We start from the raw sequence: 57,671 nt of genomic DNA, 5'->3' as shown, positions 1-57,671 counted from the left end.
CATATTCAGATCTAAAATAATGAGATCAGGCGAGGTTTTTAATGCCAAGTTGATGCCTTCACTGCCATTTCCTGCACCACCTACTACTTCAAAACCTTCTTCCAATTCAACAAGTTGTTTGATTCCTCGACGCATTAACGGATGATCGTCAATAATTAATACTTTTAATTTATCAGTCATGTGAACCCCTTAAGCTAAGGCTAGGCGACTATGGAACGGCACGATAGTGATCCCGTCTTTTGTCGTTAATAGTTGGTAAAATTGTGGATAATTGAAATCACGTTGTACGATTTTATACGGATTCTCATTTTCATCCAAGCCTGAAGATTGATAAATTCGGTTAATTTCGTGAATTTTTTTATCTTTCGTGCCATCACAGTTGCGATAAACCTCGATACGATTCAGCTCATCTAAAATGTACACATTGAAGCTACCATTCGGATTATCTTCAAAGAAGAATTGCAAGAACCCCTCGCTGGCAAACATATCGATTTCATGAGGGTATTTATGGTGTTTCACCATAGCCGGGTAAGTGGCATTCACTTTATAGTTAAGTGCGGTGTCAAGTTGTCTCGTTTTAGGGAGTTCGGCATTGTGAATTTCTTGCAGACTGATGCCGCGCTCTTCAAAGAAGAATTGCCAGTTTTTTCCCGCAACACGCAATAAATTATTTTTTGGTGGCTGGGTGGCACCGATTTGAATACTGATACATTTATTGATTAAGGTAGTCACAATACGACGCAAGGCGCGACGATAATAACGACTGTAACAAAATACCTGCACCAGTTTCGGCAATGGCGCTCCTCGATAAATTTTGTTAGAAAGCACTTTTAATGCCAACAAAATGGCATTTGGTCCTTCAAAATGTAATGTCCGGACTTCGTTCCAGACATTGCGATAAGTGAGATCAATGCTACCGACCAAACTTTCTTCATTCGGCCCGAAACTGAATAAGTCACTGGATTGAATACTCGGCTTAATTTCCGTTAAATGCCGGGTCGGATCTTGGGTCAAATTAATGATGACTGCGAGACTACGAATTTCGCAAGGATGGCTGAGATCGGAGTTACTGGCGAGTGGTGCTTCAATAGGGAAAGTCAAGCGTAGGTCAGTGACAAACTGACGTAGGGTCTTGAGTTCGACATTTTCACTGGCAATAAACAGCTCAGTATTGGCGGTCAGTAGGCGGTTGAAATAAGCCCAAGCCACTAATTTATTTAGACTTTCGTTATATTCCGTATAACGTGAACGGCTAAAACCACGAATATCCGGTGTTTGGTTAATCACATACCAACCGTCTTTAAATTGATGGTTATTGTGCACTTCAATAAAGGTGAGATGACGTTCTGATAAATCCACTGCAAGCTGCGGATTGAGCAACGTGACTTTACCCGGCAATTCTTCAAACGCAGTATAAAGTTTACGGGTTAATATGCTCATATCTTGCGGCATAATGCTAACATTTACCTGATGTTTGCGGGCAAAATTCACTAAATTGCGATAGCTCAACATCAAGAACTTAATCAAGTCATTATGCATTTTCTTGGTTTGTTTAATTTTCCAGTCTTGACGTTGATTTAATAACTCTAATTGTCCACAATTCCAGCCCCATTGTTGAGTGAGTTTGAGTAAGGCATCCAAACGCCAATTGCTTTTGCCCGGCTCCACTTCATTTTGATGGACTTTGATATAAAAACAACAACGCACGAAATCCAGTCGTTTATATTCTTTTTGGTTGGTTAAATAGGCTGTTACCCGTTGCAACATGGCCAAATAGGGATCAAATTCATGCTCCTCTTTTAGTTCACCATTCAGCAAGGCTTGCTTGAATTCGCGAGAAATCAAATAGGTGTTCGGATAACGCCAAGAATAGGTTTCCAATAACAAAATTTTGAGCAGGGATTTATAAGGATAATCAATCCCTTTGTATAACTGCCATAAGGTTGCACCAAAATATTCATTGGCAGACAATGTGCCTAAACCGCCGAAATCAACCCAATCGTTTAAATCTAGTTGTTGCGTTTGCGTTAAGCGTTCGATTTCCGCTTCGTAGTCAGCTTCATTTTCAATGAGTAAATGCAGCCATAATAACGGTTTACCCGCAAGGCGAATCACAGAACGGTAAAATTCATCAAGTAACAACATGTATTGTGCTGAACCACAGTTCTCGCTATCAATAGGATCGGAATAACGGAAGCAACGGAAACGTTTTTGATCCATCAAATAGAAATTAATTTCTACGTTAAACCGCTTTGCCCATTGTTGAATACATTCGGCCTTTTGTTGTAAGAGTTTGCGCGTTGACGGGCTCAAGTCTTCTCGATGACAAAGCCAAATGTCCAAATCAGATTGTGGCGTTTGGGCAATGGAAGCAATGCTGCCCATAACATAGACGCCAAGGATAGTTTCAGACTCGAAAGTACGGTGCTTTTTTAAAAAGTTTTTAATGTTTTCCGTATCGAGAATATGAGAAAGGTATTCCTGTTGGAATTTATTCGGACAGAAATTAGCAATCCCTGTTGGAGCATCAGGAACATAGCCAGGTAAATTCGGATGATTAAAATGGAGCAACAACGGGATGAGCTTGAAAACCTGTTGAAAGGATTCAGGTGTATCTGATAAAGCTCGCTGAATGCGCAACTTATCTAAATAGTCCACGCGTTTTTTAGCTTTATTGAGATCAAACTTCAAGTAACATCCTGTTTTTTTACGACGGTAATACTTAGTTGGCGCTTACTCTATCACCAGTGTAGATGGAAAGCAAAAAAATTAAATGGAAACTGACTTTTGGCGCTAACAGTGATAGGATAAGGCTCGTTAGATAAGATCAATATGTTGTTATTATGTTTGAAAAAACCTTGAAAATTGCCACCCGCCAAAGTCCGTTGGCGTTATGGCAAGCAAATTATGTGAAAGACCGTCTGCAACAGTTATATCCCGATTTAATCGTCGAATTGGTGCCAATGGTGACAAAAGGCGATGTCATTTTGGATTCACCGCTGGCAAAAATTGGTGGCAAAGGGTTATTTGTCAAAGAGTTAGAAAATGCCTTGTTAAATAAGGAAGCGGATATTGCTGTGCACTCCATGAAAGATGTACCGATGCAATTTCCCGAAGGGTTGGGGTTAGCAGTAATTTGCAAACGTGAAGATCCGCGTGATGCATTTGTTTCTAATTCTTACCGCACTTTTGCTGAGTTGCCGCAAGGTGCGGTGGTCGGAACATCGAGTTTGCGTCGTCAATGTCAATTGAAAGCTTTACGCCCTGATTTGGATATTCGTTCTTTGCGCGGCAATGTGGGGACGCGTTTAAGTAAGTTAGATAACGGCGATTATGACGCGATTATTTTAGCTTCTGCCGGCCTCATTCGTTTAGGTTTGGCAGATCGTATCGCGTCTTTTATTGAAGTCGAACAATCCTTACCCGCAGCCGGACAAGGTGCCGTTGGGATTGAATGTCGTACTGATGATGTTCAAGTGCAAAAATTGTTAGCGCCGTTAGCTGATGCGGAAACCACTTGTTGTGTGCTGGCGGAACGCGCCATGAATAATCATTTGCAGGGTGGTTGCCAAGTGCCGATTGGCGGTTATGCAGTGTTGCAACAGGAGCAATTGTATTTAAGAGCCTTAGTAGGTAATGTTGACGGCTCACAAATTATTCGGGCGGAAGGCAAAAGTGCGGTGAAAAATGCGGACGTTTTAGGTGTGCAAATTGCCGAACAGCTTTTGGCACAAGGTGCCGACAAAATTTTGCAGTCGATTTACTCATAGGTATTGGATGTAAGTATGGCCGTTTTGGTAACTCGTCCTGATGAACGCGGGCAACAGTTGGTTGATATGTTGGCAAAGGCCGGAGTGGTTGCCATTCATTTGCCCTTATTTAATATTGAAGCCGGCGCAGAACTGAATGGGTTACCGAACAAATTTGCACAATTGAAAGCAGGTGATTATGTGTTTGCTGTCTCGAAAAGTGCGGTGGATTTTGCCGACAAAGCGTTAAAAAACACCGGCTTTGTATGGCGTGATGATTTGCAATATTTCACAGTTGGGCAAGGTACGGCACAGCATTTTGCGATGATAACGACCTTAGCGGTGCATTATCCTATAACTCAAGAAAATAGTGAGGGTGTGTTACAACTTGCTGCAATGCAGAATTTACAAGGCAAAACGATATTAATTTTACGCGGTAACGGCGGACGTGAGTTACTCTCAGAACAAGCGCAACAACGCGGTGCTAACGTTGAGATTGTCGAATGTTATCGAAGAGAACCTATTGTTTATAATAGTACGGAGACCAGTCTTTGTAAGCGTGCCGGTGTTCAAACCATTGTGGCTACCAGCGCGGAAATCCTGACACAATTAGTGGATTTTGTACCACAAAATGAACATAATTGGTTAAAAAGTTGTCAACTTATTACAGTGAGTGAGAGAATTTCCCATTTGGCGCAGGCGTTAGGCTGGCAGAATGTGATTGTTTCACCTCGTGCGGATAATCAAACGTTATTACAAACTTTGCTACAATGTCGTTAAAGCAACATTTCTCTTTTAATAGGTAATCAATATGGCTAACAAGAAATCGAATCATCCGAAAAATAATGCGGAAATTGAACACAAAATTGACGTCAATGAGGATCTTGATTTAGCGAAACAAGACGCGACAGAAAATGAACAGGTTGAAATCAACGCAGAGGATAAACTAGCGACCATGCAACACGAAGAGAAAGAAAATACACATCCTTCAGGAGCCAAGGTTACACCGAAAGAAACCGTTATTGTGAAGAAAACCGGTTCCGCTTTGGGGTTGTTGGCCATTTTGATTGCTCTTGGGCTGGGCGGTGCCGGCTATTACTTCGGGCAACAACAAGTTGATGAAATGCAGCAAAAACTGACCGCACTTCAAACCCAACTTCAGCAAAAAAATGCCGTTGAGCCTATTAATTTGCCAAATTTTGATGCAGAAAAAAGCCAACTAGCGAAGTTAGCAGAATTTTCTCAAGTGGCGAGTGATCAAATCAGTGCATTGAATCAAGAATTGGCTGCTAAAGAACAACATTTATCCGCATTGCAACAACAAGTTCAGCGTTTAGCTAATCAAAGCAAAGCGGAGCAACCGAATGATTGGTTGCTTACCGAAGCAGATTTCTTATTGAACAATGCATTACGGAAATTAGTGTTGGATAACGATGTGGACACTAGTGTGTCACTGTTAAAAGTTGCTGATGAAACTCTGTCTAAAGTGTCACTACCTGCAGTGGCAGCGGTGCGTAGTGCTATTCATGCCGATTTAAAAAACTTGTTGTCGCTGAATAATGTGGATCAAAACGCTATCATGCAGCAGTTGTCTCAATTGGCGAATGATGTTGATGAATTGAATGTCCTCAATGTAAATTTTGATGAAGATCCAAGTCAAGACAAGCTCACAGATTCTTTAGATGACTGGAAAGAAAACGCAGAAAAAAGTGCGGTCTCTTTTTTAAATCATTTTATTCGTATCACACCGAAAAAGGTCGACAGCAAAGCGTTATTGGCGCCGAATCAAGATATTTACTTGCGGGAAAATATTCGCTTGCGTTTACAAATCGCCATTTTAGCCGTACCGCGCCAGCAAGATGATTTGTATAAACAGTCTTTAGAAACGGTGGCGTCTTGGATTCGTACTTATTTTGATACCAGCACGGAAGTAGCGCAAAACTTCCTGAAAAAACTGGATGAATTGGCGGAACAATCCATTTATGTGGATGTGCCGACACAATTAAGCAGTTTAAATGCATTAGATAAGTTGTTAGATAAACAGCCACAAGAAATACAAAGAATAACCCTTTCTGCCGATAAAGATTTAGATCCGGAAAATGCCACGCCGACAGAAAATAAAGACGAAAGTCATACGACGAAGGGAAATGATGTCAGCGCAGAACCTGCAACCCCTAACCAAGCCGAGCAACAATAGGAGAAATAGACCATGATTAGAGCGCTATTTTTAATGTTGTTATTATTGGCTGGGTTAATTGCCGGACCGTATTTATCTGGCAAGCAAGGTTATGTCCGTATTGAAACGACCAATCACATCATCGAAATGTCTCTTACCACTTTAGTGATTTTCTTCGTGATTTCGTTGGCCGTGGTGTATAGCATTGAAGCGGCGATTAGCCGTTTTTGTAACCTAAGTAATAACACTTACAGTTGGTTTTCTCGCCGTAAGCGTGTGAAGGCGCAAAAACAAACCTTGGAAGGGTTAATGCGTATGGATGAAGGGGATTATTCCAAAGCGGAAAAACTCATTGGCAAGAATGCCAAACATTCCGATGAGCCGGTGTTGAACTTCATTAAAGCAGCTGAAGCTGCACAACAGCGCGGCGATGAGTTCAGTGCCAATCGTTATTTGATTCAAGCCACGGAAATCGCCGGCACAGATAGTCTCATTTTAGAAATTGCCCGCACCCGTATTTTATTGCAACAAAATAAATTACCAGCAGCTCGTAGTTCAGTAGATAGCCTGTTAATTATGGCAAGCCGTAACAAAGAAGTGTTGAAATTGGCAGTGGATATTTATTTGAAATCGAAAGCTTATCAAGCCTTGGACAATATTCTTGAGCAAGTGGAAAAATCCGGTTTGTATTCCGCCGAAGAGTTTGAAAAATTACAACGCCGGGTGGAAGATGGCCTGTTAGATGAAAAAATGAATGAAGATGGTGTGGATGGTTTATTGGATTGGTGGGATGAGCAACCACGTAAACGTCGCCACGATTCTTACGTCAAACTTGGATTAATTCGTCGTTTGGTTGATGCCAATGATCATGAATCCGCTTATGAATTAATGCTGGAATTGGTGAAAACTTTGGATGACGACAATAGTCCGTTAACTCAAGGTTTATTCAAACAAATTAGCCGTTTGCAACCGGAAGACAATAGCAAATTGGTAAAAATGGTTAGCAAGTGGGCAAAAAGTGCCAATCCAACGGCACAATGCCTCGCCAATCGTGCGTTGGGTTATTTGTATGTGCGTAACAATGATTTCGCCAAAGCGGATGAAGTGTTTAAAAACCTGATTGCTAATAAAGACAAATTAGAGCCGAATGACATTACGATGGCTTCTTATGTATTTGAGCAAATGGGTGATAAAGCGGCAGCGCAGCAGTTACGTGAAGAAGGTTTAAAGTCAGCCATGTCGGTGCCGAATTTGGCAACGGAAGAAACAGCTGAAAAACCGACCGCACTTTTAGCACAAAAGTAACCTTCTTTCAAAAGCAAAATGCCCTGATTGTTCAGGGCATTTGTTTATCTGTTAGAGTTATTGATTTTGTGGCAGCTCCATTTCTGTTTGCATGGACGCCGTCAGTGCTTTTATTTTACGGAGTATCATGTTTAGTACTACACCGTAAGCCGGCACGAATAATAGCAAGCCGATAAAGAGTTTAAACAGGTAATCCACAAAACCAATTTCCATCCAATGTTCTGCCATAAATGGATCGCTGCTGGCATAGAATGCAATGGCGAAGAACAAGTAGGTATCCGCCATTGAACCGAATATCATAGAACTGGTTGGTGCAATCCACCAAGTTTTCAATTGGCGTAAGCGATTAAACACCAACACATCCAATAACTGACCAAATACATAAGCGCAGAAACTTGCTAGGGCAATACGGAAGACGAATAAGTTAAATTCACTTAATACGGATAGTCCCTGATATTGGCTGTCAGAAAAAAGAGTAGAAACCAAGTAGCTGATAATTAACGCGGGAATCATGACAATAAAAATAATCCAACGCGCTTCTTTCGCACCGAACACCCGCACGGTTAAATCTGTGGCTAAGAAGATAAACGGGAAAGTAAGTGTTCCCCAGGTGCTGTGAAACATGAAGTCTTCCTGCGCACCAAATAGTGTTAGCGGCACATGAACTTCAAAAGGAATTTGCACGAAATAGTTGCTGGCGGCAATGATAAAAATGTGAAAGAAACTGAGTAGAACTAACGCTCGACGTTTTTGTTGATCGTTAAAGATCGAAAATGAGTGTGTCATTTGTTTTACCTTTTTAGTTTAAATTGGGGTTAGGGAACCCAGTGAATATGTGATTCTGCAAAAAATGCAGGGCGCAAATGATACTGCATCAAGAAAATAATTCAACCGAAAATAGTATCACCTCTAGATCGATGATATGAAAAAATGTTCTAAAATCGAAAATATCGCTTTATTTAAGTATGATTTCTATAAGTTTTATTCTTTATAATCAAATGGATATTTTATGTTTAAGATTTTTAAAAAGAAATTTCAATTTTTTTGTAAGAAAATATTGTTTAACTCCGTCTAATGAAGCAATAGGAAGATCTGATGATTTTTCTATGAGATAACGTATTTCTAATTAAAGATAATCAACCTTACCTTATAAAGGAGTTTATAATGAAAAAAACAGCATTGTTATCAGCATTAGTAGGTGTATTTACTATGGCAGTAGCGACTCAAACTATGGCGGCAGACATGCATGATAGTAAATCTATGAACCATGAAATGATGAAGGATGGTAGCATGATGGACCACAAAATGGATAAAACCATGAAAGATGGCAAAATGATGGACCATAAAAAAGATAAAATGATGAAAGACGGCAAGTCTATGGAACATAAAATGGAAAAAGAGATGAAAGATCATAAAATGTGATTTTTACTCTAAATAATTATAAATAATCGTTTTTGGACTTGTAGTCACAAGTCCTTTTTTTCGCAAAAGTTAACCTGTTACTAATAATTGTTTATTTTTGAGATATTGTAGGTGCGTTGTCGCTATATAATGATAGAATATACTCCCTTCTACTCATTAAAATGGATTCAAAGATGCAATTTTCTTTTCAACATATTTCATCTCAACAAATTGAGGATATTCGTCAGCAAATGCTTAAGTTTGCTACTTTACAGTTAAGGGATGAAGATTTAGCAGAAGATGTGGTGCAGGAAACATTAGTGAAGGCTTATCAGCATGCTGCCTCGTTTAAAGGGGCTTCTGCGCTGAAAACCTGGTTTTTTGCTATTTTAAAAAATCAAATTATTGATTTGGTTAACTATCGTAAGCGTACAGTGAATGTGTCGGAAATTTACGATGATGAGACTGATGAACCTAATGCCTTTTTTGATCAGAATGGTCATTGGGATCGTGGTTATTTTTCTCCGCAAACCTGGCAGGAACCAGATAATCACGTGTATAAAAAAGAATTTTGGTTAATTTTTGAAGCCTGTTTGGAACATTTGCCCGCTCAGCAAGCCCGTGTGTTTATGATGCGTGAATATTTTGAAATGAAAAGTGAACAAATTTGCCAAGAGTGCGATTTATCTACGTCAAATTTACATGTGTTGTTATATCGCGCCCGTTTACAGTTGCAAGCCTGTTTAACCCGTAATTGGTTTGATAATAAGAAGTAAGGTAGAAATCATGAAATGTCAAAATGTCACCAAATTAATCTCGGAAAGCCAAGAAAAGCCACTTTCGTTGCTCAAAAACAGTCGAGTTTATATGCACTTGGCGATTTGTCCATATTGTCGTGCTTTTGCCCGAAATTGTAAGGAAATGCATAAAATGATGCAGGATTTTTCAACACAGGAAGAGGGGAAGGAGAGCTAATCAAAAAAAAGTGCGGTGGATTTTGACCGCACTTTTTATTTCAGACCTTTTCATACCAAATGCGATTCACATACAGCTGAATTTTGCCGGAAGGTGTTTCTACGGTAATTTCGTCGTCTTCCTCTTTGCCAATTAAAGCTCGTGCTACAGGTGAATCAATAGAAATCCAATTCTTTGCCGGGTCAAACTCATCGCAACCGACCAGCCGATATTGTTTAACTTTGCCGTCTTCGTTTTCCAACTCCACCCACGCGCCGAAAAAGATTTTACCTTCTTGCTTTGGTGAATAATCCACGATTTGCAAGACTTCCAAGCGTTTGGTGAGAAAACGTACTCGACGATCAATTTCGCGTAAGCGACGTTTGCCGTAAATATATTCTGCATTTTCACTGCGGTCGCCTAGTGCCGCTGCGTCAGATACCGCTTGCGTCACCTTAGGGCGTTTTTCTTTCCACAAAAATTTTAATTCTTGGTCAAGTACGTTCCAGCCTTGACGGGTGATGTAATTTGATTTTGCCATGTTAAATTCCTCAAGTGCCGTAAAATTATACCTAAAAAGGAACAAACATTTGAGCCTCTTGTCCAAAAACAGTATTCTATGTCCGTTTTTTTCACCACTTAAGAAGTACACAGAATGTTAAATCAACAAATCAGTCAACTTATCGCGCAGGAATTGAATGTGCGTGATAGCCAAATTCTTGCCGCTATTCAATTATTAGACGATGGCAACACCATTCCTTTTATTGCCCGCTATCGGAAAGAAGCCACTGGAGGCTTGGATGATACGCAATTACGCCATTTTGAAACCCGCTTAATTTATTTGCGCGAGTTGGAAGACCGTCGGCAAACTATTCTGAAATCGATTGAAGAACAAGGCAAATTAACGGATGAATTGCGTGACAAAATCCAAACCACACAAAGCAAAACCGAGTTGGAAGATTTGTATTTACCGTTTAAACCGAAACGTCGCACCAAAGGCCAAATTGCCATTGAGGCAGGGCTTGAACCATTGGCTGATTTACTTTGGAACGAGTCAAAAACAGCTCCGGAAAGCACCGCACTTGATTATGTGAATGCAGAGAAGGGCGTGGCAGACGTTAAGACGGCGTTAGATGGCGCTCGTTATATTTTGATGGAGCGTTTTGCCGAAGACGCAGGATTGTTAGCAAAAGTGCGCGATTATTTAAGCAAAAATGCCCTTATCGTTTCTAAAGTGATTGAGGGCAAAGAGACAGAAGGGGCAAAATTCCAAGATTATTTTGAACACCAGGAATTGCTTAAAAATGTGCCGTCTCACCGCGCTTTGGCAATGTTCCGCGGCCGTAATGAAGGCATTTTACAGTTAAGTTTGAGTGCGGACCCGGAGGTCGAAGAGGGCACTCGTCAAAGCTATTGTGAAGAGATTATTCGTGATTATTTAGGTGTTCGTTTTAATGGCCAACCTGCCGATAAATGGCGTGAGCAAGTGATTGCGTGGACATGGAAAATTAAAGTGTCCTTGCACTTGGAAACGGAACTCATGGCGACCTTACGTGAGAAAGCGGAAGATGAAGCCATTGATGTATTTGCCCGAAATCTGACCGCACTTTTAATGGCCGCCCCGGCAGGAGCCAAGAATACGATGGGGTTAGACCCTGGCCTGCGTACCGGTGTGAAAGTGGCCGTGGTGGATAACACCGGTAAACTATTGGCAACCGATACCATTTATCCGCATACCGGGCAGATGGATCGCGCGATGTTGTCTATTTTCCAATTAATTAAACAACATAATGTAGAATTGATTGCTATCGGGAATGGGACTGCCTCTCGCGAGACAGAGCGTTTCGCCAAAGATGTGATCAAGGAAATTAAAGAAAATAAACCACAAACAGTAGTAGTGAGCGAAGCGGGTGCTTCCGTCTATTCCGCTTCTGAATTGGCTGCGCAGGAATTTCCCGATTTGGATGTGTCCTTGCGTGGCGCAGTATCCATTGCCCGTCGTTTACAGGATCCGTTGGCAGAATTGGTGAAAATCGAGCCGAAAGCCATTGGCGTGGGGCAGTATCAGCATGACGTAAATCAAAGCCAATTAGCGCGTAAATTGGATGCGGTGGTGGAAGACTGTGTAAACGCTGTAGGCGTGGACTTAAACACCGCCTCCGTGCCGTTATTGGCGCGAGTGGCGGGGATGACCAAAACGATAGCGCAGAATATTGTGACATACCGTGATGAAAATGGGCGTTTTGACAGCCGTGAGCAACTGAAAAAAGTACCACGTTTAGGCCCTAAAGCCTTCGAGCAATGCGCCGGGTTTATGCGTATCGCTGCAGGCGATAATCCGTTAGATGCCTCTGGTGTACACCCGGAAGCCTATCCGGTGGTAGAAAAAATTCTACAAGCGACGGAGCAATCGATTCAGGACTTAATGGGCAATGCAGGCTTAGTGCGCCAGCTTGATGCAAAACAGTTTACTGATGAGCAATTTGGTTTGCCGACGGTGCAGGATATTTTCAAGGAATTGGAAAAACCGGGACGCGATCCTCGCGGTGAATTTAAAACTGCCACCTTCGCTGAGGGCGTGGAAGAAATTACGGATTTAAAAGCCGGAATGATCTTAGAAGGTACGGTAACCAACGTGACTAATTTCGGTGCTTTTGTGGATATTGGCGTACACCAAGACGGCTTGGTTCATATTTCTTCCCTTAGCGATAAATTTGTGGAAGATCCGCATCAAGTGGTGAAAACCGGTGATGTCGTGAAAGTGAAAGTATTGGAAGTGGATGTAGCGCGTCGTCGTATTGCATTAACTATGCGTTTAGATGAAAGTGCGGTAAAAAATGACGGAAAATCTGACCGCACTTTATCCGCAAAACCACGTTCTGATAATGCCCGCCAAGACCGTAGCAATCTGCGAGCAAATAATGCGATGGGTAATGCTTTTGCAGATGCGCTGAAGAATTGGAAGAAATAGCAGATTTGGCTAGTTCACTAAAAATATTTAAAATCGTAACCGCACTTTATTGCATTTAAAGTGCGGTCATTTTTTATTGTGTTTTCATGAGATTCATTTTATGAATTCCAACCAAACAAAAAGGCGTATCATTCGATACGCCTTTTCAATTCGGCTTTATCAATTATTTGATAATTTTAGCTACCACGCCAGCACCTACTGTACGGCCACCTTCACGGATAGCGAAACGTAAACCTTGGTCCATCGCGATTGGGTGGATTAAGGATACAGTCATTTTGATGTTATCGCCAGGCATAACCATTTCCACGCCTTCCGGTAACTCGATAGTACCGGTTACGTCAGTTGTACGGAAATAGAATTGTGGACGGTAACCTTTGAAGAATGGAGTATGACGACCACCTTCTTCTTTGGATAATACGTACACTTCAGATTCGAAATCAGTGTGCGGAGTGATTGAGCCCGGTTTAGCCAATACTTGACCACGTTCGATTTCTTCACGTTTAGTGCCACGTAATAATGCACCGATGTTTTCACCTGCACGACCTTCGTCAAGTAATTTACGGAACATTTCAACACCGGTTACGGTAGTTTTCGCAGTCGGTTTGATACCTACGATTTCAACTTCATCACCGGTACGGATGATACCACGCTCAACACGACCTGTTACTACAGTACCACGACCGGAGATAGAGAACACGTCTTCAATTGGAAGAAGGAACGGTTGGTCGATAGCACGTTGTGGCTCAGGAATGTAAGTATCTAAGTGGTTTGCTAATTCAAGGATTTTTTCTTCCCATTCTGCAACGCCGTTTAACGCTTGTAATGCAGAACCACGTACGATTGGTGTATCATCACCCGGGAAGTCATATTGAGAAAGAAGTTCACGAACTTCCATTTCAACTAATTCTAATAACTCTTCGTCATCTACCATGTCGCATTTGTTTAAGAATACGATGATGTAAGGAACACCTACTTGGCGACCTAATAAGATGTGCTCACGAGTTTGTGGCATAGGACCATCAGTTGCTGCTACTACTAAGATAGCACCATCCATTTGCGCCGCACCGGTAATCATGTTTTTAACATAGTCGGCGTGTCCCGGACAGTCAACGTGTGCGTAGTGACGTGTTGGAGTGTCGTATTCAACGTGGGATGTGTTGATGGTGATACCACGCGCTTTTTCTTCCGGCGCGTTATCGATTTGGTCGAATGCACGAGCCGCACCGCCGTAGTGTTTTGCTAATACGGTTGTGATAGCTGCTGTTAAAGTGGTTTTACCATGGTCAACGTGGCCGATTGTACCCACGTTAACGTGCGGTTTTGTACGTTCAAATTTTTCTTTAGACACGATTAAGTTTCCTCAATGTATAAGTCCACAAGCCGGAATGGCTTGTGGATTAGTTAAACAAAATTATTTTTTACGAGCTTCAATAACTGCTTCAGCCACGTTTTTCGGTGCTTCGGCATATTTCAATGGTTCCATTGAGTAGGAAGCACGACCTTGAGTTTGGGAACGTAAGTCAGTTGCATAACCAAACATTTCAGAAAGCGGAACTTCGGCGTCGATTTTAACAACGAATTCATTCGCTTCTTGACCGTTCACCATAGCGCGACGACGGCTTAAGTCACCAATTACGTCACCTACGTACTCAGGCGGAGTTTCTACTTCAACTTTCATGATTGGCTCAAGTAGAACAGGGTTTGCTTTTGCGAACGCAGCTTTGAATGCTAAAGATGCGGCAAGTTTAAACGCCAATTCAGAGGAGTCAACATCATGGTATGAACCGAAGTGTAAACGAACACCTAGATCAACTACTGGGTAACCCGCTAACGGACCAGATTTAAGTTGTTCTTGGATACCTTTGTCAACAGCCGGGATGTATTCACCAGGAATGACACCACCTTTGATTTCGTTAACAAATTCGTAGCCTGGACCTTCTGGCTCTAATGGGTACAAGTCGATTACAACGTGACCATATTGACCACGACCACCGGATTGTTTTGCATGTTTACCTTCTACATCGTTAACACGGGTGCGGATAGTTTCACGATAAGATACTTGTGGTTTACCAATGTTAGCTTCCACTTTGAATTCACGTTTCATACGGTCAACGATGATATCCAAGTGTAACTCACCCATACCAGAGATAATGGTTTCACCGGATTCTTCGTCAGTATGAACACGGAATGAAGGGTCTTCTTGCGCAAGACGTCCTAATGCAATACCCATTTTTTCTTGGTCTGCTTTTGTTTTTGGTTCTACCGCAACAGAAATTACTGGCTCAGGGAATTCCATACGCTCAAGGATAATTGGCGCATCTAAAGCACATAATGTATCACCAGTGGTTACATCTTTTAAGCCGATAGCAGCTGCGATATCACCTGCGCGAACTTCTTTAATTTCTTCACGTTTGTTAGCATGCATTTGAACGATACGACCGAAACGTTCACGTTTTTGACGTACGGAGTTCAACACGGTATCACCAGAGTTAATTACACCAGAATATACACGGAAGAAAGTCAAGTTACCTACGAATGGGTCAGTTGCAATTTTGAATGCTAATGAAGAGAATGGTTCTTCATCACTTGCATGACGTTCACCTTCTGTTTCATCTGGATTGATACCTTTAATTGCAGGAATATCAGTTGGAGCAGGTAAGTATTCAACAACAGCATCAAGCATTGCTTGAACACCTTTATTTTTGAATGCGGAACCACAAGTAACTAAGATGATTTCATTCGCTAATACGCGTTGACGAAGACCTGCTTTGATTTCTTCTTCAGTTAATTCTTCACCACCAAGGTATTTTTCCATTAGCTCTTCAGAAGCTTCTGCAGCTGCTTCAACAAGGTTTTGACGCCATTCTTCACAAGCTGCTTGCATATCTGCAGGAATGTCTTCATAAGTGAAGGTCATACCTTGGTCAGCTTCATTCCAGTTAATTGCTTTCATTTTGATCAAATCAACAACACCGGTAAAGTTTTCTTCTGAACCAACAGGTAGTTGAAGAGGAACTGCATTTGCACCTAAGCGGGTTTTTAATTGATCAACTACGCGTAAGAAGTTTGCACCGGTACGGTCCATTTTGTTAACGAATGCGATACGTGGAACTTCATATTTGTTCGCTTGACGCCATACAGTTTCAGATTGTGGTTGAACACCACCAACTGCACAGTAAACCATTACTGCACCATCAAGAACACGCATAGAACGTTCTACTTCAACCGTAAAGTCAACGTGTCCCGGGGTGTCGATAACGTTAATACGATGTTGTGGGAATTGTTGTGACATACCTGACCAGAATGCGGTGGTTGCCGCAGAGGTGATGGTAATCCCACGTTCTTGTTCCTGTTCCATCCAGTCCATGGTTGCAGCACCATCGTGTACTTCACCGATTTTGTGACTGACACCGGTATAGAACAAGATACGCTCAGTAGTAGTAGTTTTACCCGCATCAATATGCGCACTGATACCAATGTTACGATATCTTTCAATAGGGGTTGTACGAGCCATTATTATTTCCTTGACGATTTCTTATTTAAAATTAAATACGAAATTTTATATATGAATGAGGCTTCACCGCATAGAAATGAGATGAAGCCCAAAAACGTAAATACTAACCGAATATTACCAACGGTAGTGAGCAAACGCTTTGTTAGCTTCAGCCATACGGTGAACGTCTTCACGTTTCTTAACTGCCGCACCTTTGTTTTCGGAAGCGTCGGACAATTCGTTAGCTAAACGTAAAGCCATGGATTTATCACCGCGTTTGCGAGCTGCTTCAACGATCCAACGCATACCTAATGCGTTACGACGAACCGGGCGAACTTCAACCGGTACTTGGTAAGTAGAACCACCGACACGACGGGATTTCACTTCCACGGTTGGACGCACGTTTTCTAATGCCGCTTCAAAAGCTTCTAAAGCTTCTTTACCGGTACGTTGCGCTAAAGTGTCTAACGCGTTATAAGCGATAGATTCTGCGATAGATTTTTTACCATCTACCATGATGACATTGATAAATTTAGCAAGTAATTCTGAACCGAACTTCGGATCCGGTAAAATCTTGCGTTGTTCAATACTACGACGACGTGGCATTGCGAATTTCTCCGTTTCTATAATCTTCAGGGTATCCCAAAACTCGATAAAAACTAACTGCACTTTTTACAAGGGGCTAATTAGATACTGGAGTTTGTGATTTAAATAAGTTTTACTAATTTAGACGTTTGGCCTTACTTAACGGAGATCCATTAAGCTTTAGGACGTTTAACGCCGTATTTAGAACGACCTTGTTTACGATCTTTCACGCCTGCGCAGTCTAATGCGCCGCGTACGGTGTGATAACGCACACCCGGTAAGTCTTTAACACGACCACCACGGATAAGCACAACACTGTGCTCTTGAAGGTTGTGACCTTCACCGCCGATGTATGAGGTTACTTCGAAACCATTGGTTAAACGAATACGGCATACTTTACGTAATGCTGAGTTCGGTTTTTTAGGTGTAGTTGTGTACACACGGGTGCATACACCACGTTTCTGCGGGCAAGCCTCTAATGCAGGAACGTTACTCTTTACAACCTTTTTCACACGCGGTTTGCGTACTAGCTGGTTGATTGTTGCCATTAAAAAAACTCCAGTTTAATAAATTCATTAAAAAATGTTGTTTTACAAATCTGTCCATACAAGAACAGACCGCAGATTTTAATCTTCAAACCGTGTTCTGTCAACTTATTCTAATGTCGCAATCTCGTTATTGCATATAAATAAAAGCCAAAAAAACATGGTAAAAACCGACCGCACTTTTGGTCCTAGGTTTAACTGCTACAATGATAAGGATAGCAAGAGGGAATCGGCGTAAACTCCTCAACTATCGAACGATTAAAACAAGCCTACGAAAAAACCTTACAGCCAATTTACGGTGATGCAATTACCGAAGGCGATGTGGTAGTAGAATATAAATAACCTATTGAAACCCCAAAATGCGCTTAGAATTAAGCGCATTTTTTATTTAAAGGAAATGAAGGCTTATTATTTCTTAGAGGAATATATTAGATCTCATTATGGAATGGTATTTGTTTATCAACGGGAGAGGGTGTGATAACTGAAATTAAGATCGTCGATACAATCCATTCTCACTGATAATTAAATCCTGCAATTCCAATTCTAATAATTGGGTGAGAAGCTGATCTACCGATAACCCCAGCTTCGCCACTAAATTATCAATGCTAATGGGACTATAGCCAATTGTGTCGTAAAGTTGCGGATAGGATGGCGTAACCAGTTCCGGCAACTGCGTGTGGGTTGTTGTTCGGGAGGTAAAGTGCGGTAAGTTTTGCGGACGTTTTTTCCATATCGGAGATGGTGATAAATTTTCCAAAATATCCTCAATATTTTCGACCAACATTGCCCCTTGTTTTATTAACTTATGGCAGCCTTGGCTAAATTGACTTTGAATATTCCCCGGCAAGGCAAAAATTTCCCGGTTTTGTTCTAAAGCATAACGGGCGGTAATTAAAGAGCCGCTTTGTTCCGTTGCTTCAATAATTAACGTGGCTAAAGATAAGCCGCTAATAATGCGGTTGCGACGTGGAAAGTTTTCTGCCACCGGTGGTTGCAATGGGAAGAATTCAGAAACTAATGCGCCATTGTTGGCGATAATTTCTTGTGCCAGCTTGCGGTGTTTGGTGGGGTAAATTTCTTCTAATCCGCTACCTAAAACCGCAATAGTCGGTTGGTTTAAATCTACGGCTGCTTGATGACAAAATCCGTCAATGCCTAATGCTAAGCCACTGGTGATAATAAAGCCATTGGTAGTCAGTTCGGTGGCAAAATATTTTGCCCAGTATTCTCCATAGTTAGAACATTGGCGACTGCCGACAATGGCAATTTGTTGTTGTGATAGTGCCGAACAGTTTCCTTTTACAAATAACACAGGCGGCGCACTTTCGATTTGTTTGAGTAGTTCAGGATAGCTCGGGTGGAAATAATCCAGGATTATGTTGCCTTCTTTTTCACCCCATAACAATGCCGGCTCGATATAACGCATTTCAGGGTGAAACCAGGCCTGTATTTGTTGAGCATTCCATCCCATTTGACGAAAAGCAACGGCGTCGTAATTTTGCAATTCCGTTAAATTTACTTGAGCCAGGATTTTATGAATTGTGGTTGGTCCCAGTTTGGGAATTTGCAATAGACGTAATAAAAGTTCCGGATGATTATTCATGGTTTTCTCGCTCTTGTTCAAAACGCGGGATTATAGGCAAATAGCGAGTGATGAATATTGATGAAAGCAAATTTTGCGATCGGGATCGTAATTTACGAAGAAAATAGAATGAAAGTGATATGGGAGAGTAATAACAGAACTGGGGCAATAATTTTTATAGCTTAAAAACGTTATTTTTTATGACCGCACTTTACGTGCTATAAAAGAACAATAAAAAAACCCGGTAATGAAACCGGGTTTTTTGTATACGTAAATTATTCAGCAACGATAACAACGTTTAAGTGAGAGAAGACTTCACCGTGGAATTGGAAAGTCACTTCATGTTCACCAAGAGTACGGATTAAACCGTTTGGTAAACGCACTTCACTTTTCGCTACTTCAACACCTTTAGCTGTGATTGCTTCAGCGATGTCACGAGTACCGATAGAGCCGAATAGACGACCTTCATCACCTGCTTTAGCCGCGATAGTAACAGAACCTAATGCTTCTAAACGTGCTGCGCGGTCAGCAGCGGCGGCTAATGCTTGAGCTGCTTTCTCTTCTAATTCTGCACGACGTGCTTCAAAATGTTCAATGTTAGCTTTAGTTGCCATAACTGCTTTACCTTGTGGGATTAAGTAGTTACGCGCGAAACCGGATTTAACATTTACTTGATCGCCCACTTTACCTAAGTGTGCAATTTTATCTAAAAGAATTACTTGCATTTGACCTTCCCCTTCTTAGTGATGATGTGTATCAGAGTAAGGTAATAACGCTAAATAACGTGCGCGTTTGATTGCGCGGGCTAATTGGCGTTGGTACTTCGCACGAGTACCGGTAATGCGGCTTGGTACAATTTTGCCGCTTTCAGAAATGTAGTTCTTTAATGTAGCGATATCTTTGTAATCGATTTCAACAACATTTTCCGCTGTGAAACGGCAGAACTTACGACGACGGAAATAACGTGCCATTTGGCTAGTCTCCTAATCTATAAATTCGATTTGCTCGGCATGTAACACTAATTGCGTCAACCCATTATTGAGTTGGTGTGTGGTTAAAAAACCTTGAATTAATATTTTACTGCCGACCGTAATGCCTTGAGTTTTTTCTACTAATTGATTGCCACTGATTTGAACGGGAATTTTACACCACGCTTGTCGCGTTAAATTTGCTTCTTGCTTGGTTGAACGATGTTCCAATAAAAATTGGCAATGTTCGATTCCGTTCGGGCTTTTGCGTCGTTTAGGGTTATTGGCGACAACACCAATAATGGATAAACGATTATCAATATTCAAATTACTCTTCAGCATCCTCAAAATCGTTGGATTCAACTTCAGTTAAAGCTTTACGATCGTCTTTTGCTTTAACCATTGGGGACGCTTCGGTTACGGCGTGCTTAGTGTGAATAACAAGGCTGCGCAATACAGCATCGTTATAACGGAAAGTCGTTTCTAGCTCGTCGATTACTTGTTGAGGCGCTTCTACATTCATAAGCACATAGTGTGCTTTATGTAATTTGTTAATTGGGTATGCTAATTGACGGCGACCCCAATCTTCTAGGCGATGAATTTGACCGCCGGCTTCTTTTACAGAACCGGTATAACGTTCAATCATCCCTGGTACTTGCTCGCTTTGATCCGGGTGGACCATAAACACGATTTCGTAGTGACGCATTACTGCTCCTTACGGGTTAATCAGCCTCCAACGTTAAGACCAGTCACCAATCTTGTGGAAGCAAGGAACTAATTCGGACGTGACTGAGGGCGCAAATTATACACTGAATCAGGGCTTTTGCAATAAAAGTGCGGTCATTTTTTTTAGTGTTTTTACATCCAAGCATTATTACGAATAATGCCTACTGCGATGCCCTCAATTTCAAAATGCGGACGTTGGGTCAAATCCACTACAATTGGTGCAAATTCTTCGTTTTCGGCGTGTAAGTAAATTATTGAACCCTTGCGTTCCAAGCGTTTTACCGTCACTTCATCTTCAATGCGGGCGACCACAACCTGACCGTTACGCACGTCTTTGGTGCTATGCACTGCCAATAAGTCGCCATCTAAAATACCGATGTCTTTCATGGATTGACCATAAACTTTTAGCAGAAAATCAGCCTGTGGTTTAAACATCGTAGGATCAACATGATAAGTGCCTTCAATATGTTGTTCCGCCAAAATCGGTTCACCGGCGGCTACACGACCAATTAATGGTAAGCCGGGTTCTTCTTCTACATTATTATCTTCCAATAAAAGACGAATGCCGCGCGATGCACCGGAAACAATTTCAATTACGCCTTTTTTAGCTAAGGCTTTCAAGTGTTCCTCTGCCGCATTAGGAGAGCGAAAACCCAGTTCTTTAGAAATCTCCGCTCGTGTCGGTGGCATGCCTGTAGTTTCCAGATGATGTTTAAGAAAATCATAGACTTCTTGCTGGCGGGCTGTTAGTGGTTTCATAATACCAATCCTGTTAATATATACATGAATAACTGGTATTATATACAGAAAATCTATGGGTGCAATCTTTTCTTGGGTGAAAGATAAAGCGAATGATTGCGTTATCTTAGAATTGTGCCGCAGGTCACTAATTCGGTGAAATTTTTATGCTAAACTAGCGTGAAATTGACAATCTGTCAGTGACATTACGTTATAACAAGGAAATTTATTATGTCTAGTTTTCTTAATGCTTATCGAAAATTGCTCGAATTACCATTATCGATTTTAGTAAAGAATAATCCGATTCCGCATAATCCTATTGAAGAGTTAGAGCTTAATATTACGCAACCTGTGGTTTATATGTTGCCGTACACCTCCGAAACCGACTTCGTTATTTTCCGTAAAAACTGTTTAAGCGTAGGTTTACCTGATCCTTTAGAAGACAATGAAATTAATGGTAGCATCTTGCCGCGTTTCGTATTTTTAGATGAAGGTCGGCGTTTTTTTAAATCGAAAGGCGCCAAGAAGGAAACCATAGCCGTTTTTAATAAATATTTAGAATTACACCGCACTTTGCCTGAATTAGACGTGCAAGTAATTCCTGTTTCCGTCTTATGGGGGCGTGCACCGGGGCATGAAGATAAATCCAAGTTGCCGAATTTACGGTTATTAAATGGTTTGCAAAAAACCGCTGCAGCGCTTTGGTTTGGGCGGGATACTTTTGTACGCTTTTCACAGGCGGTTTCTTTACGTTATATGACGCGCGAACATGGTTTTGATCAGAAAATCGCACAGAAATTGGCTCGTGTTGCTAAAATTCACTTTGCCAAACAACGGATTTCTGCGACCGGCCCACGCTTACCGAACCGTCAGGCTATGTTTAATAAATTGTTGCAATTGCCGGTCATTTTAGCCGCCATTGAGGATGAGGCAAAAAGTAAGAACATAAGTAAAGAAAAGGCGCGTAAAGAGGCCGAAAAAATTTTGGATGAAATTGCCGCGAACGTGAGTTATGAAGGTTTACGCGTGGCAGATCGTTTTCTACGTTGGTTATGGAATAAACTTTATCAAGGGATTAATGTGGAAAATGCCGATCGCGTGCGTAAACTCGCGTTAGAAGGTCACGAAATCGTGTATGTGCCTTGCCATCGTAGCCATATCGATTACTTGTTACTTTCCTATGTTTTGTATCACCAAGGCCTAGTGCCACCGCATATTGCTGCAGGAATTAACCTTAATTTCTGGCCGGTAGGAGGGATGTTCCGCCGTGGTGGTGCGTTCTTTATTCGTCGTACCTTTAAAGGAAATCGTCTGTATTCCACGATTTTCCGTGAATATTTGGCAGAATTGTTCCATCGTGGTTATTCCGTGGAATATTTTATTGAAGGTGGACGTTCCCGCACCGGTCGTTTATTGGCGCCGAAAACCGGCATGATGTCAATGACGTTACAGGCGTTGCAGCAACAGCAAAGTCGTTCGATTTCTGTCGTGCCTGTATATGTGGGCTATGAACACGTTTTAGAAGTCGACACTTATGCGAAAGAATTGCGTGGGGTGGCAAAAGAAAAAGAAAACGCCGGTTTAGTGTTGCGCGTGATCAAAAAATTACGCAATTTAGGTAAAGGTTATGTGAACTTCGGCGAACCGATTATTTTAAGTAATTACTTAAATCAACATTTCCCGGAATGGAAAGAGCCTTTGGAAGATCGTCCGCAATGGTTTAATAAGGCTGTAGATGCCGTGTCTCATCAAGTTATGGTGAATATTAATAAAGCGGCAGCAGTGAATGCGATGAATCTTACCGGAACGGCGTTGTTATCCTCCCGTCAACGTGCGTTGTCTCGTGAACAATTATTAGAGCAACTTGCCAGTTATCAACAATTCTTGCAAAACGTGCCGTATTCTGATGATGTGGTGATCCCGACGGAACAACCGGAAATTATGCTTGATCATGTATTAAGTCTAGATCGTGTTGGCATCTTATTGGAAAAAGACAATTTTGGTGAAATCGTGCGTTTAGAACGTTCTTCGGCTGTGTTGATGACCTATTACCGCAATAATATTCAGCATCTATTCGTGTTACCATCCTTGGTGGCAAGCATTGTTCTGCATTATGAAGCTATTCAAAAAGATTTAGTGTTGGATGGTGTGTTGAAAATCTATCCGTTTTTGCGTAGCGAATTATTCCTGCATTTTAATGAAGAGGGGCAAATCGCTGAGCGAGTAGAGCATATTATTCAAGAATTTCAACGTCAAAACATTATTAAGCACAGTGAAAATATGCTGACTATCAACAAGCCGAATATTCGGATGTTGCAACTTTGGTCGGCCGGCGTGCGTGAAATTCTGCAACGCTATTACATTACCGTCAATTTATTGCAAAATAACCCATTGATTTCCCGTGCGAATTTGGAAAAAGAGAGTCAGTCTGTGGCACAGCGTTTGTCTGTGTTACATGGTATCAACGCACCGGAATTCTTTGATAAAGCAGTTTTCTCTGCATTTACCAATAGCTTAAAAGAACAAGGTTATTTCAATGAAAGTGGCACAGCCAATACGGAAAAACTATACGAATTGGCCAGTATTTTAACCCACTTAATTTCCACCGAAATTTGCCTAACCATTAATGGTGCGGTGGCAAAAGTGGAAGAGCATGAACACGACGAGAATTAGTTAAATAAAAAGTGCGGTCATCTTGAAAAACGTTTTTTAAAATGACCGCACTTTGTTTTTTAGCGACAAATAATGTTAGTAAAGAGCGTTGCTTTTTCTTTTAAGTTAGCTAATCCTAATTGTTGTCCGTGCTTTGCTTCATGCTTGTTGCTTTCGGAAATAAAGGACTGGCTACCCGTCATTAGAGGTTTATAATTCACATCCTTAATATCATGCTTGGAAATCGTGGCGCTTAATAAACTCGTGTAATAGTTATTATAGTCTTGGTAATAATTGCTTGCCATTTTAACTTTTACCCCATTTTTGCCATTAAAATCAGCACACATGGATTTATTTGCCGTAAATTCGGCGTGAGCAAGTCGTCCTTTTCCAAACTCATAGAAATCGATTTTTTTCGCTTTTGCAAGTTTCTTTATATCTTCTTTTTGGTGTGGGTTTAAACTTTTAGCGTTTTCTGTTCCAAAATATATTGCCATATTATTGGCGTGAGCATCGTAAATATAATACAGATTCCCAATTAAATCTTCCTGGTCTTTAGCGCTTTTTCGATAAGCTCTACCCACGCTATCTGCACGAGCTTCATTTGGATGAGATTGCTCATATGCAGTCTCTGTACTAATAAAAGAGATATATTGAGTAGATTGATCAATATCTTTATAAGGGCGCCAATCTGGAGAACCATTACCCAAACCTAGTTCATTCATTGAGCAAGCGGTTAGTGATAATGTAGCACCTAATAATAAGAGATTTTTCGTTTTCATTTGCTTTTCCTCATTATGTTAAAGGGCTTCGATAGTAAAAGTGCGGTTAAAAATTCCTTCGTTTTTAACCGCACTTTATTATTTTTCTAACGTCTAAACATTCCGCCTAATCCGCCGAGCCCGCCGCCCATTAAGCCTTGCATGCCGCGCATCATTTTCGCTATGCCGCCTTTACGCATTTTCTTCATCATGCGTTGCATTTCGTCAAATTGTTTGAGCAACTTGTTCACATCTTGCACCTGCGTGCCGGAACCAAGGGCGATGCGACGGCGGCGGGAGCCTTTGATGATGTCCGGATTAGCGCGTTCTTTTAAGGTCATGGAATTGATGATGGCTTCCAGTTTGTTGAACATTTTGTCATCTACCTGATTTTTCACATGATCCGGCAGATTTTTCGCACCCGGCAATTTTTCTAGCATGGACATCATGCCGCCCATTTTTTTCATTTCGCGTAATTGTTCACGGAAATCTTCTAAAGTGAAATCGTCCCCTTTCTTGAATTTTTGCGCCATTTTTTCCGCTTTTTCGCGGTCAACGGAACGCTCTAAATCTTCAATTAAGGAAAGCACATCGCCCATGCCGAGAATACGCGATGCTACGCGATCCGGGTGGAACGGCTCTAACGCATCGGTTTTTTCACCGACCCCGAGGAATTTAATCGGCTTGCCGGTGATTTGACGAATAGACAACGCTGCACCGCCACGGGCATCACCGTCCACTTTGGTAAGAATAACACCACTAAGTGGCAATGCTTCATTGAAGGCTTTTGCGGTATTCGCCGCATCCTGACCGGTCATGGCATCCACGGTGAATAGCGTTTCAATTGGGTTTAACGCGGCATGAATCTGTTTGATTTCATTCATCATTTCACCGTCAACGTGTAAACGACCGGCGGTATCCACAATAAGCACGTCGTAGAATTTTAATTTGGCTTCCGCCAATGCCGTTTTGGCAATATCCACCGGGTTTTGTTTCACATCGGATGGGAAGAAATCCACGTTAACCGCTTGGGCAAGGGTTTCTAATTGTTTGATCGCTGCAGGGCGATAAACGTCGGCAGACACCACAAGCACTTTTTTCTTATGACGTTCACGCAGGAATTTGGCTAGTTTACCCACGCTGGTGGTTTTCCCCGCCCCTTGCAGACCGGCCAGTAAAATCACGGCAGGTGGTTGGGTCGCAAGATTTAGGCTTTCGTTCGCCTCACCCATCGCCGCTTCTAATTCGGCTTGTACGATTTTGACGAACTCTTGTCCCGGCGTGAGGCTTTTATTTACTTCCACGCCAATAGCGCGTTCTTTTACTTTATTGATGAAATCACGCACGACCGGTAGCGCCACATCGGCTTCCAGTAATGCCATGCGCACTTCGCGTAGGGTGTCTTTGATGTTATCTTCGGTTAAACGCCCACGTCCGCTGATGTTACGTAACGTTTTGGCTAGGCGATCGGATAAATTTTCAAACATGTGGATTCCTGTATTGTCTCGGAAGGGAAAATGCGGTTAAAAATTGCTGTCATTATACTGAAATTCCGCGTATTTTCACGCGCGAAATAAATTTATAGCGATTTTAACGGGATATGGCTAGAATAAACGTCTCAATGTAAACAGGGAAATAATTATGTGGTTTGCCATTTTATCTATTGCGTTTTATTTATTCAGTGTGTTGTTAATTGCGCCGATCTTGTTAAATGCACAAGTAGGTGATGGGCAAACGAAACCGAAAAAAACACTTTTTTTTCTGACCGCACTTTGCGCCATTATTTTCCATGTCATGAGTACGTTTCCTTTATTGCAGGATTTGGCTGCTAGGCAAACATTCAGCATTATGGAAGTGGCCTCTTTAATGAGCGTGATGATCGCCGCCCTTGCCACTGTTGCCATGTTGCAGGTGAATACCATGTGGTTTGTATTGCCTATTGTGTATTGCTTTTCCATTATTAATTTAATTTATGCTACTTTCCTGCCAAGTCATATTATTCAGTTATTGAGTCAAAACGATTTTCTGCTATTTCACATCGGCTTATCCATTTTTGCTTATGCGGTGTGTGCTATTGCAACCTTATATGCTATTCAGTTGGTATGGATTGATCGTCATTTAAAAGCCAAGAAACCCCATTTTTCACCGATGATGCCGCCGTTAATGACAGTAGAACGCCATTTTTTCCGTTTATTAGTGAGTGGTGAAGTTTTACTTACCATGACTTTAATTTCAGGTACTTACCACCTTATGCAGGCGATAACACCGGATAATATTCACAAAGGTGCGTTTTCTTTGCTTGGTTGGCTTGTTTTTGGTCTGGCGATTTGGGGCTATAAGCAATACCGTTGGCGTGGAAAAAAGATGATTATTTATGCTATTTCGGGTATGATTTTGCTGACTATTGCTTACTTCGGTAGTCGCTTGATTGTGTAAAATCAATGGATGAGAGAAAAGTGCGGTAAAAATTGGCCGCATTTTTTTATTTTTAATACATATAAGGATTTCACTTTGGACAGTATTTCCCTTAGTACGTTATTTATTATTCTAATCATTTGCTTAGTGCTTTCAGCTTACTTCTCCGGTTCGGAAACCGGTTTGCTTTCCTTAAATAAATACCGTTTGCGCTTTCTTGCCACGCAAGGCAACAAAGGAGCGCAAAAAGCCGAAAAACTGCTACACAAACCCGATACCTTACTTAGTTTTATTCTTATTTTTAATAATCTCGTGAATATCAGCGCTTCCGCCATTGCAACGGTGATCGGTATGCGTTTATATGGCGATGCCGGGGTTGCCATTGCGACCGGCGCATTGACTTTCGTGATGTTGATCTTTTCCGAAATTTTCCCGAAAACCGTGGCTGCAATGCACCCTGAGAAGGTTGGATTGACCAGCAGTCACTTATTAATGCCGTTACTTAAAGTTTTTTCTCCTTTGGTTTGGTTAATGAATATTTTTACCAAATCTTTAATGCGTTTGGTGGGTTTAAAACCGGATCTGAAAAAACAGGTGATCAGCCGTGAAGAGTTGCGCAGTATTGTTTCCGAAGCGGGTGAGGCCACGCCGGATGAGCAACATCCGCAGATGTTATTATCGATTTTGGATATGGAAACCGTCACGGTGGATGACATCATGGTGCCACGTAATGAAATTGGTGGCATTGATATTGATGATGATTGGAAAGCGATTATGCGTCAACTAAATCATGCCGCCCATAACCGGATCGTGTTGTATAAAGTTAGCATGGACGAAAACGTGTTGGGCATTTTGCGGGTGCGCGAAGCCTACCGTTTGTTATTGGAAAAAAATGAATTTACCAAAGAGACCCTAATTCGTGCGGCAGACGAAGTGTATTTTATTCCGGAAGGTACCGCACTTAAGACTCAGTTGACCAATTTCCGCAATAAAAAAGAGCGTATTGGTTTGGTTGTGGATGAATATGGCGATATTAAAGGGTTGGTAACCTTAGAGGATATTTTAGAAGAAATCGTCGGTGAATTTACCACTTCGAATGCACCTACGCTCGAAGAAGAAGTCGTACCGCAATCAGACGGCTCCATTATTATTGAGGGTTCTACCAACTTGCGTGATTTAAACAAAATGTTTGATTGGAATTTGGATACGGAAGAAGCCCGTACATTTAATGGTCTGATTTTGGAACATTTGGAAGAAATCCCGCAGGAAGGCACGGTATGTGAGGTAAGTGGCTTGCAAGTCACCATTTTGGAAGTAAGCGATAATATGATTAAACAGGCTAAAGTTATTAAACTTTAATCTATGGCCCGAATTATACCTGCTTAAGTGATGATACTATTTCATCACTTTTTTGTGTGTAAGTTTTAATTTTTAAAGAAGCACAAATATTATAACAAAATGAGATTGATTATCAGTTGTAAAGAGGATATGATCTCCACCCTTTCTATTATTTTAAGAGTATATTTCACAAAGGAAAAAACAAATGCCGCAAATTTTTGACTTTCTACAAAAGTATAGTGATTACATTATTATTGGGTTATTACTTTTTATGAGCGTATTAATGCTCACTATGGTGATTGAGCGTTTTATTTTCTTAGCCCAAGTTAAAGTCAGCCAGTATTCCACTATTCATGCGCTTGAAATCGATTTAAACCGCAATCTCACTGTGGTTTCTACTGTGGGAGCCAACGCCCCTTATGTTGGTTTGTTGGGGACCGTTATCGGTATTCTTTTAACCTTCTATCAAATCGGTCAATCTGGTGGTGAAGTTGATGCCGGCGAAATCATGCTGCATTTATCTTTAGCCCTAAAAGCGACCGCACTTGGTATCTTGGTGGCAATCCCGTCAATGATTTTCTATAACGCGTTAGGACGTAAGGTTGAAGTCAACCGTTTGAAGTGGAAAGTGTTAAATTCTCAAAAAAATAAAGACGATAGCGAACATAAGGAATAGTCTGTGAAAAAGTTTGATGAAATCAACATTATCCCTTTCATTGATATTATGTTGGTGTTGTTGGCTATCGTGTTGATTACCGCCTCTTTTATTTCACAAGGTAAAATCCAAGTGAATGTGCCGAAAGCAAGTGCTTCTGTGGCGTTTAAATCGAGCGAGTTGGCAAAATTATTAACAGTGACAGCCAATGGTGAATTGTTTTTCAATGACAAACCGACTAATCTTGAAAGTTTGGAGACCGAAATTGCCGGTTGGGATAAAGCCCAAAAAGTGACCTTAAAAATTGATGCCGATGCCACTTTCCAAGATTTTGTTTCTGTAACGGATTTATTGGCGAAAAACGACATTAAAGATGTGGCCATCGTAGCAACGAAAGATAAGGGCAGCGAAAAACCGAAAATCACTGATCCGCAGGCTCAAATATCAGTTGAACCTCAAGTGGCAAAACCTACAGAAAAATCCGCCGATGTCGGCAAGTAGGAGAATGTGAATGCAGAATGCAAAACGTTCACTCTTGAGTTTTCTGTTATCGGTTGTTATTCATGCCACCATTGTATTTTTGCTTTTTTGGAGCCACTTGAGTAAAACAGATACGAGCGCCAACAGTGCGGCCGGCGAAATTTCCACCAGCATGTCCATGGAGATGATTATGGCTATGGTGGAGGCCGAACCGCCTCTGGTGGAAGAAAAAGCACCGGAACCGGAAAAACAGGAAACCGTTGAAGATCCAACCGTAAAACCGGAACCGCCGAAGGTTGAAAAACCAAAAGAACCGGAAAAGCCGAAAGAAAAACCGAAAGAAAAACCTAAACAAAAGCCGAAAGAAAAACCGAAGGTCAAACCAAACCCGGACGTGCCGATCGGTGACAGAACCGTTGAATCCAATTCTTCGGTAAATTCCAAGGCAACGACAACAGGTCCGGCAACCACAACGAATCCAAACTTAGCAGGAAACGGTGTCGGTGGTAGTGAGCTTGATGCCTATCGTTCAGCCTTGCGTCGTGAAATTGAGAAACACAAACGTTATCCTGCCCGCGCAAAAATGATGCGTAAACAAGGTATTGTGACGGTTTCCTTCTCCATCGGTGCGGATGGTTCTATTAGTGGAGCCTCTATTGCGAAGAGTTCGGGCGCAGAAGATTTGGACAATGCAGCATTAAGTGCGGTTAATAGTGCCAGATCAATTGGTCCTCGTCCGGCGGGCATGGGGCCTTCTATTACCGTGCCGATCAGTTTCAAAATTAATTAGTTGCTGTTTAGCAATAAATAAAAAAGTGCGGTGACTTTTCGATGTGTTTTAATATTCTCTCGAAAAAGTCACCGCACTTTTGTTGTTTAATTAGCTCACTTATTTGCTTTTGCTTTGTTTATACAATGCGATAGCTTCCGGCATTAAACGCAATAAGTTTTCCTGACGATCTTTATCGCTCGGGTGAGTTGAGCTTAATTTGTCTAGGATGCCTTGTGAGCCGGTAGAGGCTTTTTGCATTTTGTCCCATAATCCCGGTGCGGCTTCAGGGTTATAACCGGATTTCGCCATTAAGAATAACCCCACTTCGTCGGCCTCGGTTTCCGCGCTACGGGAATAAGGTTTGTCCAAGCCCCAGTCTTTGGCTAAACCCACCACCATGGAACTGCCGTCAGCACCGATTTTAGTCGCCAATACTTCTTTTGCAACGCCGGCAATAACATCGGTAAATTGGCCGACGTTTGCTTTTTTCTTACCATGTTCTTTTAAAGCATGCGCCATTTCATGACCCATGACGGTGGCAATTTCGTCATCGGTTAAACGTAAGTTATCAACCAAACCGGTATAAAATGCCATTTTACCGCCAGGCATTGCCCAAGCATTCAGTTCTTTGGATTTAATCACTTCGATTTGCCAATTAAACGGCTGACCCGTGTGATTTTCCGCATTTGCATAAGGCACCATTTTGTTGAAAATTTTATGTACCCGTTGGGCTGTTTGAGATTGGGTATCCAGTTGGCCTTTCGCTTGTGCTTCGCTGATCATTTGGCGATAGCCCATGGCCGCTTGCTGGTTAATTGAAGCGGAATCGGCGCAGGCAGTTAAAATACCGATGATGGAAATGCATGCTAAGGTTTTACTAAATTTGAACATAGAGTTTTCCTTCGTGAATTTGTGTGTAAAAAAGACCGCACTTTTTAACGGTGCGGTCTGTGTCTTTATCGTTTTAATTATTTTTTCGCACGTTCAAATGAATCAAGGATTTCTTTGCGCGCTGCGTCAACGCCTTCCCATCCTTCGACTTTCACCCATTTGCCGGCTTCTAAGGCTTTGTAGCTTTCAAAGAAGTGTTGGATTTGTGCTTTGAGTAATTCCGGTAAATCGCCCACGTCTTTGATGTGGTCGTATTCTTTGCTTAATTTGGTGTGTGGAACGGCAACCACTTTTGCATCACCACCGGCTTCATCGGTCATTTTCAACACGCCCACAGGACGGCAACGAATGACGGAACCCGGTTGCAACGGATACGGTGTTGGGACTAATACGTCAACAGGGTCGCCGTCAGAAGATAAGGTGTTGTTTACATAACCGTAGTTTGCCGGATAGAACATGGCAGTTGCCATAAAACGGTCGACAAATAATGTGCCGGTTTCTTTGTCTACTTCATATTTGATTGGATCTGAGTTTGCAGGGATTTCAATGACAACATAGATATCATCTGGTAATTCTTTACCTGCTGGTACGCTTTCTAAGCCCATTTGTTATTCCTTCTTGTGAGTTAAATAAACGTCGTAATTATAGCCGTAATTGGCTTCATTTGTCGAGTTGAGGGGACGTTGCGTGATAAAATGCGGTTGTCTTTTATAGTTGTACTATTATAATAGTCCAAATTTTTTACTAAAGGATATTACAATGACAATGCAAAAACGCCCTTCATTACTCGGTGGCGCCATGATTATCGCTGGTACAGCTATCGGTGCCGGTATGCTTGCCAACCCAACTTCTACTGCCGGTATTTGGTTTTTCGGTTCTATTGCGATTCTTATTTATACCTGGTTTTGTATGACCACCTCGGGCTTAATGATTTTAGAAGCCAATTTGCATTATCCGACCGGCGCCAGTTTCGATACGATTGTGACCGATTTATTAGGCAAAGGCTGGAACGTCATTAATGGTTTGTCTGTCGCCTTTGTACTGTACATTTTAACGTATGCCTACATCACTTCTGGCGGCAGCATTACGGAAAGTTTCCTAAATCAATTAGGTGAAAACGTGGAAGTAGGACGCAGTGTAGGTTCCTTGGTTTTCTGTTTTGTTTTAGCAGCGTTTGTGTGGTTTTCTACCAAGGCTGTTGATCGCTTCAGTACAGTATTAATAGGAGGAATGATTATTTCCTTCTTTCTTTCTACTTCAGGTTTATTAAGCTCTGCCAAAATGGATGTTTTATTAAATACTGTTGCACAGGGCGAACAGCAATATTTACCTTATATATTGACCGCACTTCCGGTGTGTTTGGTGTCTTTTGGTTTCCACGGCAACGTACCGAGTTTGGTGAAATACTATGATCGTGACGGCAACCGCGTGATGAAATCTATTTTCCTTGGTACCGGTTTGGCGTTGATTATTTATATTTTGTGGCAGCTTGCCGTTCAAGGTAACTTACCGCGCGCCGAATTTGCGCCGGTCATCGCCAAAGGCGGTGACGTGGCGGCCTTATTAGAAGCCTTGAATAAATACATCCAAACCGATTATATCGGCATTGTTTTGAATTTCTTTGCCTATATGGCCATCGCCAGTTCTTTCCTTGGTGTAACCCTAGGCTTATTTGATTACATCGCTGACTTGTGTAAATTTGATGACAGCCGCTTAGGACGCACGAAAACGACATTAGTCACTTTCCTACCGCCGTTATTACTGAGCTTGCAATTCCCGTTCGGCTTCGTTATCGCCATCGGTTATGCAGGGCTAGCCGCCACGATTTGGGCAGCCATCGTGCCGGCGTTGTTGGCAAAAGCCAGCCGTAAAAAATTCCCGAATGCCACCTATCGCGTACACGGCGGTAACTTCATGGTGTATTTCGTGATTTTATTCGGGTTATTGAATATCTTCGCACAAGTGGCATTGCAGTTCGGTTGGATTGCCGACTTCAAAGGGTAATATGCAAGACAAGCAAAGCGTGTATGACAAGGACGGTTTTTTCGAACTGTATCAGAAACTGCGTAGCAACCCGAACAGCTTAAATGAAATCGTTGAAAAGCCCACCATGTTGGGCTTAGTCGGCGGCGTGTCAGGCAAGCGTATTTTAGATTTAGGCTGTGGTTGCGGAGAACACCTCAAGCTCTATTTAGAACGGGGCGCCGCATTTGTTGCCGGCATAGATTTGTCCCAAGCTATGTTGCAACAGGCGGCAAAAAATCTCGCAGAATTTCGACCGCACTTTTTACTGGAACAAGCCCCAATGGAACATCTGGAACGGTTAAACGAAAGCAATTTTGATGTCATCACCAGTTCCTTTGCTTTTCATTATGTGCAGGATTTCCCTGCTTTGTTAGCAAAAATTCATGACAAACTGGTGCCAAACGGGCAATTGATTTTCTCTCAAGAACATCCCATTGTGACTTGTTATCAAGGCGGCGAACGTTGGGAAAAAGACGCACAAAAACACCAACTCGCCTATCGGCTGAATTTCTATCGTGATGAAGGCGAACGCCAACGCAACTGGTTTAAACAACCTTTTACAACCTATCATCGCACCACGGCGACCATCATCAACAACTTGATTTCCGCCGGTTTTCACATTGAGCAAATGGCGGAGCCTATGCTCGCGGAACAACCGCAATGGCAGGATGAATTTAAAGATTTACAACATCGCCCGGTGTTATTGTTTGTTAAGGCAAGAAAAAATACATAAAGTGCGGTCAAAAAATCCAACAGATTTGAACGTTGGCTTTGCCAACGACCCCATCAGGGCGAACAATCGAACTTGATTCGATGGAGAGTCATTTTTGATGTGTTTTTTTATGAAAGAAGGCGGACAAATTGTCCGCCTTTTTACTTACGCAGAGAATATCTGCTTTCCGAGTAAGAAAAAGTTAACGCAAGAATGCCGGAATTTTACTTTCGTATTCTGCGATTTTGTCTTCGTGTTGAAGGGTTAAACCGATATTATCCAAGCCGTTTAACAAACAATGACGGCGGAATTCATCCAGTTCAAAGGTATAAACTTTGTCGCCTACGGTCACGGTCATGGTCATGGCTTCCAAGTCCACATGAATTGGCTTGCCTTCATTCGCCCACACCCATTGGAAGATTTCTTCCACTTCCTCTTCGCTTAAACGAATTGGTAACATGTGGTTGTTCAAACTGTTGTTATAGAAAATATCCGCAAAACTTGGTGCGATCATCACTTTGAAACCATAATCGGCAAGCGCCCAAGGGGCGTGTTCACGAGAAGAACCACAGCCGAGGTTTTTACGTGCTAATAAAATAGTCGCCCCCTGATATTGTAGGTAATTCAGCACAAATTCCGGATTCGGTTTGGTGCCTTCTACATCCAAATAACGCCATTCGTGGAATAAGTGTTTGCCGAAACCTACGCGGGTAATGGCTTGTAAAAATTGTTTTGGAATAATCGCATCTGTGTCCACATTCGCGGCATCCAATGGCACTACTAAGCCTGAAAGTTGTTTAAATCCTGCCATTTTCTGCTCCTTAATTTAATGTCACGTCACGAATATCAACGAATTTACCGAACATACCGGCAGCTGCCGCCATAGCCGGGCTTACTAAGTGAGTGCGACCGTTACGGCCTTGGCGACCTTCAAAGTTACGGTTCGAAGTGGAAGCACAACGTTCCCATTCACCTAAACGGTCATCGTTCATCCCTAAACACATGGAACAGCCCGGATTACGCCACTCGGCACCGGCTTCAATAAAGATTTTATCCAAGCCTTCTTTTTCCGCTTGTTCTTTTACTAAACTGGAGCCCGGCACCACTAAAATGCGTTTTACGTTATCGGCTTTTTTGCGTCCTTTCATCACCGCCGCCGCGCGTAAATCTTCGATACGGGCATTCGTGCAAGAGCCGATAAATACCTGATCTACAGGAATATCTTTTAAATCAGCGTTAGCGTCTAAGCCAATATAATTCAAGGCTTTTTCAGCAGAAGCGCGAGTGACGGGATCGGTCATTTCTGTTAGATTCGGCACTCGTTGGTCGATACCGATTACTTGCCCCGGGTTCGTGCCCCAAGTGACTTGCGGTGCAATATCTTTGGCGTCTAAGGTCACCACCGTGTCAAATTTCGCATCATCGTCAGATTTTAGGGTTTTCCAATAAGCGACAGCATCATCCCAATCCTTACCTTTCGGTGCATGTGGACGGCCTTTTAAGTATTCGAAAGTGGTTTCATCCGGTGCGATTAAGCCTGCTTTCGCGCCCATTTCGATTGCCATGTTGCACACCGTCATTCTGCCTTCCATGGAAAGGTCTCGAATAGCTTCACCACAGAACTCCACTACATGGCCTGTGCCGCCCGCCATAGTGGTTTTACCGATAATGGCAAGAATAATGTCTTTTGCTGTAATGCCAGGCGCCACTTTGCCGCGCACTTCAATTTTCATGCTTTTTGCACGGGCTTGTTTTAAGGTTTGTGTCGCTAACACGTGTTCTACTTCGGAGGTACCGATGCCAAATGCTAAAGCTCCGAAGGCTCCGTGGGTTGCCGTGTGGGAGTCACCGCAGACGATCGTCATACCTGGCAACGTTAAGCCTTGCTCAGGCCCCATCACATGCACGATGCCTTGCTCTTTTGTGGTCATGTCGAATAATTGAATACCGGTCGCTTTTGTGTTTTTGGCGAGCTCCAATACTTGAATTTTTGCTTGGCCTTCAAGTTTGTTCACATCGCGTACTTGAGTAGAAATACTGTGATCCATGGTACCGAAAGTTTTGCTTACTTGGCGCACTTGACGGCCTGCGACACGTAGCCCATCAAAAGCTTGCGGACTGGTTACTTCATGGATTAAATGACGGTTGATATACAAAATCGGCGTTTCGCCTTCGGCTTCGTACACCACATGGGCATCGAATAATTTTTCGTAAAGAGTTTTTGCCATAATTTTTCTCAATTCGTTAGAGTAGTAAGTGCGGTCAAATTTGACAGTGTTTTAAACCGCACTTTAATTGTTTTTAGGGCTGTACCAGATAACTAGACTCCGACATTGATGGCGGCGTCTCCTGACGCGTGCCCTAATTTTATTTATATAAGCACGCGTCGGGAGACCACAGCTGTTCGAAACCTTAACTTGGAACCCAAAGACGGTCAACCCCGCTTGGGTCTCCGCCACAAATTAAAACTATCTCTTTAATTAAAAGACTTTCAATTTCAATGGCTAATTTTAACTTCGCCATCTTATAACCGGATAAACCGTTCTCTTTCTTATAAACAATTAATAAAATCGCCGTAATTAACGTCATATACATCTCCACTTTCATGCCATTTTCATTACGTGAAAGTAAATGGCTGAAGTCTAAATGTTGCTTAATAAATTTGAAAAAAACTTCGATTTCCCAACGTCTCTTATATAACTCAGCTATTTCCGTTGCCGAATAATCCGCATGGTTTGTCAGAAAGTAAATCTCTTCATCCTTCTCTTTTAATCTCGCGATAATTAATCGAAAAATATGTCGGGTTTCTTTATTTTCCTTATTAAATAATCTGACATTATAATCCGATTGTATAACCATACTTGCCGTCTCCCGGATTTCTACCGGATTTTCACTCATGACCCGATAACGCGCTATCTCACGAATCCGGGTCACAAAGGTAAAATGTTTATCGGTAAATTCATCAAACGTATTTCTTGACTGAATTCCCATATCAAACAATAAGATATTATCCCGGCTCAACGGACATTCTACAATCAGCTCTTTGAGCGCAACATCTTCCGAGGAATAAACCCGTTGCGTAAACAGTTTTGATTTTACCGGTACGCTCGAAAACGCCACACTGAACTTGATTCCGTTTACTCCCTGATAGCTCCCCACTTTCATTCCCGTTTTTAATAACTTACTTGAAAGCGTCACGATTGTGGAATCAAAAGCGATAATGTTATCTTTCGGTTTTAAATAACTGTCACTATATCGACTTAATACTGACTCGAAAATTGCTTTAAAATAATCCGCATTAATGGTTCTTAATCGGTCGCCAATCGAATTATATTTTGCATGCTTTATCGGTTTATCAAATAATCCGGTAAAGGTCGGAGAACTGTAAAATTGCTCTAATGTTCTTAAGCTGTTATGTCGTACATTTAATGATGAAAATAGCAGTAAATAAAACATCACTTCACCGCTTAATTTTTTCACTTGACGGTCAACTTGATATTCCAATGCAAACATTCTTAACTGTTCTTTCGGAATATAGCTTAAGATTTCTCTGAGTTTCATCGCTCACCTCTCTCTGTTAATAAGGTGATTTTACCTTTTTCTCAGGTTTCGAACAGTTGTGGTCGGGAGACACGCGCTATCGATTGCGACTTAAATTGCATCAGCAATCAATGTACCCATTTCCGCCGTTGAAACAGGGGCAGCGTCATCGGCTAAATCGCCCGTACGGTGACCATTGGCTAAAACTTTTTGTACCGCATTTTCAATGGCATCCGCGGCTTCGTTTAAGTTGAAGCTGTAACGGAACATCATCGCCGCAGAAAGAATTTGTGCGATCGGGTTGGCAATGCCTTTGCCTGCGATATCCGGTGCAGAACCGCCAGCCGGTTCGTATAAGCCGAAACCTTCTTCATTTAAGCTAGCAGATGGCAACATGCCCATAGAACCTGTGATCATCGCTGCTTCATCAGAGATAATATCGCCGAAAATATTAGAGCAGAGGAGTACATCAAAAGACTCCGGTGCTTTGATGAGCTGCATGGTCGCATTGTCGATATAAATGTGATCTAGGGTGACTTCAGGGTAGCCTTTCGCCACTTCGGTCACGGTTTCACGCCATAAGATTGACGCTTGTAATACGTTCGCTTTATCCACAGAAGTAACGTGTTTACGACGTTTCATTGCCGCATCAAAAGCAGCACGTGCAATGCGCTCGATTTCATATTTGTAATAGACTTCGGTATCGAATGCTTTGGTTTGTGCGCCTTCACCTTCACGACCTTTAGGCTGACCGAAATAAATCCCGCCTGTTAATTCGCGTACAACCACCATATCAAACCCTTTTGCTGCAATATCTGCTCGTAACGGACAGAATTTTTCCAATCCTTTATAAAGAGTTGCCGGGCGAAGGTTACAGAATAATTTGAAGTGTTTACGCAATGGTAATAATGCACCGCGTTCAGGTTGTTGATCAGGTGGTAAATTTGTCCATTTAGGGCCGCCCACAGAACCAAACAAAATCGCATCGGCCTCTTCACAACCTTTTAAGGTTTCTGCAGGTAATGGGCAACCGCAATTATCGATTGCGGCACCACCCACATAAAACTCGTTAAAGTTAAGTTTGAAACCGAATTTTTCTTGGACTTTGTTTAATACTTTAATGGCTTCCGCCATGACTTCCGGACCGATACCGTCTCCCGGTAGAACTGCGATGTTGTATGATTGCATATTGAATTATCCTTTATTTGTTATTTAGTTGTAGGGACAGGCTTTATGCCTGTCCGATTACTCGTTAATATTGGACAGGCATAAAGCCTGTCCCTACGAAGGGATTAATGATGTTTATGATTCTTAATATTTGCTACCTTATGCGCCCGATAAATTGCATTGATGGCGTGCACTAAAGCAAGCGCGGAAGATTCAACGATGTCTGTCGCTAAACCAACACCATGGAATTTACGGCCTTCATGTTCAACCACGATATCCACCTGACCTAATGCTTCAGCGCCTTCACCTTTAGCGGTTAAGTTATAGTGAGACATTTTGATTTCTAAGCCGGTTAAGTTCAAGATAGCATTGTAAACCGCATCGACCGGGCCGTTACCACCAATTGATGAAGTGCTTAATTTCTTGCCATCTAATTCTACTTGAACAAAAGCAGTGGCTGGATATTCTTTAGTAGAGTGTGCAGAGAGTTTATCTAACACCAAACGATCTTCATCCCCTTGCTGCATATCAATGAACGCCAAAGCTTCCAAGTCATAATCGAACACTTGGCCTTTTTTGTCCGCCAATTTTAAGAAGGAATCGTACAATTTATCCAAATCGTAATCTTGTTCGGTGTAGCCCATGTCGGCCATGTGGCCTTTCACCGCAGCACGGCCGGAACGCGCGGTTAAGTTCAACTTCTCTTTTTTCAAGCCGATAGTTTCCGGTGACATGATTTCGTAGGTATTTTTGTTTTTCAACATACCGTCTTGGTGAATACCGGAAGAGTGTGCAAAAGCATTGGAACCTACAATCGCTTTATTAGGCTGAATTGGCATGTTGCAAAGCTGGCTGACCATTTGACTGACACGATGAATTTCTTGGGTATTAATTCGTGTGTCTACACCGAAGAGTGCCTGGCGAGTTTTAATCGCCATGACCACTTCTTCTAATGCAGTGTTGCCTGCACGTTCGCCGATGCCGTTGATGGTACATTCAATTTGGCGCGCGCCGTTTTGTACGGCGGTTAAAGAGTTGGCGGTCGCCATGCCTAAGTCGTTGTGGCAGTACACGGAAATAATGGCTTTGTCGATGTTTGGTACGCGGTTGCGTACTTGAGCGATGATGTTGCCGTACTCCATCGGTAAGCAGTAGCCCACAGTATCGGGAATGTTGACGGTAGTTGCGCCGGCGTTGATTGCCGCTTCCACAATGCGGCAGATATTGTCGATACCGGTTCTCCCTGCGTCCTCGCAGGAAAATTCCACATCATCAGTGTAGTTACGCGCGCGTTTCACTGCTGCCACCGCCATTTCAACCACATCGTCAAAGGTGCGTTTTAATTTGGCTTCAACGTGTAATGCGGAACTGGCAATAAAGGTGTGAATACGGAAAGCTTCCGCCACTTTTAAGGCTTCGTAGGCTGCATCAATGTCTTTATCTACCGCACGGGAAAGTGCCGCGACACGACTATTTTTGATATGGCGTGCGATAGTTTGTACGGATTCAAAATCCCCTTGTGAGGAAACAGGAAAACCCACTTCCATGACATCCACGCCTAAACGCTCTAAAGCAAGGGCAATTTGTAATTTTTCTTTTACGGTAAGGCTTGCTTTTAACGCTTGTTCCCCATCACGCAAGGTCGTATCAAAAATAATAACGCGATCTGTCATAACATTTTCCTTCTTTCAATCACTCAAAGTGCGGTCGTTTTTTACGGTATTTTTAAACAAAAAAACCCGCAAGTTAGAGTGCGGGTTTAAATCTTGAGGGTTTTACATTTGACTGTTTTTCATCCACAACTTAGCCGCACAAAGAATGTGAGAGCAGCAGGTTGAGGGATAAAGAAACAGAGTGAAACATGAAAAATCCTAGTTAAAAATCTATAGAACGCTCCACATATTACGGATTTAATTAAGCCTGTCAAATAATAAATCAGCATTTTCTCTCTGTTTTTGCTGATTTTTTGAAATTAAATCGGTATCAATGTTTGAAATTTTTCTTGTTTGAAGAGAAATGTTCTGATTTTGTTGCCTAATGCCAAATTTTATTCTGGCAGAAATTTATTTACTAAAAAGATCTACTTTTTTGGTTTAAGCCATAAAAAGTGCGGTGAGTTTTTCAAATGTTTTAAAGGCATCTGAAAACCCACCGCACTTTACAGTTGAGAGTCACAAAAGCTAATTAGCGTTTAACACCCAATCTCCATCTACGCGCAATTCCAGTTGCTGTTGATGCAATGGAATAAGGGTAGAGCGGTGCCCCACGCTGATAATCGTGGTGTTTGGCAATTTATCACGAATTAAGCGATACATAGCGTGTTCCATGCCTTCGTCCAAGCTGGCGCTGGCTTCATCAAGGAATGCGACTTTCGGTTTGTGTAATAACAAACGGGCAAAAGCCAAGCGTTGTTGTTCGCCAAGGGAAAGAATACGTGTCCAGTCTTGTTCCTGTTCTAAACGATCTTGTAAATGTGCCAATTGAACTTGTTCTAACACTTGCTTGATTTCGGCAAAATCGGCATTTTCGGTAGAGCCGGGATAATAGAGCGCCGTGAGCAGGTTGCCTTGTGGTAAATAAGGACGTTGTGACAAGAACAGGGTGTTGTGTTGCGGGCAGAAGATTTCCCCTTGCGCGTAAGACCATAAACCGGCCACGGTACGTAATAAGGTGGTTTTACCCACACCGGATTGCCCTTGAATCAGCAACGAATCTCCTTGCGGCAGAGTGAGGTTGAGATCGTTAATTAGTGTTTTACCAAGCGGCGATTTCACGCTGAGATGTTGGAAAATAACGTCCGTTGGGTGATCGGTAATATTGGTTTTGCTTTGTTTTTGTGCGGATTCCACACTGTAATGGAAGCCGGTTAAACGGTCTAAGGTTGCTTTGTATTCGGCAAAACTGTCGTAAGTGTTACGGAAGAAAGAGAGATTGGAGTGTAATTTGCCGAATACTTGCAAGGTTTGCATGAGATCGCCCAGTTTAATTTGTTTTTCAAAATAGCGACCTACTTGAATGAGTAACGGGAAAACGACCGAAATCTGACTAACTACCAAGTTGAATCCGGAAAACTTTAATGCCCGGAACACGATATCCCACATATTCTGGATTACTGCACGGAATTGTTTGTATAACAGGTTTTTTTCTACTTTTTCACCGGCGTAGAAAGCGACGCTTTCCGCATATTCTTTTACGCGGATTAAGGAATAACGATAATTCGCGTTTAATTTTTCGTTAGCGAAGTTAAGGCGAATTAACGGTTTACCAAGCCAGAAGGCAATAAGTGTGGTGAAAATGACATAAGCGAACACTAAATAGACCATTGCACGTGGAATTTCTACACCAAGCAAGGTCATTGGACCGGCCAAGCCCCATAATAAAATAGTGTAAGAAATCATGGAGGTTACTGCGTCAATGACGCCGGTGCTGAGGGAAAGCGTGGTTTTGACATAAGATTGTATGTCTTGTTGAATACGTTGATCCGGGTTGTCTAGATTGTTGCTCATGTATTGGCTTTTATAATAAGCACGCTTATCCATCCATTTTTCTAAGAGTTCTGTATTCAGCCATTCAATCCAGTTAATGGAAAAACGCTGGTTTAAATAATAACTGATTAACGCTGCTGTTACGGAAAAGCCTGCAATAAAACAGAATAAAATTATCTGCTTCCAAAACACGGCTTGGTTAAATTCCTGTAATGAAGTATACATATTGTTATACCAAGTGGAATGTACCAAGCTTAGACGTACGCTAAATAACGTCAGGGTAACGATCAATACAAAGAATAATAGCGGTTTGATACTACGTTTTGGCGAAAGGTAGCCACCGGCAAACGTCCAAAATTGTTTGCCCCAATTGGTAAAGCAGACTAATAGAAAAATGCCGAGACTGAAGAAAATAACGGTGAGCGCCAGAGTGCGGGCGATCCAAAGTGAAGATGTAATGATCTCTTGAGTGTAATCCATAAAGTATTCCGATAGACAAAAGTGCGGTTCATTTTAAAAAGATTTTCTCATTAGGCAAGGAAAAATGTGATAGAGGCAACATTTTTTAGGTTTTTCTCAGCAAGTTAAAAATCAACTTGTTATAATCTTTTCCAGTTAATTTTAAATTGAGGTAACTATGAGCGACATTGCAATTACGATCAGTTTGTTGGCATTGGTTGCAGTGATCGGTTTATGGATTGGTCACTGGAAGATCAAAGGCGTGGGATTCGGTGTCGGTGGCGTACTATTCGGTGGAATTATTGTGGCACATTTTACCAATCAGTACGGGCTAAAGTTGGATACGCATACGTTACATTTTGTGCAAGAATTCGGTTTGATCCTGTTTGTTTACACCATCGGGATTCAAGTGGGGCCGGGGTTTTTCTCTTCTTTGCGCCGTTCAGGGTTAAAACTGAACGGTTTTGCGTTTCTTATCGTATTGCTTGGGGGGATAACGGTAGTATTCATCCATAAATTGGCTAATGTGCCGCTAGATATTATTTTGGGGATTTATTCTGGTGCGGTCACCAATACGCCTTCCCTTGGGGCGGGACAACAAATTCTGTCTGAATTAGGTATGAACAGCACCACAGAAACCATGGGGATGGCTTACGCCATGGCTTACCCTTTTGGTATTTGCGGTATTTTGCTCTCCATGTGGTTGATACGTTTGTTCTTTAAGGTCAACGTTGATGAAGAGGAACGCAATTTTAAGCAAGAAAGTGGGCATGACAAAGAATCTTTGACCGCAATGGATATTAAAGTCACTAACAAGAATCTGGATGGCTTGTGTTTGATTGATGTGCCGGGATTTGGTACGGGAGATGTGGTATGTTCCCGTTTAAAACGAGGTGACAGCATTAGCGTACCGAAAGCTAACACGGAAATTTATTTAGATGACATTTTGCATTTGGTCGGCGAAATCAATGCCTTGAAAAAAATGCGTTTAATTGTCGGTGATGAAATGGATGTACCAACGTCCACGGTTGGCAGTGAAATTCGTGCTGAACGGGTGGTGGTAACCAGTGAAAAAGTCTTGGGTAAAAAAATTAAATCCTTGGGCATTCATCAAAGATACGGTGTAGTTATTTCCCGTTTAAACCGTGCCGGGGTGGAGTTGGTGCCTACCGCCAATACTACACTTCAATTCGGTGATGTTTTGCACATGGTTGGACCTACCGATGTCATGAACAATGCCATTTCCGTCATTGGTAATGCCGCGCAGAAATTGCAACAGGTACAAATGTTACCGGTATTTATCGGTATTGGTTTGGGTGTGCTGTTCGGTTCCATTCCTTTCTACATTCCCGGCTTCCCTGTGGCGTTAAAATTAGGTTTAGCAGGCGGACCGCTAGTCATTGCGTTAATTTTGGCGCGTATTGGTACCTTGGGCAAACTGTATTGGTTCATGCCGCCAAGTGCCAACCTTGCATTGCGTGAATTAGGTATTGTGCTGTTCTTGGCTGTGGTGGGGTTAAAATCCGGTGGCAGTTTCCTTGATACATTATTAAACGGTGACGGCTTAGAATGGATGGGCTACGGTGTGATTATCACTTTGGTACCATTGCTGGTTACTGGAATTATTGCCCGTTTATACAGCAAACTGAATTACCTGTCTCTGTGTGGCGTACTGGCCGGCTCTATGACCGATCCACCGGCGTTAGCTTTTGCCAATGCAATAAAAGAAGAAAATGGTGCGGCGGCATTGTCCTATGCCACGGTGTATCCGCTTGCCATGTTCTTGCGGATCATTTCACCTCAGTTATTAGCGTTGTTGCTGTGGAGTTTTGCTTAGTTAAAAAATGCTCCTAAAATCGACCGCACTTTACCTCGTCAATAATTTTGCCTCTGTAAAGTGCGGTCGTTTTTTAGATGATTTTCTGCCATTCGCTTCACAGCATAGGCAAGATCCAGTAGAATGAGCCAATTTTTGTTAACACAAAAGGGAAAAATATGAGCAAGCCGATTTATAAAAGAATTCTGTTAAAACTTAGTGGTGAAGCCTTGCAAGGCGACGAAGGATTCGGTATCGATCCTTCCATTTTGGATAGAATGGCGTTAGAAATTAAGGAGCTCATTGAAATGGGCGTGGAAGTTGGTGTTGTGTTAGGTGGCGGTAATTTATTCCGTGGCGCTAAACTTGCTAAAGCCGGTATGAACCGCGTGGTAGGTGACCATATGGGGATGTTGGCTACTGTGATGAACGGTTTGGCGATGCGGGACGCTCTTCACCGTGCCGATGTAAATGCAAAATTAATGTCCGCGTTCCAGTTAAATGGCATTTGCGATACTTACAACTGGTCAGAAGCCATCAAAATGTTGCGTGAAAAACGCGTCGTAATTTTCTCCGCGGGCACCGGCAGTCCTTTCTTTACTACAGACTCGGCTGCGTGTTTGCGCGGGATTGAAATTGAAGCGGACGTGGTGTTAAAGGCCACTAAAGTGGACGGTGTGTATGATTGCGATCCGGCTAAAAATGCTAATGCCAAACTGTATAAAAATTTAACCTATGCAGAAGTTATCGATAAAGAATTAAAAGTAATGGATTTAGCAGCCTTCACTCTTGCCCGCGACCACGGCTTGCCGATTCGGGTTTTCAATATGGGGAAACCGGGCGCATTACGCCAAGTGATTCTTGGTACCGATGAAGGCACCACAATTTGTTAAGCTGAATTTAGCGAGGAAAATAAAAACGGTAGAAATAAATGATTTCTACCATTTTTTTGTATAGATAAAATACGATTGTACTTTTCTATTTATCAAAGACAAAAATTTGTTCTTAAAAATGGTATTTTCAGAAGAAAGAGATTCAAAAATTTACAAAAATCCAGTAAAATCACGCCGTTTTATCTTTATTTACTGAAAAGGAAAGTCGAATGATTAATCAAATTAGACAAGATGCCGAAGAACGTATGGAAAAAAGTCTTGAAGCTTTAAAAGGCCATATCGCCAAAATCCGTACCGGCCGTGCGCAACCAAGTTTGTTGGATGCTATTCAAGTGGATTATTACGGTTCTGCAACGCCGTTACGTCAATTAGCTAACGTGGTGGCGGAAGACGCGCGTACTTTAGCGGTAACCGTGTTCGATCGCTCATTGATTCAAGCGGTAGAAAAAGCCATTTTAACGTCTGATTTAGGTTTGAATCCGTCTTCTGCGGGAACAACCATTCGAGTACCGCTTCCGCCGTTAACAGAAGAACGTCGCCGTGATTTGATTAAAATTGTGAAAGCCGAAGGTGAACAAGGTAAAGTGGCCATTCGTAATGTTCGTCGCGATGCTAACGATAAAATCAAAGCCTTGTTGAAAGACAAAGAAATCAGCGAAAACGATCAGCATAAAGCCGAAGAGGTTATTCAAAAATTAACCGACGGTTTCATTAAAAAAGTAGATGATGTGTTGGCTGATAAAGAAAAAGAATTGCTTGATTTCTAATCATCAATAATGAATTAATGCGGACGCAGTGCTTTACTGCGTCTTTTCTTATGTAAACGCCCCTCTGTTTGATGTGTATTTTTATGCTTCGTAGGGGAAAGTGCGGTCAAAATTTTATGCAAAATAAACAAAACGTCGTCATTCTTGGTGCCACCGGTTCTATTGGTAATAGCACGCTTTCTGTGATTGAACACAATCCGGAAAAGTATGAGGCGTTTGCTTTAGTCGGGGGGGGCAATGTTGACGCTATGTTTGAAAAATGCGTGAAATTTCGACCGCACTTTGCTGCATTAGCAGATGAAAACGCCGCGAAAATATTGCGCGAAAAATTAATAGCTCATCAAATTCCAACCCACGTGTTAGCCGGTCAACAAGCCATTTGCGAATTAAGCGCACACCCCGATGCGGATATGGTTATGGCGGCAATTGTTGGTGCGGCAGGTTTATTACCAACGTTATCGGCCGTGCAAGCGGGAAAAAAAGTGTTGCTGGCGAATAAAGAAGCCTTGGTGACTTGCGGTCAGATTTTTATTGATGCGGTGAAGCAACATGGCGCGCAATTATTGCCGGTGGACAGTGAACACAACGCGATTTTCCAATCCTTGCCACCACAGGCACAGCAACAAATTGGTTTTTGTCCGTTAGCAGAACTGGGCATCAGTAAAATCGTGTTGACCGGTTCCGGTGGGCCTTTCCGTTATACGGATTTAAGCGAATTTGATGGCATTACGCCGGAACAAGCAGTGGCGCATCCGAACTGGTCTATGGGTAAGAAAATCTCCGTGGATTCCGCAACGATGATGAACAAGGGTTTAGAGTATATTGAAGCCCGTTGGTTATTTAATGCGACAGCCGACGAAATGGAAGTGATTATTCACCCGCAATCCATTATTCACTCTATGGTGCGTTATATTGATGGTTCTGTGATTGCTCAAATGGGAAATCCCGATATGCGTACGCCAATCGCTGAAACAATGGCGTACCCGAATCGTATTATTTCCGGTGTGGCTTCATTAGATTTTTACCAACTCAATGGCCTGACATTTCTTGCTCCTGATTATCAACGTTATCCTTGTTTAAAACTCGCTATGGATGTTTTTGCAGAAGGGCAATACGCCACCACGGCAATGAATGCCGCGAATGAAATAGCGGTGCAGGCGTTTTTAGATCGACAAATTAAATTTACCGATATTGCCAAACTTAATCAGGTGGTAGTGGAACAAATTCAGCCACAGCTAATCAAACAAATTGATGATGTATTAGACGTGGATCGTATGGCTCGGGAATGTGCCCAAAAGCAACTTGTACATTGGTCTAAATGATTGCTTAATGAGAATTGAATATGACTGAATTAGACCCGAATAATATTCCGCAACATATTGCCATTATTATGGATGGCAATGGCCGTTGGGCAAAACAACAAGGCAAAATGCGAATTTTTGGTCATAAACACGGTGTGGCGGCAGTACGTGAGGCTGTTTCGTATGCACGCAAAATTGGGGTGAAATATTTAACCCTTTATGCCTTTAGTAGTGAAAACTGGAGTCGCCCTGAGCAGGAAGTTAGCGCACTGATGAACTTATTTATGCAGGCGCTTGATTTCGAAGTGAAAAAACTGCATAAAAATAACATTCGTTTGAAAATTTTGGGTAATGTTTCCCGTTTTAGTGTGGGCTTACAGGAAAAAATTAAAAAAGCGGAAAAATTAACGGAAAATAACACCGCACTTACTTTAAATATTGCTGCCAATTATGGCGGACGTTGGGACATTGTACAGGCGGCGCAACAGTTAGCCCAGCAGGTACAAGAACAACGGCTTACTGTGACGGAAATTGACGAAGTTTTATTGCAGCAACATTTGGTTACCAAAGATGAACCGGAAGTGGATTTATTGATTCGTACTAGCGGTGAACAACGTATTAGCAATTTTTTATTGTGGCAAGCGGCCTATGCGGAACTGTATTTTTCCGATGTGCTGTGGCCGGATTTTAATGAAACTGAATTTCATCAGGCGATTTTATCTTATCAACAACGTCATCGTCGTTTTGGCGGGACTGAATAATAGAGGAATATATTGTGCTCAAACAACGGGTTATTTCGGCAATTGTGTTAATTGCTATTGTCTTTGCCGCTTTATTTTTATTTTCACCTTATTATTTTGCTCTTGCATTGGGCGTGATTGTGGTGTTGGGTATTTGGGAATGGACGCAGTTTTTTAATTTCAAACAACTGACTTTTTGGCGCTACGCAATTACAGGCTTAAGTGCAGCCTTTTTATTCCTTTGGATTTATGGTGAAGGCAATTACTTAGATGTTGGTCGTGTGTTTGAGCATTATGCCCAACCGATTTTATTCGGCTCTGTTATTTGGTGGTTAGTCGCGCTATTTTTTGTAGTGACCTACCCGAAAAGTAGTGCCATTTGGGGCAAGCATTCCGTCTTGCAATTCTTCTTCTGTTTCTTCACGCTTATTCCGTTTTTAATTGGCGTATTATTGCTACGTTTAGATCGTTATGTGACAGAACCTTACCACGGCATTATGCTGTTGTTATATGTGTTTATTCTGGTTTGGGTGGCGGATTCCGGCGCTTATTTTGTGGGGCGTAAATTCGGTAAACACAAATTGGCACCGAAAGTGTCACCGGGAAAATCTTGGCAAGGTGCTATTGGCGGTTTGGTGATGGCAGGCATAGTTGCTGCAATTTTTGTTAATGTGGCACAACAAAGTTTGACTTCAAATGTTTCACCTGAAGCCTTTATTGGCTTGTCTGTGGCGACAGTAGCAATTTCTATTTTAGGCGATTTAACTGAAAGTATGTTTAAACGCCAAAGTGGTATCAAAGATAGTAGCAATTTAATTCCAGGGCATGGCGGTATTTTGGATCGTATTGATAGCTTGACTGCGGCCGTACCGTTCTTTGCGTGTTTCTACTTCTTTGTGTTATAGGAATTAGTCATGTCATTTTTATGGTCAACCGTTTCATTTTTGATTGTTATTGCCGTTTTAGTGACTGTACATGAATACGGTCATTTTTGGGCAGCCCGAAAGTGCGGTGTAAAAGTCCATCGTTTTTCTATTGGATTTGGTAAAGTCATTTGGTCACGTACCGATAAAACAGGTACCGAATTTGCAGTGTCGGCAATCCCTCTCGGAGGCTATGTCAAAATGCTGGACGGGCGCAATGAAGATGTGCCTTCAGCATTAAAATCACAAGCCTTTGATCATAAAACCGTAGCACAACGCGCATTTATTATTGCCGCTGGTCCGTTAGCTAATTTCTTATTTGCTATTTTTGCTTATTTTCTTGTTTATTCGATTGGGATTCCGAGTATTAAGCCGGTGATCGATGAGGTTCGACCTCAATCTATTGCCGCGTTAGCACAAGTGCAACCGAATTATCAAATTACTGAAGTCGATGGTGTTGCTGCCCCTGATTGGGAAACCATCAATATGTTGTTAGCGACAAAATTAGGTGATAGTAAAGTCGATTTGACGTTGATTGAGTTTGGTTCCAACATTGAACAGCATAAAACTTTAGATTTGTCCAACTGGACGTTTGATCCTGAGAAAGAAAGTGCCTTCGGTTCATTAGGTATTTTACCGGTTAGAAGTAAAGCGGATATGACGCTATCTAAGGTTAGCGAAAATTCACCAGCGGAAAAAGAAGGCTTATTGAAAGGTGATAAACTTTACTGGTCGGATAACAGTAATATTGAGTGGCAAGCATTTGTCGAAAAGGTTCAAGAAGGTAAGCCATTAAGCCTTAAAGTGGAGCGTAATGGCGTATGGTTAGATAAAACGATTACACCTGAGTTCAATGATAAAAAACGCTGGTTTGTGGGAATTTCTCCTACTTTTTATCTGGTGGCTGATGAATATCGTACTGAATTAAAGTATGATATGCTCGAATCCTTACTGAAAGGGGCAGAAAAGACCTTTCAACTCTCTTGGTTAGCGATTAAAGTCATCGGAAAATTAATTACCGGTGATTTGTCTTTGAATAATTTAGGTGGCCCGATTTCTATTGCAAAAGGTGCAGGTGCATCTTCTGAAATTGGCTTGATTTATTACCTAAGTTTTATGGCATTAATTAGCGTTAATTTGGGTATTATGAATTTATTTCCATTGCCGGTGCTAGATGGTGGACATCTCGTTTTTTTAGTAATGGAAGCGTTTAAAGGAAAACCGATTTCCGAGCATGTGCAGAATGTGAGTTATCGAATTGGTGCTGTCTTGTTATTGATGTTAATGGGATTTGGACTGATTAATGATTTTTTACGTTTATAACTAATTGAGTATTTTATACAGGATAAAATTTACGATGAAAAAACTCTTAATTGCAAGCCTTTTATTTGGTTCAACAGCAGCCTTTGCTGATTCTTTTGTGGTTCAGGATATTCGTGTTGATGGTGTTCAAGCAGGTAGTGAGGATAATATTATTGCTGCTTTACCGGTGAAAATCGGACAAAAAGTCAATGATTCGAATATTGCCAATATTGTGCGTAGTCTATTTTTAAGCGGTCAATATGAAGATGTTAAAGCTTCACACCAAGGCAATACATTAATCATTTCCGTTATTCCCAAAGCTATTATTTCTGATGTAGTGCTTGATGGTAATAAAACTATTCCGGATGAAGCATTAAAACAAAATTTAAATGCTAACGGTTTCCAAAAAGGTGATGTGCTTAATCGTGAGAAATTGGAAGTCTTCCGTAAAAGTCTAGAAGAACATTATCACAGTGTTGGGCGTTATAACGCCAAAGTGGAAACTATCGTTAACCCGCTTCCAAACAACCGTGCAGAAGTCAAAATTCAAATTAAAGAAAATGATGTTGCGTTATTAAAAGGTATTACTTTTAATGGCAATAACGTATTTGACAGTGATACGTTACAAGAACAAATGGAACTTCAGCCGGATGCGTGGTGGAAACTTTTCGGCAATAAATTCGATTCAACTCAATTCTCTAAAGATCTAGAAACGATTCAAAATTATTATTTGGACCGAGGTTATGCTAAGGCAAGAATCGTCAATAGTGATGTGCAATTAAACGATGAAAAAACTGAAGCTCGCGTTACCGTAGATGTTTCCGAAGGTGAGAAATATACGGTAAAAAGTGCCCGTATCGTCGGTGATGTAGGTGGTATGCGGGATGAGTTGGCACTATTGCTAAAACAAATTCACATCGGTGAAGAATTCCGTCGGAGCGATATTCAAGCTGTTGAAGACAGCATTAAATCGACCTTGGGTGAGCGTGGTTACGGTAGTGCACAAGTTAATGTACAACCAGACTTTAATGATGAAGAAAAAACCGTTGGTTTAAGTTTCGTTGTTGATGCGGGTAAACGTCTTTCCGTACGTCAAATTCGCTTTGAAGGTAACACTGTAAGTGCCGACAGTACTTTGCGTCAGGAAATGCGTCAGCAAGAGGGTAGCTGGTTATCTACTGATTTAGTTGAATTAGGTAAAGTGCGGTTAGATCGTACAGGATTTTTTGAGTCTGTTGAAAGTCGTACAGAACCGGTACAAGGCAGTAACGATGAAGTAGATGTGATTTATAAAGTTAAAGAACGCAATACCGGTAGTATTAACTTCGGTGTGGGTTATGGTACGGAAAGTGGTTTAAGTTATCAGGCTAGCATTAAACAAGACAACTTCTTGGGAATGGGGTCTTCCCTTAGTTTGGCGGGTTCCCGTAATGACTATGGTACTAGTGTCAACTTGGGTTATAACGAACCGTATTTTACCAAAGACGGTGTGAGCTTAGGTGGTAACGTATTCTTTGAAAGATACGATAACTCTAAAAACTCGACTTCAGCCTCTTATGCACGTACGACCTACGGTGGCAATTTAACGTTAGGTTTTCCGGTCAATGAAAATAACGCGTATTACATTGGTGTCGGTTATGCCTATAACAAATTAAAAAATATTACGCCTGAATATAATCGTGCGTTGTATTTAGCGTCGATGAATTATAAAGAATGGACTTTCAAATCTCACGATTATGATGTTTCCTTCGGTTGGAACTATAACAGTTTAAATCGTGGTTTCTTACCGACTAAAGGTGTTAAAGCCTCTATTGGCGGTAAGGTGACCATTCCGGGTTCTGACAATAAATATTATAAATTCAATGCCGATGTGCAAGGTTTCTATCCGCTTAATCGTGACCAGACTTGGGTTTTATCCGGCCGTTTAGGTGCTGCGTATGCTAACGGTTTCGGCGGTAAGCGTTTACCGTTCTACCAAACCTACACTGCCGGTGGTATCGGTAGCTTACGCGGTTTCGCTTATGGCGCAGTTGGACCACAAGCGATTTATATCAATCCAAAAGTTTGTAGTATCGCTGGTGTTAGTACACAATCTTCCTGTTATAACTTAGTGAATGGTGATATCGTAGGGGGGAATGCCATGGCATCTGCTAGTGTAGAATTAATCGTGCCGACGCCGTTTGTGGCAGAGAAAAACCAAAACGCCGTACGTACCTCATTCTTTGTTGATGCGGCGAGTGTTTGGGATACACACTGGAAAACTGAAAAATCTAAATTTGCGAATTTGAATTTGCCTGATTATGGTGATCCTTCACGAGTTCGTGCTTCTGCTGGCGTTGCTTTCCAATGGCAATCACCAATTGGTCCATTAGTTTTCTCTTATGCAAAACCGGTGAAGAAATACGAAAACGACGATATCGAGCAATTCCAGTTCAGTATTGGCGGTTCTTTCTAATTGGATGAACTTATATGATCACATACACTCTAAAAAAAATATCTGTGCCAAGAAATTGGCACAGAAGGATTTAATATTTAACTTACCAAAAGGAAAATAGACAAATGAAAAAAGTAGTAAAATTGACCGCGCTTTCTTTAGCTTTAGTATTCACTTCTTCTTTAGCCATGGCAGAAGAAAATATTGCGTTTGTTAGCGCTGAGTATCTTTTCCAAAATCATCCGGATCGTAAAGCTATCGCTGATAAATTAGAATCTGAATTCAAACCAACCGCAGATAAGCTGGCGGAAAATAAAAAGCAAATTGATGCAAAAATTGCCGATGTACAGAAAAAAGTAGACGCGAAGGTAGCTGCTTTACAAAAAGATGCACCGAAATTGCGTTCTGCCGATATTAAAAAGCGTGAAGATGAGATTAATAAATTTGCTAATGATGAACAAACTGCTATTAATAAATTAATTGCAGAACATGATAAAAAAGCAAAAGAATTCCAAGACAGCTACGCGAAACGTGAAAACGAAGAAACGTCAAAAATGGTTGCTAGCATTCAAACTGCAACTAATAACGTAGCGAAACAAAAAAACTACACTTTAGTGCTTGATGATCGTTCTGTGGTATATGCTGCTGACGGCAAAAACATCACTGAAGAAGTCTTAAAAGCCATTCCGGCACAGGCGAAATAATGAGAACTTATTCTCTTTTCGAACTAGCTCAACAAGTCGGCGCTACCATTCGTGGTAACGCCGATGTTGTTGTAAGTAATATCGCCTCTCTAGATAAAGCCAACGAACATCAACTTACTTTCATTTCTAATGCCAAATTCCGTGAAAAATTAGCTCATTCCCATGCAGGTATTCTTGTGGTTTCTGAGGCAGATGTGGAGTTTTGTTCACCAGAAAGCAATTTGCTTATCGTTAAAGATCCTTATGTAGCTTATGCCAAATTGGCTCAATATATGGACAGCACTCCGAAAGCCGCATCCGGTATCGCCAAAAGTGCGGTCATTTCTGACGACGTTTTTTTAGGGGACAATGTTTCCATTGGAGCCAATACCGTTATTGAAAGTGGTGTGGAATTGGGTGATAACGTGGTCATTGGGGCAAATTGCTTTGTTGGCAAAAACACTAAAATTGGTGCCAATACTCAACTTTGGGCAAATGTGTCGGTTTATCACGATGTATTAATCGGACAACACTGTTTGATTCAATCTGGCGCTGTGATTGGAAGCGATGGTTTTGGTTATGCCAATGAGCGTGGTAAATGGATTAAGATTCCTCAGGTCGGTCAAGTGATTATTGGTAATCATGTGGAAATTGGTGCTTGTACCTGTATTGACAGAGGTGCATTAGATGCTACGGTGATTGAAGATAATGTGATTATCGACAATCTTTGCCAAATCGCCCACAACGTGCATATTGGCACGGGAACAGCGGTTGCCGGTGGTGTGATTATGGCGGGCAGTTTAACTGTTGGTCGTTATTGTTTAATCGGTGGCGCCAGTGTAATTAACGGGCATATGGAAATTTGTGATCAAGTCACTATTACCGGCATGAGCATGGTAATGCGTCCAATTACTGAACCGGGCGTATATTCTTCCGGTATTCCGTTACAAACTAATAAAGAATGGCGCAAAACCGCTGCGTTAACTCTTGGTATTGACGGCTTAAACAAACGTGTTAAAGCGCTTGAGAAAAAATTAAAATAGATGAGCTACGTTATGCAGTTCATTTAATGCGTGAAATAACGTATAATTTCACGCATATTTTTTATTCATTATTTAGTATTAAAAGGTAACCCTGTGACTAAACAAACCTCAAGAATTATCGAAGCCCACGAAATCATGCAATTATTGCCACATCGCTATCCGTTTTTATTGGTGGATCGAGTCATCAATTTTGAAGAAGGCAAGTGGTTAACTGCAATTAAAAACATCAGTGTGAATGAACCTTGCTTTACTGGGCATTTCCCGGGCAATCCGATTTTACCGGGGGTATTAATTCTTGAGGCATTGGCGCAAGCCATGGGGATCTTGGCGTTTAAAACCCATGAGTTGGCTGGCGGTGAAATTTTCTATTTCGCTGGTGTTGATGAAGCTCGCTTTAAACGTCCAATTGTGCCGGGTGATCAAATGGTGTTACACGTTGAAGTGATTAAAGAACGTCGTGGTATTACTGCGTTTACCGCAACAGCCTCCGTTGATGGTGAGGTTGCGTGTGAAGCTAAATTAATGTGCGCCCGTCGTGTCGCATAATCACGCGTCGTATAAATACTAAAATAAGGGGACTAATATGATTCACCCAACCGCAAAAATTCATCCTCAAGCCATTGTTGAAGAAGGGGCCAAAATCGGTGAGAACGTTGTCATCGGACCATTTACTATTATTGGTAAAGGGGTTGAGATTGGAAAAGGTACAGTGGTTCATTCTCACGTGGTGATTAACGGTAATACGAAAATCGGCAAAGATAATGAAATTTATCAATTTGCCAGTATTGGTGAAGTGAACCAAGATCTGAAATACCAGGGTGAACCAACCCGTGTAGTTATTGGTAATCGCAATCGTATTCGCGAAAGTGTGACCATTCATCGCGGTACCGTACAAGGCGGTGGCGTAACCAAAATCGGTGATGACAACCTGTTTATGATTAACGTCCATGTGGCGCACGATTGTGTCATCAAAAACCGTTGTATTTTAGCCAACAATGCGACCCTTGCAGGTCACGTGGAATTAGATGATTTCGTTATTGTCGGCGGTATGTCGGCAATTCATCAGTTTGTCGTGGTAGGCGCGCACGTGATGCTTGGAGGCGGTTCTATGGTGAGCCAAGATGTTCCGCCTTATGTGATGGCGCAAGGCAACCACGCGCAACCATTCGGTGTGAATATTGAAGGCTTAAAACGCCGTGGTTTTGATAAGCCAACCATGCACACTATCCGTAATGTTTACAAAATGATTTATCGTAGCGGCAAAACCTTAGAAGAAGTGATGCCGGAAATTGAACAGATTGCAGAAAGCGAATCGGCAATCAGTTTCTTCGTCGAATTCTTCAAACGTTCCAAACGTGGCATTATTCGTTAATTGTCCGTTGGTAAAATACTAAAATTTCCGACCGCTCTTTTTCGCAACCAAAAGAGCGGTCGTTTTTTTCAGAGTTTTTATATGTCAAATGTAATCCCGTCTAATGAGTCTCCGCTTATTGCCTTGATCGCCGGCGAGGTGTCCGGTGATATTCTTGGCGCCGGCCTAATTAAAGCCCTCAAAATTCGTTATCCTCACGCCCGTTTTATCGGTATCGGTGGCGAGCGTATAATTGCCGAAGGCTTTGAAAGCTTGTTTGATATGGAAGAATTGTCCGTGATGGGCTTGGTGGAAGTATTAAAACATTTGCCACGCTTGCTTAAAATCCGTCGTAGTATTATTCAGCAGTTATTAGCATTAAAACCGGATGTTTTCATCGGAATTGACGCGCCGGATTTTAATTTAGATGTAGAACTGAAACTCAAACAACAAGGCATTAAAACCATCCATTATGTTAGCCCATCGGTATGGGCTTGGCGTCAGAAACGGGTATATAAAATTGCGGCGGCAACGAATTTAGTGCTTGCCTTTTTGCCTTTTGAAAAAGCCTTTTATGATCGTTTCAATGTGCCTTGTCGTTTTATTGGGCACACCATGGCGGACGCAATTCCGTTAAAACCGAATCGCGCCGAAGCCTGTCAGCTGTTGAATCTTGACGAAACGCAACGTTACCTTGCCATTCTTGTAGGCAGTCGTGGTTCTGAGGTGGAATTCTTAACGGAGCCCTTCTTACAATCAGCGCAGTTATTGCGTCAGCGTTATCCGGACGTAAAATTTTTAGTCCCGTTAATTAACTCAAAACGTCGGCAGCAGTTTGAGCAAATTCAACAACGTGTTGCGCCGGAGCTTGATTTGATTCTGTTAGACGGCAATGCCCGTGCTGCTATGATTGTTGCCGATGCTACCTTATTAGCCTCAGGTACGGCGGCCTTAGAAGCGATGTTGTGTAAATCACCGATGGTGGTGGGGTACCGCATGAAGCCTTTCACTTATTTCTTGGCAAAACGGTTAGTGAAAACCAAGTATGTTTCTCTGCCGAATTTGTTAGCAGATGAAATGTTGGTGCCCGAATTAATTCAAGAAGAATGCAATCCTACGAATTTGGCAGAAAAATTGGCTGCCTATCTAAGCGAAGAGGAAAGTGCGGTCAAAAATCGCAACGTTTTGATTCAACGCTTCACTGAGTTACATCAGTTAATTCAATGTGATGCAGATAAGCAAGCGGCTCAGGCGGTGATTGATTTATTGGAGCAACAACATGGATAAGTTTGAGTACCCACAAGGTTATGAACTCATCGCCGGTGTAGATGAAGTCGGCCGTGGACCTTTGGTCGGTGCGGTGGTGACAGCAGCAGTGATTTTGGATCCGAACAATCCTATTGAAGGGCTGGCTGATTCCAAAAAACTGTCAGAGAAGAAACGGTTATTGTTGGCGGAAGACATTAAGCAAAAAGCCTTGGCGTGGGCACTAGGTCGGGCTGAACCGCACGAGATCGACGAGTTGAATATTTTGCATGCCTCCATGCTTGCAATGGAACGGGCGATAAAACACTTGAAAATTCAACCGCACTTTGTGTTGGTGGATGGTAATCGGATCCCGCCGAATTTAGGGATGCCTGCACAGGCAGTGGTGAAGGGCGATGCGTTGGTGGCTGAAATTAGTGCCGCTTCCATTTTGGCGAAAGTCGCGCGTGACCAAGAAATGATGGAATTGGATAAAAAATATCCCCAATATGCCTTTGCTAAACACAAAGGCTACCCTACTAAATTGCATTTGGAAAAATTAGCGGAATTTGGTGTATTGCCGGAATATCGTCGTAGTTTTGCACCTATCAAAAATTATTAAAATCGT

At 41.9% G+C, this 57,671-nt stretch carries 54 protein-coding genes (1 of these 54 only partly in view); 30 read left to right on the top strand and 24 right to left on the bottom strand.

All coding sequences use genetic code 11. The features are described from left to right. Together narL and EL144_RS00600 are read right to left on the bottom strand one after the other, a co-directional pair. Positions 1-180, bottom strand: the beginning of a protein-coding gene (gene narL, locus EL144_RS00605; RefSeq protein ID WP_005702823.1) for a two-component system response regulator NarL. Its footprint begins 450 nt before the window's first position; the window shows 180 of its 630 coding nt (coding positions 1-180); its start codon is at positions 178-180; its stop codon lies beyond the left edge, outside the window. A gap of 9 nt (positions 181-189) precedes the next feature. Next, positions 190-2,691, bottom strand: coding sequence for a class I adenylate cyclase (locus EL144_RS00600; RefSeq protein WP_005702822.1), 2,502 nt, complete (start codon positions 2,689-2,691; stop codon positions 190-192). A 152-nt stretch (positions 2,692-2,843) separates the two neighbouring features. Here EL144_RS00600 and hemC point away from each other — a divergent pair, with 152 nt between their 5' ends. The 4 genes from hemC to EL144_RS00580 are packed head-to-tail and all read left to right on the top strand — an operon-like array spanning position 2,844 to position 7,230. Next, a complete protein-coding gene (gene hemC, locus EL144_RS00595; RefSeq protein ID WP_005702820.1) occupies positions 2,844-3,770 on the top strand; it encodes a hydroxymethylbilane synthase in 927 nt (308 codons plus the stop codon). A gap of 15 nt (positions 3,771-3,785) precedes the next feature. Beyond that, positions 3,786-4,529, top strand: a complete 744-nt coding sequence (locus tag EL144_RS00590) for a uroporphyrinogen-III synthase (RefSeq protein WP_005702819.1) — start codon at positions 3,786-3,788, stop codon at positions 4,527-4,529. 31 nt (positions 4,530-4,560) lie between these two features. Then, a complete protein-coding gene (locus EL144_RS00585) occupies positions 4,561-5,946 on the top strand; it encodes a uroporphyrinogen-III C-methyltransferase (RefSeq protein ID WP_005702818.1) in 1,386 nt (461 codons plus the stop codon). A 12-nt stretch (positions 5,947-5,958) separates the two neighbouring features. Further along, complete coding sequence (locus tag EL144_RS00580; RefSeq protein WP_005702817.1) at positions 5,959-7,230, top strand: heme biosynthesis protein HemY; 1,272 nt, start codon at positions 5,959-5,961, stop codon at positions 7,228-7,230. A gap of 57 nt (positions 7,231-7,287) precedes the next feature. Here the strand turns inward: EL144_RS00580 and EL144_RS00575 are convergent, their stop codons facing one another. Next, positions 7,288-8,016: a 7-cyano-7-deazaguanine/7-aminomethyl-7-deazaguanine transporter gene (locus tag EL144_RS00575; protein WP_005702816.1), complete on the bottom strand. Its 729-nt coding sequence runs from the start codon at positions 8,014-8,016 to the stop codon at positions 7,288-7,290. A gap of 444 nt (positions 8,017-8,460) precedes the next feature. Here EL144_RS00575 and EL144_RS00570 point away from each other — a divergent pair, with 444 nt between their 5' ends. From EL144_RS00570 to EL144_RS00560, 3 genes are all read left to right on the top strand, one after another. Beyond that, positions 8,461-8,652 (top strand): hypothetical protein, encoded by a 192-nt coding sequence (locus EL144_RS00570; RefSeq protein ID WP_404799774.1) that lies wholly within the window; start codon positions 8,461-8,463, stop codon positions 8,650-8,652. A gap of 173 nt (positions 8,653-8,825) precedes the next feature. Continuing rightward, complete coding sequence (locus tag EL144_RS00565) at positions 8,826-9,407, top strand: sigma-70 family RNA polymerase sigma factor (protein ID WP_005702813.1); 582 nt, start codon at positions 8,826-8,828, stop codon at positions 9,405-9,407. A gap of 10 nt (positions 9,408-9,417) precedes the next feature. Then, positions 9,418-9,606 carry a zf-HC2 domain-containing protein gene (locus EL144_RS00560; protein ID WP_032994717.1) on the top strand — a complete coding sequence of 63 codons (189 nt, stop codon included), beginning with the start codon at positions 9,418-9,420 and terminating at the stop codon, positions 9,604-9,606. A 40-nt stretch (positions 9,607-9,646) separates the two neighbouring features. Here the strand turns inward: EL144_RS00560 and greB are convergent, their stop codons facing one another. Beyond that, positions 9,647-10,126 (bottom strand): transcription elongation factor GreB, encoded by a 480-nt coding sequence (greB, locus tag EL144_RS00555; protein WP_005702812.1) that lies wholly within the window; start codon positions 10,124-10,126, stop codon positions 9,647-9,649. Between the two features lie 114 nt (positions 10,127-10,240). Here greB and EL144_RS00550 point away from each other — a divergent pair, with 114 nt between their 5' ends. After that, positions 10,241-12,556 (top strand): Tex family protein, encoded by a 2,316-nt coding sequence (locus tag EL144_RS00550; RefSeq protein ID WP_005702811.1) that lies wholly within the window; start codon positions 10,241-10,243, stop codon positions 12,554-12,556. Positions 12,557-12,719: 163 nt separating this feature from the next. On the opposite strand, the gene tuf is transcribed toward EL144_RS00550, so the two are convergent. The 10 genes from tuf to lexA form a co-directional block, all read right to left on the bottom strand. Beyond that, on the bottom strand, positions 12,720-13,904 hold the full coding sequence (tuf, locus tag EL144_RS00545) for an elongation factor Tu (protein ID WP_005702465.1): 1,185 nt from the start codon (positions 13,902-13,904) through the stop codon (positions 12,720-12,722). A gap of 63 nt (positions 13,905-13,967) precedes the next feature. Then, the gene (gene fusA, locus EL144_RS00540; protein ID WP_005704767.1) at positions 13,968-16,070 is read right to left on the bottom strand and encodes an elongation factor G; all 2,103 of its coding nucleotides are present in this window, start codon (positions 16,068-16,070) and stop codon (positions 13,968-13,970) included. Between the two features lie 114 nt (positions 16,071-16,184). Next, positions 16,185-16,655, bottom strand: a complete 471-nt coding sequence (gene rpsG, locus EL144_RS00535) for a 30S ribosomal protein S7 (RefSeq protein WP_032995369.1) — start codon at positions 16,653-16,655, stop codon at positions 16,185-16,187. Positions 16,656-16,807: 152 nt separating this feature from the next. Continuing rightward, positions 16,808-17,182 (bottom strand): 30S ribosomal protein S12, encoded by a 375-nt coding sequence (rpsL, locus tag EL144_RS00530; protein ID WP_005543325.1) that lies wholly within the window; start codon positions 17,180-17,182, stop codon positions 16,808-16,810. Between the two features lie 484 nt (positions 17,183-17,666). Continuing rightward, positions 17,667-18,782 (bottom strand): DNA-processing protein DprA, encoded by a 1,116-nt coding sequence (gene dprA, locus EL144_RS00525; RefSeq protein ID WP_005704764.1) that lies wholly within the window; start codon positions 18,780-18,782, stop codon positions 17,667-17,669. Positions 18,783-19,036: 254 nt separating this feature from the next. After that, on the bottom strand, positions 19,037-19,486 hold the full coding sequence (gene rplI, locus EL144_RS00520) for a 50S ribosomal protein L9 (RefSeq protein ID WP_005702287.1): 450 nt from the start codon (positions 19,484-19,486) through the stop codon (positions 19,037-19,039). A gap of 15 nt (positions 19,487-19,501) precedes the next feature. Further along, positions 19,502-19,732 (bottom strand): 30S ribosomal protein S18, encoded by a 231-nt coding sequence (rpsR, locus tag EL144_RS00515; protein ID WP_005541294.1) that lies wholly within the window; start codon positions 19,730-19,732, stop codon positions 19,502-19,504. Positions 19,733-19,744: 12 nt separating this feature from the next. After that, positions 19,745-20,071 carry a primosomal replication protein N gene (gene priB, locus EL144_RS00510; protein ID WP_005704762.1) on the bottom strand — a complete coding sequence of 109 codons (327 nt, stop codon included), beginning with the start codon at positions 20,069-20,071 and terminating at the stop codon, positions 19,745-19,747. Beyond that, positions 20,058-20,435: a 30S ribosomal protein S6 gene (rpsF, locus tag EL144_RS00505; RefSeq protein WP_005555822.1), complete on the bottom strand. Its 378-nt coding sequence runs from the start codon at positions 20,433-20,435 to the stop codon at positions 20,058-20,060. The genes priB and rpsF overlap by 14 nt, the downstream gene beginning before the upstream one ends. A 152-nt stretch (positions 20,436-20,587) precedes the next feature. Further along, on the bottom strand, positions 20,588-21,214 hold the full coding sequence (lexA, locus tag EL144_RS00500; protein WP_005704761.1) for a transcriptional repressor LexA: 627 nt from the start codon (positions 21,212-21,214) through the stop codon (positions 20,588-20,590). A 210-nt stretch (positions 21,215-21,424) separates the two neighbouring features. Between lexA and plsB the strand changes: the two genes are divergently transcribed. After that, on the top strand, positions 21,425-23,866 hold the full coding sequence (gene plsB / locus EL144_RS00495; RefSeq protein ID WP_005704760.1) for a glycerol-3-phosphate 1-O-acyltransferase PlsB: 2,442 nt from the start codon (positions 21,425-21,427) through the stop codon (positions 23,864-23,866). A 59-nt stretch (positions 23,867-23,925) separates the two neighbouring features. Here plsB and EL144_RS00490 read toward each other — a convergent pair whose 3' ends face one another. Beyond that, the gene (locus EL144_RS00490; protein WP_050332925.1) at positions 23,926-24,627 is read right to left on the bottom strand and encodes a hypothetical protein; all 702 of its coding nucleotides are present in this window, start codon (positions 24,625-24,627) and stop codon (positions 23,926-23,928) included. Between the two features lie 86 nt (positions 24,628-24,713). After that, positions 24,714-26,093, bottom strand: a complete 1,380-nt coding sequence (gene ffh / locus EL144_RS00485; protein ID WP_005704757.1) for a signal recognition particle protein — start codon at positions 26,091-26,093, stop codon at positions 24,714-24,716. Between the two features lie 154 nt (positions 26,094-26,247). Between ffh and EL144_RS00480 the strand changes: the two genes are divergently transcribed. From EL144_RS00480 to EL144_RS00460, 5 genes are all read left to right on the top strand, one after another. Continuing rightward, positions 26,248-27,042 carry a cytochrome C assembly family protein gene (locus tag EL144_RS00480; protein ID WP_012771754.1) on the top strand — a complete coding sequence of 265 codons (795 nt, stop codon included), beginning with the start codon at positions 26,248-26,250 and terminating at the stop codon, positions 27,040-27,042. A gap of 75 nt (positions 27,043-27,117) precedes the next feature. After that, positions 27,118-28,380, top strand: a complete 1,263-nt coding sequence (locus EL144_RS00475; protein WP_032995367.1) for an HlyC/CorC family transporter — start codon at positions 27,118-27,120, stop codon at positions 28,378-28,380. A gap of 184 nt (positions 28,381-28,564) precedes the next feature. Beyond that, the gene (gene exbB / locus EL144_RS00470) at positions 28,565-29,035 is read left to right on the top strand and encodes a TonB-system energizer ExbB (protein ID WP_005704752.1); all 471 of its coding nucleotides are present in this window, start codon (positions 28,565-28,567) and stop codon (positions 29,033-29,035) included. A gap of 3 nt (positions 29,036-29,038) precedes the next feature. Further along, entirely contained in the window at positions 29,039-29,515 is a 477-nt protein-coding gene (gene exbD, locus EL144_RS00465) for a TonB system transport protein ExbD (RefSeq protein ID WP_005704751.1), read from the top strand. A 10-nt stretch (positions 29,516-29,525) separates the two neighbouring features. Further along, complete coding sequence (locus EL144_RS00460; protein WP_005704749.1) at positions 29,526-30,284, top strand: energy transducer TonB; 759 nt, start codon at positions 29,526-29,528, stop codon at positions 30,282-30,284. A 99-nt stretch (positions 30,285-30,383) separates the two neighbouring features. Here the strand turns inward: EL144_RS00460 and EL144_RS00455 are convergent, their stop codons facing one another. Together EL144_RS00455 and ppa are read right to left on the bottom strand one after the other, a co-directional pair. Continuing rightward, complete coding sequence (locus tag EL144_RS00455; RefSeq protein WP_005704748.1) at positions 30,384-31,157, bottom strand: M48 family metallopeptidase; 774 nt, start codon at positions 31,155-31,157, stop codon at positions 30,384-30,386. A gap of 77 nt (positions 31,158-31,234) precedes the next feature. Then, complete coding sequence (gene ppa / locus EL144_RS00450) at positions 31,235-31,762, bottom strand: inorganic diphosphatase (protein ID WP_005702302.1); 528 nt, start codon at positions 31,760-31,762, stop codon at positions 31,235-31,237. A gap of 154 nt (positions 31,763-31,916) precedes the next feature. Between ppa and mtr the strand changes: the two genes are divergently transcribed. Together mtr and EL144_RS00440 are read left to right on the top strand one after the other, a co-directional pair. Beyond that, positions 31,917-33,161 (top strand): tryptophan permease, encoded by a 1,245-nt coding sequence (mtr, locus tag EL144_RS00445; RefSeq protein WP_005704747.1) that lies wholly within the window; start codon positions 31,917-31,919, stop codon positions 33,159-33,161. Between the two features lies 1 nt (position 33,162). Then, complete coding sequence (locus EL144_RS00440; protein ID WP_005704745.1) at positions 33,163-33,915, top strand: class I SAM-dependent methyltransferase; 753 nt, start codon at positions 33,163-33,165, stop codon at positions 33,913-33,915. Between the two features lie 181 nt (positions 33,916-34,096). Here EL144_RS00440 and leuD read toward each other — a convergent pair whose 3' ends face one another. The 6 genes from leuD to EL144_RS00410 form a co-directional block, all read right to left on the bottom strand. Continuing rightward, positions 34,097-34,705: a 3-isopropylmalate dehydratase small subunit gene (gene leuD, locus EL144_RS00435; RefSeq protein ID WP_005704743.1), complete on the bottom strand. Its 609-nt coding sequence runs from the start codon at positions 34,703-34,705 to the stop codon at positions 34,097-34,099. Between the two features lie 10 nt (positions 34,706-34,715). Beyond that, positions 34,716-36,122, bottom strand: a complete 1,407-nt coding sequence (leuC, locus tag EL144_RS00430) for a 3-isopropylmalate dehydratase large subunit (RefSeq protein ID WP_005704742.1) — start codon at positions 36,120-36,122, stop codon at positions 34,716-34,718. 184 nt (positions 36,123-36,306) lie between these two features. Next, positions 36,307-37,455: an IS4 family transposase gene (locus EL144_RS00425; protein ID WP_005704768.1), complete on the bottom strand. Its 1,149-nt coding sequence runs from the start codon at positions 37,453-37,455 to the stop codon at positions 36,307-36,309. 90 nt (positions 37,456-37,545) lie between these two features. Continuing rightward, the gene (gene leuB / locus EL144_RS00420; protein WP_005702810.1) at positions 37,546-38,622 is read right to left on the bottom strand and encodes a 3-isopropylmalate dehydrogenase; all 1,077 of its coding nucleotides are present in this window, start codon (positions 38,620-38,622) and stop codon (positions 37,546-37,548) included. A gap of 104 nt (positions 38,623-38,726) precedes the next feature. Continuing rightward, positions 38,727-40,274 (bottom strand): 2-isopropylmalate synthase, encoded by a 1,548-nt coding sequence (gene leuA / locus EL144_RS00415; protein WP_005702809.1) that lies wholly within the window; start codon positions 40,272-40,274, stop codon positions 38,727-38,729. A 507-nt stretch (positions 40,275-40,781) separates the two neighbouring features. Then, positions 40,782-42,566, bottom strand: coding sequence for an ABC transporter ATP-binding protein/permease (locus EL144_RS00410; RefSeq protein ID WP_050332619.1), 1,785 nt, complete (start codon positions 42,564-42,566; stop codon positions 40,782-40,784). Between the two features lie 157 nt (positions 42,567-42,723). On the opposite strand from EL144_RS00410, the gene EL144_RS00405 reads away from it, so the two are divergent. The 14 genes from EL144_RS00405 (at position 42,724) to rnhB (ending at position 57,665) form a co-directional block, all read left to right on the top strand. After that, a complete protein-coding gene (locus EL144_RS00405) occupies positions 42,724-44,382 on the top strand; it encodes a putative transporter (protein WP_005702806.1) in 1,659 nt (552 codons plus the stop codon). 158 nt (positions 44,383-44,540) lie between these two features. After that, positions 44,541-45,254 carry a UMP kinase gene (gene pyrH, locus EL144_RS00400; RefSeq protein ID WP_005702312.1) on the top strand — a complete coding sequence of 238 codons (714 nt, stop codon included), beginning with the start codon at positions 44,541-44,543 and terminating at the stop codon, positions 45,252-45,254. 209 nt (positions 45,255-45,463) lie between these two features. Then, the gene (frr, locus tag EL144_RS00395) at positions 45,464-46,021 is read left to right on the top strand and encodes a ribosome recycling factor (RefSeq protein WP_005702805.1); all 558 of its coding nucleotides are present in this window, start codon (positions 45,464-45,466) and stop codon (positions 46,019-46,021) included. Positions 46,022-46,137: 116 nt separating this feature from the next. Then, positions 46,138-47,343, top strand: coding sequence for a 1-deoxy-D-xylulose-5-phosphate reductoisomerase (gene ispC / locus EL144_RS00390; RefSeq protein WP_232010636.1), 1,206 nt, complete (start codon positions 46,138-46,140; stop codon positions 47,341-47,343). Positions 47,344-47,363: 20 nt separating this feature from the next. Next, positions 47,364-48,083 (top strand): polyprenyl diphosphate synthase, encoded by a 720-nt coding sequence (uppS, locus tag EL144_RS00385; protein ID WP_005702802.1) that lies wholly within the window; start codon positions 47,364-47,366, stop codon positions 48,081-48,083. A gap of 14 nt (positions 48,084-48,097) precedes the next feature. Continuing rightward, positions 48,098-48,967, top strand: coding sequence for a phosphatidate cytidylyltransferase (locus EL144_RS00380; RefSeq protein ID WP_005702800.1), 870 nt, complete (start codon positions 48,098-48,100; stop codon positions 48,965-48,967). A 9-nt stretch (positions 48,968-48,976) separates the two neighbouring features. After that, positions 48,977-50,308: a sigma E protease regulator RseP gene (rseP, locus tag EL144_RS00375; RefSeq protein WP_032994711.1), complete on the top strand. Its 1,332-nt coding sequence runs from the start codon at positions 48,977-48,979 to the stop codon at positions 50,306-50,308. A gap of 34 nt (positions 50,309-50,342) precedes the next feature. After that, positions 50,343-52,742: an outer membrane protein assembly factor BamA gene (bamA, locus tag EL144_RS00370; RefSeq protein ID WP_050332618.1), complete on the top strand. Its 2,400-nt coding sequence runs from the start codon at positions 50,343-50,345 to the stop codon at positions 52,740-52,742. Positions 52,743-52,846: 104 nt separating this feature from the next. Then, positions 52,847-53,425, top strand: a complete 579-nt coding sequence (locus EL144_RS00365; RefSeq protein WP_005702796.1) for an OmpH family outer membrane protein — start codon at positions 52,847-52,849, stop codon at positions 53,423-53,425. Next, on the top strand, positions 53,425-54,447 hold the full coding sequence (gene lpxD / locus EL144_RS00360; RefSeq protein WP_005702322.1) for a UDP-3-O-(3-hydroxymyristoyl)glucosamine N-acyltransferase: 1,023 nt from the start codon (positions 53,425-53,427) through the stop codon (positions 54,445-54,447). The genes EL144_RS00365 and lpxD overlap by 1 nt, the downstream gene beginning before the upstream one ends. 93 nt (positions 54,448-54,540) lie before the next feature. Then, positions 54,541-54,993: a 3-hydroxyacyl-ACP dehydratase FabZ gene (gene fabZ, locus EL144_RS00355; RefSeq protein WP_005702324.1), complete on the top strand. Its 453-nt coding sequence runs from the start codon at positions 54,541-54,543 to the stop codon at positions 54,991-54,993. Positions 54,994-55,030: 37 nt separating this feature from the next. Then, positions 55,031-55,819, top strand: a complete 789-nt coding sequence (gene lpxA, locus EL144_RS00350; protein ID WP_005702326.1) for an acyl-ACP--UDP-N-acetylglucosamine O-acyltransferase — start codon at positions 55,031-55,033, stop codon at positions 55,817-55,819. A gap of 81 nt (positions 55,820-55,900) precedes the next feature. Then, positions 55,901-57,085: a lipid-A-disaccharide synthase gene (gene lpxB / locus EL144_RS00345; RefSeq protein ID WP_005702795.1), complete on the top strand. Its 1,185-nt coding sequence runs from the start codon at positions 55,901-55,903 to the stop codon at positions 57,083-57,085. Beyond that, entirely contained in the window at positions 57,078-57,665 is a 588-nt protein-coding gene (gene rnhB / locus EL144_RS00340) for a ribonuclease HII (protein ID WP_050332616.1), read from the top strand. Before lpxB ends, rnhB begins: the two co-directional genes overlap by 8 nt. The last annotated feature ends 6 nt before the right edge of the window (positions 57,666-57,671 follow it).

It is taken from the genome of Aggregatibacter aphrophilus ATCC 33389 (genome assembly GCF_900636915.1).
Lineage (GTDB): Bacteria > Pseudomonadota > Gammaproteobacteria > Enterobacterales > Pasteurellaceae > Aggregatibacter > Aggregatibacter aphrophilus.
This window is presented reverse-complemented; position numbering and strand designations above follow the sequence as displayed.

Excerpts from the sequence above, each read along its gene's own strand:
- hemC (WP_005702820.1), top strand. The coding sequence starts at position 2,844 with ATGTTTGAAAAAACCTTGAAAATTGCCACCCGCCAAAGTCCGTTGGCG.
- EL144_RS00590 (WP_005702819.1), top strand. The coding sequence starts at position 3,786 with ATGGCCGTTTTGGTAACTCGTCCTGATGAACGCGGGCAACAGTTGGTT.
- EL144_RS00585 (WP_005702818.1), top strand. The coding sequence starts at position 4,561 with ATGGCTAACAAGAAATCGAATCATCCGAAAAATAATGCGGAAATTGAA.
- EL144_RS00580 (WP_005702817.1), top strand. The coding sequence starts at position 5,959 with ATGATTAGAGCGCTATTTTTAATGTTGTTATTATTGGCTGGGTTAATT.
- EL144_RS00575 (WP_005702816.1), bottom strand. The coding sequence starts at position 8,016 with ATGACACACTCATTTTCGATCTTTAACGATCAACAAAAACGTCGAGCG.
- EL144_RS00570 (WP_404799774.1), top strand. The coding sequence starts at position 8,461 with ATGGCGGCAGACATGCATGATAGTAAATCTATGAACCATGAAATGATG.
- EL144_RS00565 (WP_005702813.1), top strand. The coding sequence starts at position 8,826 with ATGCAATTTTCTTTTCAACATATTTCATCTCAACAAATTGAGGATATT.
- EL144_RS00560 (WP_032994717.1), top strand. The coding sequence starts at position 9,418 with ATGAAATGTCAAAATGTCACCAAATTAATCTCGGAAAGCCAAGAAAAG.
- greB (WP_005702812.1), bottom strand. The coding sequence starts at position 10,126 with ATGGCAAAATCAAATTACATCACCCGTCAAGGCTGGAACGTACTTGAC.
- EL144_RS00550 (WP_005702811.1), top strand. The coding sequence starts at position 10,241 with ATGTTAAATCAACAAATCAGTCAACTTATCGCGCAGGAATTGAATGTG.
- fusA (WP_005704767.1), bottom strand. The coding sequence starts at position 16,070 with ATGGCTCGTACAACCCCTATTGAAAGATATCGTAACATTGGTATCAGT.
- rpsG (WP_032995369.1), bottom strand. The coding sequence starts at position 16,655 with ATGCCACGTCGTCGTAGTATTGAACAACGCAAGATTTTACCGGATCCG.
- rpsL (WP_005543325.1), bottom strand. The coding sequence starts at position 17,182 with ATGGCAACAATCAACCAGCTAGTACGCAAACCGCGTGTGAAAAAGGTT.
- dprA (WP_005704764.1), bottom strand. The coding sequence starts at position 18,782 with ATGAATAATCATCCGGAACTTTTATTACGTCTATTGCAAATTCCCAAA.
- rplI (WP_005702287.1), bottom strand. The coding sequence starts at position 19,486 with ATGCAAGTAATTCTTTTAGATAAAATTGCACACTTAGGTAAAGTGGGC.
- rpsR (WP_005541294.1), bottom strand. The coding sequence starts at position 19,732 with ATGGCACGTTATTTCCGTCGTCGTAAGTTCTGCCGTTTCACAGCGGAA.
- priB (WP_005704762.1), bottom strand. The coding sequence starts at position 20,071 with ATGCTGAAGAGTAATTTGAATATTGATAATCGTTTATCCATTATTGGT.
- rpsF (WP_005555822.1), bottom strand. The coding sequence starts at position 20,435 with ATGCGTCACTACGAAATCGTGTTTATGGTCCACCCGGATCAAAGCGAG.
- lexA (WP_005704761.1), bottom strand. The coding sequence starts at position 21,214 with ATGAAACCACTAACAGCCCGCCAGCAAGAAGTCTATGATTTTCTTAAA.
- plsB (WP_005704760.1), top strand. The coding sequence starts at position 21,425 with ATGTCTAGTTTTCTTAATGCTTATCGAAAATTGCTCGAATTACCATTA.
- EL144_RS00490 (WP_050332925.1), bottom strand. The coding sequence starts at position 24,627 with ATGAAAACGAAAAATCTCTTATTATTAGGTGCTACATTATCACTAACC.
- ffh (WP_005704757.1), bottom strand. The coding sequence starts at position 26,093 with ATGTTTGAAAATTTATCCGATCGCCTAGCCAAAACGTTACGTAACATC.
- EL144_RS00480 (WP_012771754.1), top strand. The coding sequence starts at position 26,248 with ATGTGGTTTGCCATTTTATCTATTGCGTTTTATTTATTCAGTGTGTTG.
- exbB (WP_005704752.1), top strand. The coding sequence starts at position 28,565 with ATGCCGCAAATTTTTGACTTTCTACAAAAGTATAGTGATTACATTATT.
- EL144_RS00460 (WP_005704749.1), top strand. The coding sequence starts at position 29,526 with ATGCAGAATGCAAAACGTTCACTCTTGAGTTTTCTGTTATCGGTTGTT.
- EL144_RS00455 (WP_005704748.1), bottom strand. The coding sequence starts at position 31,157 with ATGTTCAAATTTAGTAAAACCTTAGCATGCATTTCCATCATCGGTATT.
- ppa (WP_005702302.1), bottom strand. The coding sequence starts at position 31,762 with ATGGGCTTAGAAAGCGTACCAGCAGGTAAAGAATTACCAGATGATATC.
- mtr (WP_005704747.1), top strand. The coding sequence starts at position 31,917 with ATGACAATGCAAAAACGCCCTTCATTACTCGGTGGCGCCATGATTATC.
- EL144_RS00440 (WP_005704745.1), top strand. The coding sequence starts at position 33,163 with ATGCAAGACAAGCAAAGCGTGTATGACAAGGACGGTTTTTTCGAACTG.
- leuD (WP_005704743.1), bottom strand. The coding sequence starts at position 34,705 with ATGGCAGGATTTAAACAACTTTCAGGCTTAGTAGTGCCATTGGATGCC.
- leuC (WP_005704742.1), bottom strand. The coding sequence starts at position 36,122 with ATGGCAAAAACTCTTTACGAAAAATTATTCGATGCCCATGTGGTGTAC.
- EL144_RS00425 (WP_005704768.1), bottom strand. The coding sequence starts at position 37,455 with ATGAAACTCAGAGAAATCTTAAGCTATATTCCGAAAGAACAGTTAAGA.
- leuB (WP_005702810.1), bottom strand. The coding sequence starts at position 38,622 with ATGCAATCATACAACATCGCAGTTCTACCGGGAGACGGTATCGGTCCG.
- leuA (WP_005702809.1), bottom strand. The coding sequence starts at position 40,274 with ATGACAGATCGCGTTATTATTTTTGATACGACCTTGCGTGATGGGGAA.
- EL144_RS00410 (WP_050332619.1), bottom strand. The coding sequence starts at position 42,566 with ATGGATTACACTCAAGAGATCATTACATCTTCACTTTGGATCGCCCGC.
- EL144_RS00405 (WP_005702806.1), top strand. The coding sequence starts at position 42,724 with ATGAGCGACATTGCAATTACGATCAGTTTGTTGGCATTGGTTGCAGTG.
- pyrH (WP_005702312.1), top strand. The coding sequence starts at position 44,541 with ATGAGCAAGCCGATTTATAAAAGAATTCTGTTAAAACTTAGTGGTGAA.
- frr (WP_005702805.1), top strand. The coding sequence starts at position 45,464 with ATGATTAATCAAATTAGACAAGATGCCGAAGAACGTATGGAAAAAAGT.
- ispC (WP_232010636.1), top strand. The coding sequence starts at position 46,138 with ATGCAAAATAAACAAAACGTCGTCATTCTTGGTGCCACCGGTTCTATT.
- uppS (WP_005702802.1), top strand. The coding sequence starts at position 47,364 with ATGACTGAATTAGACCCGAATAATATTCCGCAACATATTGCCATTATT.
- rseP (WP_032994711.1), top strand. The coding sequence starts at position 48,977 with ATGTCATTTTTATGGTCAACCGTTTCATTTTTGATTGTTATTGCCGTT.
- bamA (WP_050332618.1), top strand. The coding sequence starts at position 50,343 with ATGAAAAAACTCTTAATTGCAAGCCTTTTATTTGGTTCAACAGCAGCC.
- EL144_RS00365 (WP_005702796.1), top strand. The coding sequence starts at position 52,847 with ATGAAAAAAGTAGTAAAATTGACCGCGCTTTCTTTAGCTTTAGTATTC.
- lpxD (WP_005702322.1), top strand. The coding sequence starts at position 53,425 with ATGAGAACTTATTCTCTTTTCGAACTAGCTCAACAAGTCGGCGCTACC.
- lpxA (WP_005702326.1), top strand. The coding sequence starts at position 55,031 with ATGATTCACCCAACCGCAAAAATTCATCCTCAAGCCATTGTTGAAGAA.
- lpxB (WP_005702795.1), top strand. The coding sequence starts at position 55,901 with ATGTCAAATGTAATCCCGTCTAATGAGTCTCCGCTTATTGCCTTGATC.
- rnhB (WP_050332616.1), top strand. The coding sequence starts at position 57,078 with ATGGATAAGTTTGAGTACCCACAAGGTTATGAACTCATCGCCGGTGTA.